Below are 54446 nucleotides of genomic sequence, written 5' to 3'. Positions count from 1 at the left end.
ATCAGGCGGTTAGAGGTTCGACTCCTCTAGGGTGCATTAACAATTTAATTCGGGAAGTAGCTCAGCTTGGTAGAGTACTTGGTTTGGGACCAAGGTGTCGCAGGTTCGAATCCTGTCTTCCCGATTGGTCAATACTTAAATTGGGGCTATTGCCTTTTTTTTATTTGATTTTAATCATTATTATCTGTAAATTTACATTGCACTTTCTTAAATGTTTCGTTACCTTTTCATGTCAAAACTAATAAATGTGTAAAGAATTATCTTATCGATAGTTCTTTTTTTTAAAATTTGATATCCTAGTCATATGAAAAGAATCAAAATTGATGTTGTAGTTGTGCCTTTAAGTGGACATTTGTACCCAACAATGAATTTATTAATACCTTTACTTAATAACCCTCGATATAATATTCGCTTATTCACTGGTCCTCAAAAAAAAGCCGTTGCTGAGTCTGCAGGTTTTCATGTAGTTCCAATACTAGAAAATCACATTGAGGATTTTGAACGTGCAGCTAATAATGATCAGCAATTAGGGATATTATCCGCTTATCAACAACTTTCATCTAGTATTGATTTAATTAATGTGGTTTCAGATCAATTATTGGAAGAGTGGCAAAAGAATCGCCCTGATATCGTCATTGCCGATTTTATAACCTTGTCTGGAGGTTTAGTAGCTAATCAACTTGGAATTCCTTGGATAACCACCATGGCTACACAATTTGTTTTAGAGACTACTGATGGTCCACCTTGTCTAATTGGTGGAATTGGAAGTCCCAAGAATGTCTGGCAAGTTTCCGTACAATTTTTAGGTAGAAAAGCGACTCGTTTAGTGAAACGAATTGCATCTTTTCTGCTTCGTGATCGCTTAAAAAGGTATCATTTTAAATTGTATAATCAACTCGGTCATGAGACCATTTATTCTCCATATTCAATTCTTGGTATTGGTATGAAAGAAGTAGAATTAAAAAAGGGATTTCCAAAACACTACAAGTGGGTTGGTCCTTCTGGTGCTTCAGTTGAGGCAGGAGAGGATTATCCTTTAGATTTGTCTCCTTTTATGGAGCGAAAGAAAGTTTTGATGACTTGTGGGACACAACTAGCTTGGGCAAAAGAAAATCTTATTTATCAAGCTACGCAACTTGCAAAAGCTCATCCTGATTGTCACTTTTTTGTAACTCGTGGTGTAGGTGGAGAGGCCTTCCAATGTGAAAATCTCATGGAGAACCTTTCCGTAGTTTCTTATCTACCTTATAAGGAGTACATTCCCCAGATGGATTACGTGATTCATCACGGGGGAGCTGGGATTTTTTATCAATGTATCATTTATGGTAAACCAGCTTTGATATTGCCTCATGATTATGATCAGTTTGATTATGCCGTTCGTGGGGTTGAAGCCGGTGTTGCTTTCTCAGCTAAAAGAGATAATAGCAAGGCCATTGGACAAGCCTTTGAGGAGCTGTTAGCTAAAGAAAATTGGCCAGAATTAGAGACTTTGCGCCAAGCAGCACAGTCTTATCATCCGACGGAAATCTTAGAGAGCGAAATCCATCGTCTGCTAGAAGATAAGGAGAAGGAAAAATGAAAACAGTTTTAGTAACTGGAGCGACAGGTTTCTTGGGTAAATATGTTGTAGATGAATTAGTCGAGCATGGCTATCAGGTTCGAGCTTTTGGTAGAAACAGTAAGGTTGGTTGCTCTTTAGAGAATTCTTCGGTTAGTTTTTTTCAGGGTGATTTGACCAAAGCTGAGGATGTGCTAGCGGCTTTCAAGGGGATGGATCTGGTCGTTCATGCGGGAGCCCTGTCAACAGTTTGGGGTCCTTGGGAAGATTTTTATCAGGCTAATGTTTTAGGAACTAAATATGTTCTTGAGGCATGTCGCCAAACAGGTACTCAACGTTTGGTCTATGTATCCTCACCAAGCATCTATGCTGCTCCTAAGGATCAGTTGGCTATCAAAGAAAGTGATGCTCCAGAGGAAAATAATCTCAATAACTATATCCGTAGCAAATTGGCTTCAGAGAAACTCTTTAAAGATTATCCAGATGTTCCGAGTATCATCTTGAGACCTCGTGGGCTTTTTGGGATTGGGGATACCAGTATTTTGCCACGGGTGATCAATCTGAGTCAAAAACTTGGAATTCCTTTGATTGGGGATGGGCGTCAGCTCATGGACATGACTTGTGTGGAAAATGTTGCTCTGGCAATCCGTTTGGGCATAGAAGCTCCAGAAGCTAAAGGTGAGGTTTATAACATTACTAATGGTGAACCGAGGGCTTTTAGAGATTTGCTAGAGGAAAGTTTGACAGGCCTGAGTTATCCAATCAAATATAGAAAAATTCCAGCATCTCTCTTATCAGGAATTGCAAGTAGTTTAGAATTTATATACAAGACCTTGAACCTTAAAGGGGAGCCACCTCTAACTCGATATACCTATTATCTGCTTCGCTATAGTCAAACGCTGGATATTAGCAAGGCCCAGAGGGAATTGGGGTATCATCCGAAAATTAGTATTTCAGAAGGGATTGAACAATATGTCCAAGATTATCGAAAGCATTGAGTATTTCCCAGCCGGATATTGTACTAGTTATGCCGGTTTGCTATTCAAGGGTGTCAAGAATAGAAAGATGACTTTCCCCGCAGGAGTGTTCCTTATCAAGCACAGGGATAAGGGCTATCTGCTCTATGATACTGGCTATCACTATGATATTAAGACGAAACTTCGTTATGCTTTTTACCGTTTGGGGACGCCAGTTCAAATGACGGAGAAAGATCAGATTTCGCACTTGCTGAAAGCTAAAGGGATCAAGCCAGAAGAAATCAACTATGTCTTGCTGTCTCATCTACATCCAGATCATTTGGGAGGGGCTAGCTTCTTTCCGAATGCAAACTTTATCCTGACCCAGGAAGTCTATGATGTTTACAAGAAACCAAAACTAAAGGATTTAATTTTTAAAGAGTTTTTGCCGAGTGACTTCGAGGAAAGATTGACAGTCATCAAGGCAAATCAGCAAAATGCTAACTTTAAGTATCGCCCTACCATCGATCTTTTTGGAGACGGAAGTATCCTTGTATCTTCTATTGATGGGCATGCTAAGGGCCAAGCCTGTCTCTTTATTCCAGATTATCATCTCTTTATCGCAGCAGATCTTTGTTGGGGAATAGACCTCTTACCTTACACCAAACAGATGCATCTGATTCCTTCATTGGTGCAAGATAGTAAGTATGACTATATCAAGGGAACAGAGCTACTGGAAGAGGTTTTAAAGGATGGCATAGAAGTGCTAGTTAGCCATGACCCTGTAGAAAGGATTGAGCGGATCTTGTATGAAAAAAATAACCTTCCTTAAAACTTTTATCCAAACTCGCTGGCTTCATAATTTTAGATCTCGAGAAGCATTAGAAAACTATCAGAAAAAGCAACTGGCTAGCTATATGGACTTTCTTAAACGTGAGTCACCTTATTTTAAAAATGGTGTACCTAACGACTTTGATCATATGGATAAGGCTTTTATGATGAGTCATTTCAATGAGCTTAATACTCAGGGTGTGGATCGAGACGAGGCCTTGGCTTTGGCTATTGAAAGTGAAAAGACCAGGAATTTTACAGAGCTCAAGGGAGAAATAGCTGTTGGGTTGTCTTCTGGAACATCTGGACACCGGGGACTCTTTATCACAACTGAAAAAGAGAGAAGTATGTGGGCAGCAGCTATCTTGGCAAAGATGTTGCCCAAGGGCCAACTTTTTGGGCACCGCATAGCCTTTTTCCTCAGAGCGGATAATGAACTCTATCAGACCATCAATACGGCACTTATTCGTTTAGAGTACTTTGATATTTTCAAGAATACAGATGAGCATATCGAGCGTCTCAACAATTCTCAACCGACCATTGTGGTGGCGCCTGCTTCTATGTTGATTGAATTGAGCAAGCGCCTAAAAGATGGGGAGTTAGTCATTCACCCACAAAAAATCGTTTCGGTGGCTGAAATCTTGGAAGATAGTGATAAAGAGCGAATTTTGAGCGCTTTTGAGTTACCGATTATTGACCAAGTCTACCAGGCAACCGAAGGTTTCTTAGCTTGTACCTGCTCTGCTGGGAATCTTCATCTCAATGAAGACATCATTTTTGTGGAAAAACACTACTTGGATGACCGACGTTTTTATCCGGTGATTACGGACTTTAAACGAATCAGTCAGCCTGTTTATCGCTACCAACTCAATGATATTTTGGTCGAAAATCCTGAACCCTGTCCATGTGGATCTCATTACACAAGGATTGACAAGGTCGAAGGGCGTTCTGACGACATCTTCTATTTTGATGGACAAGATGGAGGTCAGGTAACGATTTATCCTGACTTTATCAGACGTTGCATTCTCTTTGTGGAGAATGTTGGAGATTACCAAGTCAAACAACATTCTGAGAAGCTAGTGGAAGTTTGTTTGAGTCGAAGAGATGAGCAAGTTGAAACAGCGATCACAGAGCAGTTCCGACTCTTAGCGAAACAAAAAGAGTTTAAAGAACCTGAAATACAATTTTCAGATTATCACTGGGATACAAGTCGTAAGCTCAAACGTATCCAACGTTTATGAAAGGACAAAAAAATTATGACAGAAGTAAAAAGACATGTAGAAATTGCAGGTTATGGAGTCTGCCTTCCAAAAAATACGGTTCAATTTAAAGACCAAACCCGTCATCGTGTGGTTGAAAATGAAGAAACGCAACTAGATTTGGCTGAAGCAGCTATCCAAGCTGCACTTGAAAATGCAAATTTGAGTATGAAAGACATTGATTGCCTGGTATCAGCAAGCGCGGTTGGTGTTCAGCCGATTCCTTGTACGGCAGCTTTGATTCATGAACGTGTGGCAAAAGGGCTCTCTATCCCAGCTATGGATATCAATACGACTTGTACAAGTTTTATTTCAGCCCTTTCGACTATGTCGTACTTGATTGAAGCTGGAGAATACCATCGTGTTTTGATTGTATCCAGTGAAGTTGGTAGCTTGGGTCTCAATCCAAAGCAAAAAGAAAGTTATGAACTCTTTAGTGATGGAGCGGCTGCCTTTATTTTCCAATTAAGTGATAAGGATAAGGGAGTTATCGCTAGTCTTCAACGTACTTGGTCAGAGGGGGCTCACGATACAGAGATTCGTGGAGGCTTGACTTCTTATCAGCCAAAAGAGTACTCTGAAGAGACCAAGACCAATTTTATGTTTGATATGAAAGGCAAGAAAATCCTCTTGCTTTCTGCTCGTGTCATACCAGAAATGTTCCAAGAATTCCAAGAGAAATCTGGTATTTCTAAAGATGCTGTAGACTATATTATTCCCCACCAAGCTAGTCGCGCTCTTCCTTTGGTCATGGGAAAACTGGGTGTAGATGAAGACAAGTACCTTAATCTCGTTACGGATTATGGAAATATGGTCTCCGTTGCGGTACCTTTTGGTTTAGCCTATGCACTCGATCACGGATATGTGAAGGAAGGAGATACCATCTTCTTAATGGGAACTGCAGCTGGTATGACGGTCAATATGTTGGCTTTGAAATTATAAAATGAGAGCAGGCACCTATAAGTGACCTGCTTTTTAAATTAATTTTAAACGTAGAACTATCGGCCTATACAGAAAAAGCTTGATAACTTTTACGAAACTAAGTATACTAGAAGGTAACAAGCGTTTTCAGACAGTATATTAGGGAGTATACTTAGAAATTGAGAGGGAGATATGGGAATCAGAAAATTTCGCTTATTAATGTCCAAGTATGGTTTTAGTATTGCGATTATCCTGATAGAATTAGTTCTTGTTTTCGGAATTATTCTTTACATGAGCCAGATTGCTCCGATTATTTGGGTGCCTCTTGTATTTTTGATTAGCGTAGCAACCGTTATAGCGATTGTCAATCGTTCGATGTCACCTGAAAGCAAAGTGACTTGGTTGATTGTGACCTTTGTACCGGTGTTTGGTCCACTGCTTTATCTCATGTTCGGTGAGAGAAGACTATCAAAAAAAGAACTGAAACAACTCCAAGAATTGAATTCTATTGCATTTCATGAGAATAATGGGCGGCAACTCCATTTGCAACTACAGGAGACAGACAAATCAGCTTACGGAATTATCAATGCCTTGCTACATATGGATAGTAATGCAGAGGTTTATGACCATACAGACTCACAATTCTTTGCTAATGGAGAAGAAATGTGGCAACAGATGCTGGAGGATCTTAAAAGAGCAGAAAAATTTATTTTTCTAGAATACTACATTATCGACGAAGGTTTGATGTGGGATAGCATGCTCGAAATTCTGGAAGAAAAAGCAGCTCAGGGAGTCGAGGTCAAGATGCTCTATGACGACATCGGTTGTATGGTGACTTTGCCTGGGGATTATACTGTTTATTTGCGTTCTAAAGGGATTGATGCTCATAAATTTAATAAGGTGATTCCTCGTATGACAGTGGCCTATAATAACCGTGACCACCGGAAAATATTAGTGATTGATGGACAAATTTCCTATACTGGAGGAATCAACCTTGCAGATGAATATATCAATCATATTGAACGTTTTGGACACTGGAAAGATAGTGGGATTCGGATTGATGGTCCGGCGACTCAAGCATTTACCAGACTATTTCTCATGAACTGGTACATCAACCGTGGAGAAATCAGTGACTTTGATCAGTATCATTTGGAAAATCAGACACGATTTGGTAGCGGTCTTTGTATCCCATACGGCAGTGGACCGAAACCAATCTATAAAACTAAGGTAGGGAAGATTGTTTATCAAAATCTGATTAACCAAGCAGAAGATTTTGTTTATATCACAACGCCTTATCTCATTATCGATTATGATTTAACAGAGGATATAAAAAATGCGGCGATGCGAGGCGTAGATGTGAGAATAGTCACGCCCCATATACCGGATAAAAAACTCATTCAACTTGTAACACGGGGAGCTTATCCAGATCTTTTATCTGCGGGTGTTCGCATTTTTGAATACACACCTGGTTTTATCCATAGTAAGCAAATGATTGTTGATGATCGATTCGCGGCTGTCGGTACTATAAACTTGGATTATCGTAGCTTGGTTCATCACTATGAAAATGCAGTACTACTCTACAAAACAGAGTCAATAGCGGATATTCGCAAAGATTTTGAAGGAATTTTTGAACAATCTCAAGAAATCTTCTCGGATACCATAAATCCTACATGGTATCAAATGATGATTAAAGAAGTAACACAGTTATTTGCGCCTATGCTTTAATTGAAAGAATTAACTGAGAATAGATGATTAGAGGAGAGGTTGGGACAAAAGTCCTAGCCTCTCAATTTTCTTTGGATTGTCGAGCAAGACGCAGTGGTTGAGCGGGCTCTACTACGCTGATTTCATCAGCTTTTACAGCCCTACTCAACTGTGCGGAGGTGGGACGACGAAATCGAATTCTAACGAATTACCGATTTCTGTCTCCCTCTCTTTTCTGTAAGCAGTTTCCTTGACATCTTATTTATTTTTCGTTATCATATGTCCATATAATATATGGGAGTCTGTGTACAGTCTGAGAGGAAGTGTTAAACTTCGACCGCACCTGATCTGGGTAATGCCAGCGTAGGGAACGATACTTGGCCTAATTTTGCACCTTTTTCATATATGGAAGAGGTTTTTCTTTTTTTACAAAGAAAAACTGTAACTTAGAAGGAGGTTTGAATGAAAGCAAGCATTGCTTTACAAGTCCTACCCCTGTCACAAGGGATTGACCGCATAGCTGTAATTGATAAGGTCATTGCTTATCTGCAAGCTCAAGAAGTGACCATGGTGGTGACACCATTTGAAACGGTCTTGGAGGGGGAGTTTGATGAGCTTATGCGCATTCTCAAAGAAGCGCTAGAAGTGGCAGGTCAAGGAGCAGACAATGTTTTTGCCAATGTGAAAATAAATATAGGAGAGATTTTAAGCATTGATGAGAAACTTGAAAAGTATAATGAGACGGCATATTAGTCTGCTAGGATTTTTGGGTGTCTTATCCGTTTGGCAGGTGGCGGGATTCTTAAAACTCTTACCAAAGTTTATCCTGCCGACACCACTTGAGATTCTCCAGTCTTTTGTTCGTGACAGAGAATTTCTCTGGTACCATAGTTGGGCAACCTTGAGAGTGGCTTTGCTAGGTCTAGTCTTGGGAGTCTTGATTGCCTGTCTCATGGCGGTGCTCATGGATAGTATGACTTGGCTCAATGATTTGATTTACCCTATGATGGTGGTTGTCCAGACCATACCGACAATTGCCATAGCCCCTATCCTAGTTTTATGGTTGGGTTATGGAATCTTGCCCAAGATTGTCTTGATTATCTTGACGACGACCTTCCCTATCATCGTTAGTATTTTAGATGGTTTTAGGCATTGTGACAAGGATATGCTGACCTTGTTTAGTCTGATGCGAGCCAATCCTTGGCAAATCCTGTGGCATTTTAAAATCCCGGTCAGCCTGCCTTACTTTTATGCAGGTCTGAGAGTCAGTGTCTCCTACGCCTTTATCACAACAGTGGTATCTGAGTGGTTGGGAGGCTTTGAAGGACTAGGTGTCTACATGATTCAGTCCAAAAAACTGTTTCAGTATGATACCATGTTCGCGATTATTATTCTGGTATCGCTGATCAGTCTTCTGGGTATGAAGCTAGTTGATATCAGTGAAAAATATGTGATTAAATGGAAACGTACTTAAAAGAAGCGTTTTGTAAAAAGAAAAGAGGAAATAAAAATGAAGAAAACATGGAAAGTGTTTTTAACGATTGTAGCAGCTCTTCTAGCTGTCGTGCTTGTGGCTTGTGGCCAAGGAACTGCTTCTAAGGACAACCAAGAAGCAGAACTCAAAAAAATTGACTTTATCCTAGACTGGACACCCAATACCAACCACACCGGTCTTTATGTAGCTAAAGAAAAAGGTTATTTCAAAGAAGCTGGAGTGGATGTTGATTTGAAATTGCCACCAGAAGAAAGTTCATCTGACTTGGTTATCAATGGCAAGGCGCCATTTGCTATCTATTTCCAAGATTACATGGCTAAGAAATTGGAAAAAGGGGCAGGCATTACTGCAGTTGCAGCAATCGTTGAGCACAATACATCAGGGATTATCTCTCGTAAGTCTGACAATATCAATAGTCCTAAAGATTTGGTAGGTAAGAAATACGGAACTTGGAATGACCCAACTGAGCTTGCGATGTTGAAAACCTTGGTAGAATCTCAAGGTGGAGACTTTGAGAAGGTTGAAAAAGTACCAAACAACGACTCAAATTCGATCACACCGATTGCCAATGGCGTTTTTGATGCTGCTTGGATTTATTATGGTTGGGACGGTATTCTTGCTAAATCGCAAGGTGTGGATGCTAACTTTATGTATTTGAAAGACTACGTTAAAGAATTTGACTACTACTCACCAGTCATCATTGCAAACAACGACTATCTAAAAGATAACAAAGAAGAAGCTCGTAAAGTCATCCAAGCTATCAAAAAAGGTTACCAGTACGCTATGGAGCACCCAGAAGAAGCGGCTGATATCCTCATCAAAAATGCCCCGGAGTTAAAGGATAAACGTGACTTTGTCATTGAATCTCAAAAATACTTGTCAAAGGAATATGCAAGCGACAAGGAAAAATGGGGACAGTTTGATGCGGACCGCTGGAATGCCTTCTACAAATGGGATAAGGAAAATGGTATCCTCAAGGAAGACTTGACTGATAAAGGATTCACGAACGAATTTGTAAAATAATGACAGAAATTAGACTAGAACATGTAAGCTATGCCTACGATGATGAAAAGATTTTAGAGGATATTAACCTACAGGTAACTTCAGGTGAAGTGGTCTCTATCCTAGGCCCCAGTGGTGTAGGGAAGTCCACTCTCTTTAACCTGATTGCAGGGATTTTAGAAGTCCAGTCAGGACGAATCATTCTTGACGGTGAGGAAAATCCCAAGGGGCGCGTGAGTTATATGCTCCAAAAGGATCTGCTCTTGGAACACAAGACTGTCCTTGGGAATATCATTTTGCCCCTCTTGATCCAAAAGGTGGACAAGGCAGAAGCCATTGCCAAAGCAGATGAAATTCTTGCTACCTTTCAGTTGACGGCTGTAAGGGATAAGTACCCTCATGAACTCAGTGGTGGGATGCGCCAGCGTGTTGCTTTACTCCGTACCTACCTTTTCGGGCATAAGCTCTTTCTTCTAGACGAGGCCTTTAGCGCTTTGGATGAGATGACTAAGATGGAACTTCATGCCTGGTATCTTGATATTCATAAACAGCTAGGCCTGACGACGCTCATCATCACGCATAGTATCGAGGAAGCCCTTAATCTCAGTGATCGCATCTACATCCTAAAAAATCGCCCTGGTCAGATTGTTTCTGAAGTCAAACTCGACTGGTCTGAAGGCGAAGACAAGGAAGTTCAAAAAATTGCCTATAAACGACAAATTTTAGCGGAGTTGGGCTTAAATAATTAGAAATGAAGAGAGTTGGTGAAGTTTATACTTTGCCAGCTCTTTTTGTCTATAAATGGAAATCCTGATAGATAAAAAGTGATATAATTGAGGTATAGTGTTGTGATGAAAAAAGAAGAAAGTGATAAAATTGAAGCAAGGAAGGATATAAATAATAATTCTCAAATGAGCGAAGTTAGAAAGCTAGCGCTACAGAACGGAATTTATTCAAATCCTATCAAAAAAAGCCGTAAAAAAATGACTGAGAAACAAATAATCGAAGCTGTTAGTGGTGGAAATATGATGCAAAGAGTTATCTTATTGATGTGAACTCATTGAAAGATAACCCTGAATTTCACAAGATATTGAGTTTTATCAATACAGCGGATTCTAAACAAATGAAAGGGGCTGAGGGACATGAAAGATGATTTTGAAGAAGTAAATTGGTCTGATTATTGTTATAAAGAAAATGATGGCGATAAAACTTGGTGGGTTGATACATCCTGGTTTGCTAAAGGCTTGATGCTAATCACATTCAACAAGAAAAAATTCTATAATCTTTTTAAAGATTATCCTCATAATATGAGTTCAGAAGAGGTTGAAATCTTTGATAAAGAGAATCCTTTCTGGAGAGATTTTTTCTCAGATAGAAAGTCATAAACTATATGTTTATATTTGCTTATTGTATGTTTGTAATGCTTGAGAGCTGTGACTAAAAATTATATATAACAGTAAATATGTATAGATACATATTTACTGTTATTGATGTTCAGTCACCTCCCTCATAGTTCATTTTTGATGGATACTGTGATATAATTAAGATACGAAGGATAGAGGTTGAGAATCTGTCACCAACGCGCCATTTAGCTAGTGGGTCGAGAAATGCAGGAGCCTCGACAGTCCTGCCTATCCTTGCAAATAAATCAGCCCTTAGAAACAAATCTAAGGGCTTTTTAACTGGTCGATTTTATCAGCAATTTCAACTTTTAAAATTTCATTTTCAAATAATCTCATCCATCGTAAACCTGTTTTAACAGATAAAGCATCATACTCTTCATCAAAAGTATCCTTATCTTCAAAAAGACAAATTCCCTCAAAGGTCTGGTTATCAACGTCTGTAATCGTTACAACTTTATTGTTAAACTTTCTAAGTTCCATTTTTATTTTCCTGCTTTTGTAGTACTATAGTTTGTTATATTATTGGAATTCCCTTAAGGTAAGCTTCCTTAGCTTCTACTAAAGTCATCTTATTAGGTCCGCCATCAATATTGGTCTCCCCTGTGTTTTGCCAATTACAATGTTCACAAATGTCATAAACGGCGGTCAATGTTCCGCAAACTGGACAATGTACATATTCTTCATCATTAATCATTACTAAGTTTTCTCTATCAGTCTTATTCATAATTACTTACTCCTAATTATCGTTTTAAAATAGTGAAACCAGAAATATTAATTGGCTAGAGCTAAATGCTTTATATTTTTAAATTTATTATCTTTCTATACTTTACTGAGATAGGCTTTCTTAGCTTCTGCAAGAGTTATAGTATCATTATACTTTAATCTAGTTAATATTACTAATGAATGATAAAGTCTTTTAGATATGATATGATATAATAAAAAAAGGAAGGTATACCATGAAAGTTAATAGAGTTATCGGTCAAAATAGACTTGGAAACTATTTAATTCTGTACTTAGATCCAGAATTAGATAAGGGACTTAATGGAACTATTATCTGTCGGAAAGTAAGGCTAAAAGGTTCTGAATACGAAACTGTTCCTTCCTTTGATTCTAAGTACATGATCGCTTTTGAAAGTGATTATGACGAGAATTATATTGGTGAAATAATTGAATATGAATAAGCACCTAGAGAAATCCAGTTACGTTTTTAAATTTTAAAAGAAAAGAAGCATGACTCCCCCACAGCTATAAAGCTTTTTGGGCGGGAAAACCACACTTCTTTCTTATCTAAATTATAACTCAAAGAGGCATCTTTTACAAGAATTAGCTGAAGATAATAAGCATAAAAAATAGAGAGCACACACCCCCCACAGCCGAAGCCTTTAATGTAGGAGGTAGTAACTCTCATTACTTAAATTATAGCATAAAATAGGTTATTGATTGTCAAACCAGTTCCTTTATTTGCTTGAGTATATAATATTTTTTAAGAAAAGAAAAATAGCAGGTTAGTTTATCAGGAACTTGTTATTTTTAAGTAAGATATACTATATTTCTTTTATTAGTAGGAGCGGGCGATGAAATACAGTCAACAAGTCTTAGACATGCTAAAAAGAGGAGTAGATGGAGATGTTGATGATTACTATGACTTTTTTCTTGAACTCACTGCCAAATTAGGCGAAGATGAGGCTTTTGCTGACGGTTTGATAGCAGAGAATGAAGCTCTTTTTGATGTTATTAATGATGAACCAATGTATTATTTCTATGTCGAAGAAGATACAGAGAACAGAGAATTGTGCCAAAATTTTTTAAAGACTTACTATGAAAAAGCAAAACAACTAGTAAATAACTAAATTTGGGCTTATCTTGTTCTTTGAGTTTTATAAGTGGAATGGTATTGTATGAAAAAAGAAGAAATTAAAAAGTATTTAGATACAGATATTGAATTCAATGTTAATGGCCGAGGTGCTTGTTTCTTATCCAGCATTTGTGTAGTTGGTTATGATTATGAAGGTCAGAAGTTTGATACAATTGATGAAGCTATGGAAGCTAAAGTTTTTGATGGTAAAAGTTTAGTAGATATATGGGATGATATTTTCCAGCAAATAAAAATATAATTTATATTGGACAGAGAAAATAATGGTAAAATTTAATTTGATTGAAGTTGTGAATGGTTTTTATCGTTACGAGATTTTTCCTGAAGGTGATGAGAGCAGAAGGGAGATTTTTGAATTTAATCCTTCTACCCGTGAGCTAAAGCGAAATGATCCCTCAAAATATGGTTTTGATTATGTGTCAAAATGTATTATAAATCTAAAAAATGAAGACGGCAGCTTGAAAGAATCAGGGCAAGTTGTGTGGTACTAAATGACTTGAACTTCTTTGGAAAATATAGTATATAGGAAAAAGCAATGTTGAAACTAATTAAAATTTTCAATTCTAGTATTTTAGGATATTGGTATATTCCAGAAAATCGTGACCCAGGTTTGATTGAGATTGATGAGCAAACTGGTGAAGTTACAGTTGCTATCGAGTCAAATTATGATAAAGAACTTGGGGCACCCTATTATGCAAACAAAGCTCGTGGAGCAGTGAAGCAGATGTGGGATAGAGGAGAATTACCAAGCGAGAAATCATTTACCTGGTGGTAATTTTAAGAGATAACAAAAAGTGATTAAATAATGTTAAATAATGAACTAAATGACTATAACAAAACAGACTCATCCGATGAAATAGATGAACCCATTTTTTCGGAGTCTAATCTTGAAGGGTACAGTGATTTTTACAAAGATAGTGAAGAGTCAAAAGTTTGGTGGATTGATAAGATAGATGTTAGAGGAGAAATATTATTCAGCTTTGATAAGAAAAAAATTTATAACCTTTTTCGTGATTATCCTCACAATATGACGGAAGAAGAAGTTAGAATTTTTGATAGAGAAAATCCTTACTGGAGAGATTTTTTCTCTCGATGATAGATATGAACTATAGTTAGTGAACGAAAAACAATCTAAACTACAAAAAACTTCGGTATACCATTAATGATACCGAAGTTTTATTTTCTAGACTTTACGAAATATTTCTTAGATTTGATCATAAATAACATACTTTCAAAGGATTTGAAAGCTAGGTGTAACTTTGTTATTATAACATAATTGTAGGATAGAAAATGAAATGGGAATTGCTTGTTACCTATAGCTATTTTTAAAACTCAGTATTTCCAAGGACTTAGCCTTAAAAATTTGACTTATAGAGTCTTAAATGATAGTATAGTCAAAGATAGTCAAAGTTTAAGAAGGAGGTAGCAAGCTATGAAATTTAAAAATACATCGGACCATATTGAAGCTTATATCAAGGCGATTTTAGAACAATCTGGTATCGTAGAATTGCAACGAAGTCAGCTAGCAGATACCTTTCAAGTCGTACCTAGCCAGATCAACTATGTGATTAAGACTCGTTTTACAGAGAGTAGAGGATATCTAGTTGAGAGTAAACGTGGTGGTGGAGGCTATATTCGCATTGGTCGAATTGAATTCTCTAACCATCATGATATGCTCCGTGATTTGTTGTATTCAGTGGGTGATGAGGTGAACCAAGTCATCTTTGAAGATGTCTTAAGACTCTTAGTCGAACAAGAACTCATGACCCGCCAAGAGATGAATCTATTATTAGCTATGGGGACAGACCGAATTCTAGGTGAGGAAGCTGATTATATTCGTGCTAATATGCTTCGTCAGTTGTTGCACGAAGTAGATAGAAAAGGAAAATAAAACGACATGAAATATTCAAAAGCATTGAGAGAATGCATCGATAGCGCCTTTCTGGTAGCGAGTCGCTTTGATGCAGATTACCTAGAGTCTTGGCATTTGCTGATTGCCATGGCCAATCATAGCTACAGTGTTGCTGGAGCAACTTTAAATGAATTCCCGTATGAGATTGATCGTTTGGAGGAAGTGGCTGTAGAATTAACAGAAGCCAACTATAACCACAAGGAAGATTACAAGGAACTCCCATTTTCCTATCGTTTGAACGTCTTGATGTTGGAGGCGGAACATGTTGCTTCGGTGGTACATGCCAAAGCATTGGGAACAGAGCATCTTCTCTACGCTATCTTGCATGATGGTAATGCCCTAGCTACTCGCATTTTGGAAAAAGCAGGATTTTCTTATGAAGATCAGAAAGATCAAGTCAAGATTGCTGGGCTTCGTCGTAGTCTTGAAGCGCGTGCTGGTTGGACAAAGGAAGATTTGAAGGCTCTGCGTCAGCGCCACAGATCAGTAGCAGATAAGCAAAATTCTATGGCCAATATGATGGGTATGCCTCAAACTCCAAGTGGTGGTTTGGAAGATTACACTCATGACCTCACAGAGCAAGCTCGTTCTGGCAAATTGGAACCAGTTATTGGACGTGACCAAGAAATCTCTCGTATGATCCAAATCTTGAGTCGAAAAACAAAAAACAATCCAGTTTTAGTTGGAGATGCAGGTGTTGGTAAAACAGCTTTGGCACTTGGCCTTGCACAGCGAATTGCCAACGGAAATGTACCTGATGAGATGGCTAAGATGCGAGTCTTAGAACTCGATTTGATGAATGTGGTTGCGGGAACTCGTTTCCGTGGAGACTTTGAAGAACGTATGAACAATATCATCAAAGATATCGAGGAAGACGGTAAGGTTATCCTCTTTATCGATGAGCTTCATACCATTATGGGATCAGGAAGTGGTATTGACTCAACCTTAGATGCGGCCAATATCCTGAAACCCGCCCTAGCGCGTGGAACTCTGAGAACTGTTGGGGCAACCACTCAGGAAGAATACCAAAAACACATCGAAAAAGACGCAGCCCTTTCTCGTCGTTTTGCAAAAGTGATGATTGAGGAACCAAGTGTAGCTGATAGTATGGCTATCTTACAGGGTTTAAAAGCAACCTATGAGAAACACCACCATGTCCAAATTACTGACGATGCTGTTGAAACAGCTGTCAAAATGGCGCATCGCTATTTGACAAGTCGTCACTTGCCGGACTCAGCCATTGATCTTTTGGATGAAGCAGCAGCAACTGTTCAAAATAAATCGAAACACGCTAAAAAAGATGAGTCAGGTTTAACACCTGCAGACAAGGCCTTGATGGATGGCAAATGGAAGCAAGCAACGCAACTCATTTCAAAAGAGCAGGAAGTTCCAGTCTATAAAGATGTAGTAAAAGAATCTGATATTTTGACAACCTTGAGTCGCTTGTCAGGTATTCCAGTTCAAAAATTGACGCAAACAGATGCCAAGAAGTATCTCAATCTTGAAGCTGAACTCCACAAGCGTGTGATTGGGCAAGAACAAGCAGTATCTAGTATCAGTCGTGCCATTCGCCGAAATCAATCGGGTATTCGTAATAACAAACGTCCAATTGGTTCCTTTATGTTCCTAGGACCAACAGGTGTTGGTAAAACAGAATTGGCCAAAGCCTTGGCAGAAGTCCTCTTTGATGATGAATCTGCCCTTATCCGCTTTGACATGAGTGAATATATGGAGAAATTTGCAGCTAGCCGTCTTAACGGAGCTCCTCCAGGTTATGTAGGCTACGAAGAGGGCGGAGAGTTGACCGAGAAGGTTCGCAACAAACCATATTCAGTCTTGCTTTTTGATGAGGTAGAAAAGGCTCACCCAGACATCTTTAATGTGCTCTTGCAGGTCTTGGATGATGGTGTCTTAACGGACAGTAAGGGTCGCAAGGTTGATTTCTCAAATACCATCATTATCATGACATCAAACCTTGGTGCGACAGCTCTTCGTGATGACAAGACAGTCGGTTTTGGAGCTAAGGATATTCGTTTTGATCAAGAGAGTATGGAAAAACGTATGTTTGAAGAGCTGAAAAAAGCTTATCGACCAGAGTTTATCAACCGTATTGACGAGAAGGTAGTCTTCCACAGCTTGTCAAGTCAAGATATGCAGGAAGTGGTTAAGATTATGGTCAAACCATTGATTGCAAGCCTAGCAGAAAAAGGAATTGACTTGAAACTCCAAGCATCTGCCCTTAAACTTCTAGCTCAGAAAGGGTATGATCCAGAGATGGGAGCTCGTCCACTGCGCAGAACTCTTCAAACAGAAGTAGAAGACAAACTTGCAGAGCTCCTTCTTACAGGTGAACTGAAAGAAGGCAAGACCCTTAAGATTGGTGTCAAAGCTGGTCAATTGAAATTCGACATTGTATAAAACAAGAACTATGAATCTATAATTTGTAGATCCGCCCTCTTTATTGCCATCAAAAGCAGAAAGGAAGTGGAAGATGATGAATCAGATAATTCCAACCGGGATGACAGAAAAAGAGTACTTTGAAGTTCACGCTAGTCAAGCTGAATTTTTAGACTGGTACCACAAGCAAGCACTCCCTCAGTATGAAAAACCAAGCGTGACTGTGGATATGGTAGCCTATTGCTTTGTAGAAGGGAAAATGAAACTCTTTCTGATTCGTCGGAAGGCACACCCTTTTCAAGATTGCTTAGCGCTAGTTGGTGGTTTTATGGATAAAGGGGAAGATGCAGCCCATGCTTGTCAGCGAGAGGTAAAAGAAGAAATCAACCTTGAGCTTCCACTGGAAAAGATTGAGCAGCTAGTGACAGTATCTACTCCTGGTCGTGATCCCAGAGGTTGGACAGTTACCATTGCCCACCTAGTTTACCTACCTAGTCGAGCTCTTGAGTTAGTCCAGGCTGGAGATGATGCAAAAGAAGTCGTTCTTGTAGATGTTGATTTTCACACAGGCAAGTGTTACTTGGATGGCAAAGAACTTGTCGAGAAGGACTTTGCATTTGACCATGCCGCCATCATTCAAGAATCCATCAGGAAAATTCAAGAAGCTATCGACTATGACCCTCGTTTCCTTTATCTACTAGAGGATGAGTTCACAGTGGATGATGGGTTAGCCCTCGTTGAGACTCTATGCCCAGAGAAATCCTGTACAAGTGATAGTTTCTTAGAGAAATATGGAGACAGCATAGAGGAAGTTGGTTTTAAACGGATTCCTCAGAAGGAAGTTATTACTATTTATCGATTAAAATAAAAAGTGAGGTCGGGATTTTCTCGACCTCTTTTTGTTTAAGGATGTTTATCTTTATTAGAATTGCTCATGATTCGAATGAATAAATCTTTGTATTTATATTTTAAATAATGTTCGTGTAAATACAATAAAGCCACGTAGACAATCATGAAAATGGCAGTTAGGTAGAACAAATCAAATGTTGTTTGAGCGTAATGAGTAGCTGCCCCATAAGAAACGAAAGTAGCTAAAATCAACCAAGGAAGATACTTGTAATAGTTTCTTAACATAAGCCTACACCTCCAATATCCTATTTCAATTTTATTATAGCCCTTCAAGAAAAAAATACAAGCGATTACACTTGTAAAATATAGTATTTTTAGTAGGAAAAATTTTCCTGTTTTTTAAATTTTTAACGAATAATAGAGATAGGAGGATTAAAAAGAACAAATATAAATAAAAACCAAAACCATATATAAATAGTTGACAAACCCTAAAATAAATATTACAATAACATTACAAAAGTATTTCATAATATTTCAAAAAGATTACACAGGAGGCACATCATGAAAACAAAACATTCAATTCGTTTACTAGCAGTAGCCGTATTGGCTTCAACTTTGCTTTTAGGAGCATGTGGTAATAAAAAAGAAGAAGCTAAAAACGACAATGCAAATAAAACAACACAAACCACGTCAAGTTCAAAGGCAAGTTCTTCAAACAAAGAAAGTAAAACTCAAGCTTCAACAAGCACCACTACTTCAGAAAAAGCTAAAGCTTCCTCTGAACAAGCTTCAAGTCCTACAACTCAGGGTCAAGAATCCAACCAAGCTGCACCAACTCCCCAAGCTCCTCAGCAACAGGAAACTCCATCTCAACCATCTTCTAATCAGCAAGCTTCACAAAGTCAATCTAATCAAGCAAGCCAGTCAACTTATGATCCAACGACTGACCGCAAATTACAAGACCAGCAGGCGGAACATAATAAACGTTACAAAGGCGTTTTAACCATGGTAGATGGTGATTTTTCAGCAGCAGCAGGAAGCTGGAAGGGTGCCAATGGCGAGACTATCACTGTCTCATCAGGAGGTCAATTTACAGTAGAAACTGCTGATGGAAAGAAAGAAAATTATTCTATTAGAGGTTACGCCTATACTCTTGATGATGGTAAATATAATGCCAAAATTGGTGGTGGAAAAATCATCCAAATTACAACAGGAGCAGATGGTACAGTTTCTAGTGTTGTCTTGATTCAACCATAGAATCTAGCGGAAAAACTTCTCTCAAAACAAATGCAAACCCGTAACTCAGTTGAAGTTACGGGTTTTTTGTTGTCTTTTATACCTTCTCTAACTGCAAGAGTTCTTCAATCTCAGCCAGAGTACTGGCTTGCGAGATGGCTCCACGGAGTTTGGCTGCACCTGAGGTACCACGGAGGTAGTGAGGGGCGAGACCACGGAATTCACGAACGGCAATGTGCTCACCTTTGAGATCAATCAAGCGTTTCAAGTGTTCGTAAGCAATCTTCATTTTGTCTTCAAAAGTCAAATCAGGCAGGATTTCTCCAGTTTCAAAGTAGTGGTTGATTTGGTTGAAGAGATAAGGATTTCCCATAGCTGCGCGACCAATCATAACGGCGTCAGCACCAACTTCCTCGATGCGCTGTTTCGCTTCTTGGACAGTGCGGATGTCACCGTTGGCGATAAATGGAATCTTGGTCAGAGCTTGTGCAACCTTATGAAGAGTCTCAAGGTCCGCATGGCCAGTATACATTTGCTCGCGTGTACGACCGTGCATAGCAAGGGCAGAAACACCAGCAGCTTCAGCGGCTAGGGCATTCTCAACTGCTAGAGATGGGTCAGACCAACCTGTGCGCATTTTGACAGTGAGGGGGATATCAAGGACAGATTGGACCTTGTTGATGATAGAGTAAATCTTGTCGGGGTCCTTGAGCCACATAGCCCCAGCTTCGTTTTTCACGATTTTGTTAACTGGACAGCCCATGTTGATATCCACGATATCAGTCTTGGTATTTTCTTGGATGAACTCTGCTGCGCGTGCGAGACTATCTTCATCACTACCAAAAAGTTGGATAGAGACTGGGTTTTCCCCTTCATCGATATGAAGCATGTGAAGAGTCTTTTCATTATTGTATTGGATACCCTTGTCAGAGACCATTTCCATGACCACGAGCCCTGCGCCAAGTTCTTTTGCGATAGTACGAAAGGCTGAGTTAGTCACACCTGCCATGGGTGCGAGGACCGTCCGGTTTGGGATCTCGACGTTCCCAATCATAAAAGGTGTATTAAGATTTGTCACGAATGAGTTCCTCCAGGTCGTTTTCATCAAAGTTATAAGTAGTTTGGCAGAATTGACAAGTAATCTCAGCCCCGTGGTCTTCGTCCTTCATCTCCTGCAAATCTGAACTTGGAAGGCTGGCAAGAGCATCCATAAAGCGTTCTTTGCTGCAGTCGCATTGGAAACGAATTTCTTCTTCGGACAGACGTTTGTAGGGCTCGTCACCATAGATAGCCTTGAGAAGGGCTTCAATATGGTCATCGCTTTCCAGAAGAGTTGAAATGGCTGGCATCTCTTGGATTCGTTTTTCAAAACGAGCAATTTCTTCTTCCTTTGCTCCTGGTAAAACTTGGAGCAAGAAACCACCTGCAACTTCGACCTTGTCGTCTTTGTCTAAAAGAACATTGAGGCCGACAGCTGAAGGGGTTTGCTGGCTTTCTGTTAGGTAAAAAGCAAGGTCTTCACCGATTTCTCCAGAGATGAGGGGAGTCATAGAGTTATAAGGATTACCAGTACCGTAGTCAGTAATGACTAGGAATTGACCGTTTCCGACAAAAGGACCTACTAGGACTTCGCCTGTTGCAGTCTTTTTAATGTCAACTCCAGGGTTTTGAACGTAGCCTTTGACGTTACCTTTGGTATCTGCAACTGTGATAATGGCACCGAGGGAGCTAGTTCCAAGAACCTTGACGGTTAGCTTGGTATTTCCTTTTTCGTTGGCAGCGAGAATTTGGCTGGCGATAAGTGTACGGCCAAGCGCTACAGTTGAGCTAGCTTGGGTTTGATGTTTTTCTTGAGCAGTGCGGACAGTTTCAGTGCTGTCTAGTACATAAGCACGAAAAGCCCCGCTTTCTGATATAGTTTTAATAATTTTATCCATAGCTACTATTTTAGCATAAAAATGCCCAAAGAGGGAGTGGTGTGTTTGCTAGTTCTGAGGATTATTCTGGAATTTTTTATATTATGTTCCGCTTGAGGGAGAAAATAAAAGAGGTAACGAATATATTTAGGAAACTTGATGGGAAAAGCTGAGTCAAGTTAATTTTTTACTCTTGGATTTTATTTATTTTGTAAATAATTTTGTCTTGTTATTGGGATTTAGTGGTAAGAGTCATTGGTTTTTTTATTTAGGAAATTGGATAATAGAAGTATATAGTTTTTAAATTATGATATAATTAATAAAGTTAATTATCCTTGATAATATGATAGGGAGTAATCCTAAAATGACAAATCGGGAGATGAGAAAAAGAGAAAAGGAGTCCATCTGGTATGAATTATTTTGAGGGGAATGAGTTTTTCCTTCTATTGTTTGTGGTTTTACTGATTGGCTTTGTTTTAAACTACTTTGGCAAGCGTAAGGATTATTATATTTTAAGTCTGTCAATTTTATTTGCAGGAGCCATCTATGGTAAGAGTAAATCCATGGTTGTTTATCTATTGGCTTTCATCATCTACCAATATGTCCTAGTTTTCATAGCACAAAGAATGGATTCAAAACGGTTAAAACCTCTAGTTATGTTATCCATTTTACCTTTAGTGGTCAATAAAGTCTTTGCAATAACCCAGCTACATTTGTTGGCTTTTATTGGGATTTCCTACATGTCCTTTAAGACCATTCAGATCATGCTAGAAATATCGGATGGTTTAATCAAAGAAAAAATCAGTGTAAAAGATTATCTGCAGTTTCTACTCTTTTTCCCTACAGTTAGTTCTGGGCCAATCGATCGTAGCAGAAGATTTCTAAAAGAGATCAATGGAGTCATGCCTAGAAAAGATTACCTAGAGTTAGCAGGTGATGGTATTTATCGCATCGTTTTAGGCCTTCTCTACAAGGTTGTTTTATCAACCTATGTTTACCAGATACTACTTGCTCTAAGCAATACTGGTACAGTTGTCTACTCAATCAAATATATGTACCTGTATACTCTCTATCTGTTCTTTGACTTTGCGGGGTATAGTTTGATGGCTGTTGGAAGCAGTAATATTTTGGGTATTCAGACACCGATGAATTTCAATAAACCTTTCTTGAGTATTGATATCAAGGATTTCTGGACTAGATGGCACATCACCTTGTCAACATGGTTGAGAGATTTCGTATTTTCAAGAGTTTTGATGCAGGTTATCAGAAAGAAATGGTTTAAGAATAGATTACACAATGCAGCCTATGCCTATATGGTCAATATGTTGGTTATGGGATTTTGGCATGGAATTAGTGTCAGCTACATTGCTTATGGTTTTTACCATGGAATCTTGATGTCTGGATTTGAAATTTATCAAAAGAAAAGCAATTTTTATAAGAAGCATAAAAATAAAACATGGTACAAGCTAATAAGTTGGTTTGTGACCATGAATTTAGTTATGGTTGGCTTCTTTATCTTTTCAGGTGAACCTTATAAGATAATTATGGCAATTCTAAGTAGATAAAGAGATCTGCTGAAACAAGGAGATTGGACAAAACAAGATGATTAAGTTAAAAGCATTTTTACTATCGCTTGTGCTCGTAATTGCGACTCTTGCTCTTTTAAATGTGACATATGTCAAGAAGATTGACGACTATTATAAAGTCAAGGACAATAGTATTCGCTACAGCACTTCTTATGAAAAGTATAAAAGTAGAGATATTCTAACAAATAATATCACTCCCAATACACTAGTTCTAATGGGTTCCTCAGAGTTAGTTGCGACGATAAATGAAGATTACCATCCCAATAAAATTTTTAACTACAATGATTTTAATATCATGCAGATAGGAACCAGTTACTCTCAAAATATCATTCAAGCTACGACCTTGAGCTCGATTGAGGGGGCTATGAGTAAGCGAAAAGTAGCCATCGTAGAGTCTGTTCAATGGTTCGAAAAGGATGGGACTCATCAAGACGCCTTCTTAAACAAGGCCTCTCAGGAACATATTTTTCACATGCTAGATAACGAGAAAATCAGTAAGGAAACGAAAGAAAAACTGATTAATCGCATTATTGAGATTACCAAAGGAAATAAACAACAAAATGATATCTATAAAAAGTATAAAAGATATTTCATAGAAGGAAAAGGAACAATCATTGATAAAAAACTGTTGGAGCTTGACAATGCCGTTTATTCCTTTAAGCTTAAACGAAAATTCTATGAAAATCATGCCAAATCAGACTATCCTGCACTAGGAGATAAAACGCCGGATTATGATTGGGAGGAGATGACGAAGAAGTTTGTAGAAGAAGTTAAAAAGAAAACAGATAACAATGATTATGCTGTGGATAATAACTACTACAATACCTACTTGAGAGACCGCTATGCTTCGTTGAAAGATTCTAACAAAGACTTGAGCTACCTCGAGTCACCAGAGTATTCAGATATGGAACTTTTCTTGACAGTTGCCAAGGAATTGGGAATTGAAGTTGAAGTCATTATTTTTCCAGTAAACGGGAAGTGGAACGATTACACAGGTGTTTCACGAGAAATGCGGGAGAAAACTTATAAAAAAATAGAAGATGTCGCAAAAGCTCATGGGGCAACGGTGCTAAACTATGGAAACAGAGAGTATGATGATTACTTTTTATTTGACGTGATGCACGTTGGAGTGAAAGGATGGATGGAAGTTGAAAAAGAACTTTACAAATTTGCAAATGAAACTAACTGACACACATCGTTTAATCTTGTGGACCTTGTTTTTCTACACAGTTATTTTAAGCATCGTAATCTACTGTTTTGTGACCGATTTTTCGAACATTCAAGATTTCATCTATAGTGAATTTTAAGATTACATTTTATAAAAATCTCTAGGTAAAGGAAATTCCACCGATAAAGTGAGACATAAGATAAGGCTCTATAATATTTATAGCGGGGAAAATCCTCTATAGGTAGTATAGAGCCTACTTTGTTATAGGTCCCAATATAATCTATACTGAAAAGCATTAAAGCTATCAGTAGAAGGTATCATATGGAACGATTTAATGATGTTGAAATGTAGTGGAAATGGACGGAAAACAATTGAAAAAATAGTTTATAAAGTGGTATAATAGCAGAAAATAAGTTAGTAAGAAATTAATTTTATTTTAGTTGAAAATTACAGGAATGAAAGGTTTTTCTTGATGAAACAGAGTAAAGAACTCTATCTCTTTCTTGGTCGGACAGCCTTGTATTTTATCATTTTCTTGGGCCTACTTTACTTTTTTAGTTATCTCGGTCAGGTTCAAGGTAGCTTTATCTATAATGAATTTTAACTTAAAGGAGAACCCCTACCGTGTCAAACCAACCAATTACTGATATGATTGAGGCGATTGAGCGTTACGCCCAACTGCAACCAGACTATCCTGTCTACAATGTCCTTGGAGAAGAGCATACCTATGGCCAATTGAAGGCTGATTCAGATAACTTAGCAGCCCATATTGACCAAATGGGACTTCCTGAAAAGTCACCTGTTGTGGTCTTTGGTGGCCAAGAATATGAAATGTTAGCAACCTTTGTGGCCTTGACCAAATCTGGCCATGCTTATATCCCAATTGACAGCCATTCTGCCTTGGAGCGCGTGTTTGCTATTCTTGAAGTAGCTGAGCCAAGCCTAATCATCGCCATCAATGAGTTTCCAATTGAAAACCCAGCTGCTCCAATCATGTCCTTGGAGCAAGTGCGTGAAGCTTATGCGGCTCAACATGCCTATGATTTGCAACATCCGGTCAAAGGGGATGATAACTACTACATCATCTTTACTTCGGGGACGACTGGGAAGCCAAAAGGGGTGCAGATTTCACATGATAACTTGCTCAGCTTCACCAACTGGATGATTACAGACAAGGAATTTGCGACGCCAGAGCGCCCACAAATGTTGGCGCAACCACCCTATTCCTTTGACTTGTCTGTCATGTATTGGGCACCGACCTTGGCTCTTGGAGGAACACTTTTTGCCCTTCCATCAGCCATCACTCAAGACTTTAAACAACTCTTTGCGACCATCTTTTCACTTCCGATTGCTATCTGGACTTCGACACCATCTTTTGCAGATATGGCCATGTTATCTGAAGATTTCAATGCTGAAAAGATGCCAGGCATTACCCATTTCTACTTTGATGGGGAAGAGTTGACTGTTAAAACTGCTCAGAAATTACGCGAACGTTTCCCAAATGCGCGCATCATCAATGCTTACGGGCCAACAGAAGCAACAGTTGCTTTGTCGGCAGTTGCTATTACGGATGAGATGTTAGCAACTTTGAAACGTCTGCCAATTGGTTATACCAAAGAAGATTCTCCAACCTTCATCATTGATGAGGCAGGAAATAAATTGCCAAATGGTGAGCAAGGTGAGATCATCGTGTCTGGACCGGCTGTCTCAAAAGGTTATATGAATAATCCTGAGAAAACAGCAGAAGCTTTCTTCGAATTTGAAGGTCTGCCAGCCTACCATACGGGAGATGTCGGAACTATGACGGATGAAGGCCTTCTTCTTTACGGTGGACGGATGGATTTCCAAATCAAGTTTAATGGCTATCGTATTGAACTAGAGGATGTTTCTCAAAACTTGAACAAATCTCAGTACATTGACTCGGCTGTTGCGGTACCGCGCTATAATAAAGATCACAAGGTTCAAAATCTCTTGGCCTATGTCATCTTAAACGATGGCGTCAAAGAGCAATTTGAACGAGAAATCGATATTACGAAAGCCATTAAGGAAGACTTGGAAGATATTATGATGTCTTACATGATGCCATCTAAGTTTCTTTACAGAGAGGAATTGCCACTGACTCCAAATGGCAAGATTGACATCAAAGGATTGATTAGCGAGGTAAACAATAGATGATGGAGCTTCTTAAACAGATTCCTCATATTGAGCCATATGGGAATCCACAGTACTTTTTGTACGTAATTACTGCTACCTTGCCAATCTTTATCGGTCTTTTTTTCAAAAAACGCTTTGCCTGGTATGAAATGCTGGTTAGTCTGTTCTTTATAGTCACTATGTTGACGGGAGGCAAGACCAATCAATTAGCTGCCTTGGGTATCTATCTGTGCTGGGAAATATTGCTCCTGCTTTTCTACAAGCACTATCGAAAAAGTAAGGATGGCAAGTGGGTATTCTACCTCGTTAGTTTTCTGTCCCTCCTTCCGATTATCTTTGTAAAGGTGCAGCCGGCTATCAATGGAACGCAGTCTTTGTTCGGGTTCTTGGGAATTTCTTATTTGACCTTTCGTTCGGTGGGGATTATCATCGAACTCAGAGATGGAGTCATTAAGGATTTGAAGATAGGGGAGTATTTGCGTTTTCTTCTCTTTATGCCGACATTTTCAAGTGGTCCTATTGATCGTTTCAAACGTTTTAATGAAAATTATAAGACGATACCAGAGCGCGATGAGTTGCTAGATATGCTAGCCGAGTCCGTTCGGTATATCATGTGGGGATTTCTGTATAAATTTATCCTAGCTCATATTTTAGGCGAGATTTTATTACCACCGCTAAAGAATTTAGCTTTACAAACAGGTGGCGTCTTTAACTATTATGTAGTGGCCATCATGTACACATTTGGTTTGGAGCTCTTCTTTGACTTTGCAGGTTACTCTATGTTTGCTATAGCTATTTCAAATCTGATGGGAATTCGTAGTCCGATTAACTTCAACAAACCTTTCTTGTCAAGAGATTTGAAAGAGTTTTGGAATCGTTGGCACATGAGTTTATCCTTCTGGTTTCGTGACTTTGTCTTTATGCGCATGGTCATGGTGATGACGAGAAAAAAGCTTTTTAAGAATCGAAATGTGACCTCAAGTGTTGCCTATATTGTAAATATGCTCCTTATGGGATTCTGGCATGGGATAACATGGTTTTATATCGCTTACGGACTCTTTCATGGGATAGGCTTAGTGATGAATGATGCTTGGATTCGAAAGAAAAAAACGCTCAATAAAGAACGGAAAAAAGCAGGGCGACCACCCTTGCTTGAAAATCGTTGGGCTCAGTTGCTTGGCATGGTGATAACCTTCCATGTCGTAATGGTTTCATTCTTAATCTTTTCTGGATTTTTGAATGATTTATGGTTTAAAAAATAAAAGGAATTAAAAAATGGATATAAAATCAGAAGTTATTGAAATTATCGATGAATTATTTATGGAAGATGTTTCTGACATGATGGATGAAGATCTCTTTGATGCGGGTGTCTTGGATAGCATGGGAACGGTTGAATTGATCGTGGAAATCGAAAATCGCTTTGATATTCGTGTCCCGGTTACAGAATTTGGTCGTGATGACTGGAATACGGCTAATAAAATCGTGGCAGGAATTACGGAGTTAAAGAATGCTTAAACGCCTGTGGTTAATCTTCGGGCCGATTCTTATTGCAGGTTTATTGGTTCTTCTACTTATTTTTTTCTATCCTAGTAGTAAGAGTCATAATCTAATGGAGGAAAAATACTCTGCAGCCTCAGTAAGTGCAGAAAGTTTCAAAGAGAGAAGTCAAAAAGTGAGAGCTCTCACGGATCCTAATATACGTTTTATACCCTTTTTGGGTTCGAGTGAATGGATTCGTTTTGATAGCATGCATCCAGGAGTGTTGGCTGAAAAGTATAACCGCTCCTACCGTCCTTATTTTATGGGGCAGGCAGGAGCCGCTTCTCTTAGTCAGTATTTTGGGATGCAACAAATCACATCTGAGCTTGAAAACAAACAAGCTGTATTTGTAATCTCTCCACAGTGGTTTACAAAAGAGGATCATGACCCGACTATTTTTCAAACTTATTTTAACAATGATCAGTTGACTGCCTTTTTAGAGAATCAATCTGGAGACGTAGCTTCTCAATATGCGGCTAATAGACTCTTGAAGCAGAATCCTAGCGTACCGATGAAGGGGATTGTTGAAAAACTGGCTAAGAATGAACAGTTGTCAGACTTTGATCATTCAATAATTACAGCTTCTGCAGAATTCAATGAAAGACAAGCGGCCCTTTTTGGTCAATTCTCCATCCGAGGCCGATTAAAGTATAAAGATCATATTGAAAAATATTTGAGCAGTCTCCCAGATCAATTTTCTTATGAAGAATTGGAAAATATCGCTCGAAAAGAGGGTGAAGAAAATACAACCAATAATGATTTGGGAATGGAGAACCATTTTTACAATACTCAGATAATGAAAGATTTGAAAAAGTGGGAAGGTTATCAAAAAAATTACAACTTTCTCAAGTCTTCTGAGTACAATGATTTGCAGCTAGTGCTCGATCAATTTGCCAAATCCAAGGTGAATGTGCTCTTTGTCTTTCAACCTGTCAATAAAAAATGGATGGATTATACTGGACTGAGTGAGGAAATGTATCAACATTCTGTCGAAAAAATTCGTTACCAGTTGGAAAGCCAAGGATTCACCAATATTGCTGATTTCTCAAAAAATGGAGGAGATCCTTACTTTGTTAAGGATACGATTCATATTGGTTGGTTAGGCTGGCTGGCGTTTGATAAGGTTGTAAATCCTTTTTTAAGTAATCCAACAACAGCACCTATTTACCAAATGAATAATCGATTCTTTAGCCAGGATTGGGCGGATTACGATGGGAATATTAAAGATTTTCAATAAATAGCAAAAGAGCCTGAACCTTGTTTTGGGCTTTTTGTTCAGACTTTTTTATGAAATGTCGAATATTTTACCCTGAAAAAAGGCTAAAAGTTTCAAAATGATGATAAATAACGTATAATAGTTAAAGAACTATGAATAGAAAGAGGTTTCAAAATGAAGAAACAGTTCTTATTGCCCATCCTATCTACAGCTTTATTAGCTCCAGCCTTTTTAGCCAGTCAGGTCTATGCGGAGGAAAGTCCAACTCCACCTGAGACAACTAAAATAGTACCAGCTGCAACAACCCAAGCTGAGCCAGAAGCACCTACAACTGTCGAACCAGCGACACCCGTAACAAGTGAGGAAGTCTCTGAAGGAGCAGCAGTGACTCCTGTCAAAGAAGAACAAGATACTGTTATCTTGCATACCAATGACGTGCATGGCCGTATCGTAGAAGAAAAAGGAGTAATTGGAGATGCCAAGCTCGCGACAGTTATTGAAAAAGAGCGAGAAAAGAGTGATCAAACGACCCTAGTAGTAGATGCTGGTGATGCCTTCCAAGGTCTGCCAATTTCAAACTCTACAAAGGGTGAAGCTCGTGCCAAAATCCTAAATGAGATGGGTTATGATGCCATGGCGGTAGGAAATCATGAGTTTGACTTTGGACTTGACGAAGCTAAAAAATACAAAGAAATCTTGAACTTCCCACTGCTTAGCTCAAATACTTATGTTAATGGAGCTCGTCTATTTGAAGCAGCAACAATTGTTGATAAGAACAAGGATGTTGAAGGTGATGAGTTTGTTGTCATCGGTGTGACAACACCTGAAACAGCTACTAAGACTCACCCTAAAAATGTTAAAGGCGTAACCTTTACAGAACCTATTGCAGAGGTTAACAAGGTTATCGAAGAAATTCAAGCTAAAGCCTTGGCAGAAGGCAAAGACTACAAACATTATGTTGTTCTCGCTCACTTAGGAGTTGATACAACAACACCTGTAGAATGGCGTGGTTCAACACTTGCAGAAGCACTTTCAAAAAATCCTCTTTTGAAAGGTAAGCGTGTTACAGTGATTGACGGTCACTCTCATACAGTAGAATCAACTACTTACGGAGATAATGTGACTTACAACCAAACTGGAAGTTATCTCCATAACGTTGGTAAAATTACTTATAAATCACGTCAGCTTTTGGGCAATCCAACTCAGATTCCGGCTGCTGATGCTAAAAAATTGGAAGCTAATCCTAAAATTGAGAAACTTGTCAAGGACATCAAACAAAAGTATGACGCTGAAAATGCTGTAGAAGTTGTTTCAAACAGTCCAGTTGAATTGAACGGTGACCGTGAAAATGTCCGGGTTCGTGAAACTAATCTTGGAAATGTTGTAGCAGATTCTCTCTACCAGTATGGTCAAACAGGATTTAGTCATCCAACAGATATCGCTGTGACAAATGGTGGAGGATTGCGTGAAACTATTGCCAAAGGTAAACCAATCACAAAAGGAAATGTCATTGCAGTTTTACCGTTCGGAAATACCATCACACAAATCCAGGTGACAGGCCAACAAGTCCTTGACATGTTTGAAAAATCACTTGGTTCTATCTTGCAGGTTGATAAGGCAGGAAAAACCGTCTTGGATGAAAATGGTCAACCATTGTTAGAGCCAAGTGGAGGCTTCTTACAAGTTTCTGGTGTCAAGGTCTATTATGACACAAACCTACTTTCAGGTAAACGTGTCTTGGCTGTTCAAGTGAAGAATCGTGCAACTGGTCTTTATGAAAAACTAGATTTGGCGAAAATCTACTACCTAGCAACCAATGACTTCCTTGCAGCAGGTGGTGACGGTTATACCATGCTTGGTGGTGCTAGAGAAGAAGGTCCTTCAATGGATGCTGCCTTTGAAGACTATCTCAAAACAGCTGATTTGACTCAGTATGAAAAGGTAAATCCAAATTCACGCACGATTTCTGTGGACTCAAAAACATTTAAACTTCCTGAAGAAGGTAAAGAGCAAGATCCAGCTAAACCAATAGAAGACCAAGCAACAAAACCGACTCAACCTTCTACTGTAAAAGTTGATTATAAGGTTGCAGATAAGTTTGCTAAGAAAACAGTAGTCTCAGAGAAACTACTTCCAAATACAGGTAGTGAGCAATCTATTTTCATGATGCTACTTGGTGTGATTCTTGGAGCGACAGCCCTCTGGACTAGCCGTAAACAAGAAAAATAATTCTAAAGGATGAAAACATCTCAGGTGTTTTCATCTTTTTTCTTGATTCTTTTTTGGTTTATGATATAATTAACCAGTAAAGAATCCGTGGGAATCTATATTGTTTTAGGAAAAAGATAACTAGGAAAGGAGAAGTTCATGAGACAATTAGCAACAGAAATTGATCATTTTTTAAATGAAGTAATCCTGAAAGCTGAAAATCAGCATGAAATTTTGATCGGTCATTGCACCAGTAATGTGGCTTTGACCAATACCCAGGAGCATATTCTCATGCTTTTATCAGAGGAATCATTGACCAATTCTGAGTTGGCACGTCGCCTTAATGTCAGTCAAGCGGCTATTACCAAGGCTATTAAATCTTTGATTAAAGAGGGGATGCTAGAAACTTCTAAGGATCCAAAGGATGCTCGAGTGATCTTCTATCAATTGACAGACCTAGCTCGACCGATTGCTGAAGAGCACCATCATCATCATGAACACACCCTATCGACGTATGAGCGTGTTGTCACTCAGTTCACACCAAACGAACAAAAAATTATCCAGCGGTTTTTAACTGCTTTAGTAGGAGAAATCAAGTAATGAGATACATCACAGTAGAGGATTTGTCCTTCTATTATGACAAGGAACCTGTGCTTGAGCACATCAACTATAGTGTTGATAGTGGGGAGTTTGTCACACTGACAGGAGAAAATGGAGCAGCTAAGACAACGCTAATCAAGGCTAGTCTGGGTATTTTGCAACCAAGATTTGGCAAGGTTACCATTTCAAAGACCAATATTCATGGGAAAAAGCTAAGAATTGCCTATCTTCCTCAGCAGATTGCCAGTTTTAATGCAGGCTTTCCAAGTACTGTTTATGAGTTTGTCAAATCAGGTCGCTACCCAAGAAAAGGCTGGTTCCGTCGTCTGAATGCCCACGATGAAGAACACATCAAGGCTAGTTTAAACTCAGTTGGCATGTGGGAGCATCGGGATAAACGGATTGGTTCTCTCTCTGGTGGGCAAAAGCAAAGAGCTGTTATCGCACGTATGTTTGCTTCAGATCCAGATATCTTTATCTTGGATGAGCCGACAACAGGGATGGATGCTGGCACCAAAAATGAATTTTATGAACTCATGCACCATAGTGCCCACCATCATGGCAAGGCTGTTTTGATGATTACTCACGATCCTGAAGAAGTCAAGGATTACGCAGATCGTAATATCCACCTTGTTCGTGACCAAGATTCGCCATGGCGTTGTTTCAATGTCCATGAAAGTGACCAGGAGGTGGACCATGTTTAATCTATTTTCTTATGATTTTATGCAGCGGGCCTTTTTGGCTGTTATTGCCATGAGTCTCTTTTCACCAGTCCTTGGGACCTTCCTCATCTTGCGTCGTCAAAGTCTTATGAGTGATACTCTGAGTCACGTCTCGCTTTCAGGGGTTGCCTTTGGCTTGGTTTTAGGAATTTCTCCGACCATCTCAACCATTGTGATTGTCTTAATTGCAGCGGTTTTCCTCGAATACTTGCGTACGGTTTATAAAAGCTTTATGGAGATTGGGACAGCCATTCTCATGTCTACAGGACTTGCAGTTTCGCTTATTGTTATGAGTAAGGGTAAGAGCTCTAGTTCTATGAGCCTGGATCAATACCTTTTTGGTTCTATTGTGACTATTAGTCAAGAGCAGGTCATTGGTCTCTTTGTTATTGCAGCGGTTGTTTTAATCCTGACCTTCCTCTTTTTAAGACCCATGTATATTCTAACTTTTGACGAGGATACAGCTTTTGTCGATGGCCTTCCAGTGCGTACTATGTCTATTCTCTTTAACATGGTAACGGGTGTGGCTATTGCCCTCATGATCCCAGCTGCGGGAGCACTTTTGGTATCGACTATCATGGTCTTACCAGCAAGTATTGCTTTGCGTCTAGGTAAAAACTTTAGTTCTGTGATGATACTTGCTAGCGCCATTGGTTTTCTAGGCATGGTGGCAGGACTTTATATTTCCTACTATGCAGAGACACCACCGAGTGCAAGTATCACTCTTATCTTTGTAGTTGTCTTCTTGTTAGTCAGCTTACTCAAACGTTTTATCAAATAGGAGAAGTAAATGAAAAAACTAAGCCTACTTTTGGCAAGTCTTGTGACGGTATTCTTAGTCGCTTGCTCCAATCAAAAACAAGCAGACGGGAAATTAAATATCGTCACAACTTTCTATCCTGTCTACGAATTTACCAAGCAAGTAGCAGGCGACACAGCCAATGTTGAACTCTTAATCGGGGCTGGGACAGAACCACATGACTATGAACCATCGCCTAAGGCAGTCGCTAAAATTCAAGACGCTGATGCCTTTGTTTATGAAAATGAGAACATGGAAACATGGGTTCCTAAGCTATTAGATTCCCTAGATGCGAAAAAAGTAAAAACAATTAAGGCGACTGGAGATATGCTACTTCTTCCAGGAAGTGAAGAAGAGGAAGACCATGACCATGGTGAAGAAGGTCATCATCACGAGTATGACCCTCATGTATGGTTGTCTCCTGCGCGTGCAATCAAACTTGTAGAACATATACGTGATAGTCTTTCAGCTGACTATCCAGATAAGAAGGCGACTTTTGAACAAAATGCAGCAGCCTATATCGAAAAACTGCAAGCCTTGGATAAGGCCTATAGTGAAGGGCTTTCTAATGCTAAGCAAAAGAGTTTTGTGACTCAACACGCAGCCTTTCGTTATCTAGCCTTGGACTACGGACTCAATCAAGTCTCTATCTCAGGTCTTTCACCAGATGCGGAGCCTTCAGCAAGCCGTTTGGCAGAATTGACCGAGTACATCAAGAAAAATAAGATTTCTTATATCTACTTTGAAGAAAATGCTTCTCAAGCCCTAGCGAATACCCTCTCAAAAGAAACAGGAGTGAAGTTAGATGTTCTGAATCCTCTTGAAAGCTTGACCGAAGAGGACATGAAGGCTGGAGAAAACTATATCTCTGTCATGGAGAAAAACCTCAAGGCACTCAAGCAAACAACTGATCAGGCAGGAGCAGAGATTGAACCAGAAAAGGCAGAGGAAACTAAAACCGTTCAAAATGGCTACTTCGAGGATGCAGATGTTAAGGACCGTACCTTAAGTGATTATGCTGGCAACTGGCAGTCAGTTTATCCTTTCCTTGAGGATGGGACTCTTGACCAAGTATTTGACTACAAGGCTAAATTGACTGGTAAGATGACCAAGGATGAGTATAAGGCCTACTATCAAAAGGGTTACCAAACAGATGTGACCAAGATTAACATCACGGATAACACTATGGAATTCATCCAAGGTGGCCAAAGTAAGAAATATACTTACAAGTATGTCGGCAAGAAAATCTTGACTTATAAGAAAGGGAATCGTGGAGTACGCTTCCTCTTTGAAGCGACTGATGCAGACGCCGGACAATTCAAGTATGTTCAGTTTAGCGACCATAATATTGCTCCAGTCAAGGCAGAGCATTTCCATATCTTCTTTGGAGGCACTAGCCAAGAAGCCCTCTTTGAAGAGATGGACAACTGGCCAACCTACTATCCAGATGGCTTATCAGGTCAAGAGATTGCTCAAGAAATGTTGGCTCATTAAAGCGAAACAATCCTTCCTACATGGGGAGGATTGTTCTTGTTTTATCAGCGTTGAGCATCTAGATTGACATTGGTTAAGAAGGGAGTACAATAGATGTAATAAAAATAGTTACAACAAAGAGAGGTTTTCTATGGTTTACCAATATAATAGTCAGATTTATTTGGCTGAAGTAGCTTTAAATGTCAAGGATTTAGAAAGTCAGACAGCATTTTATCATCAGTTGATTGGGTTGGAGATTTTGAATCAATCGGAAAATCAAGTTCTTTTAGGTGTCGGAGGAAAACCGCTGGTGAAGCTTATCCAAACAGAAAATATAGGCAATTCTAAGCAGAGCTACGGTCTTTACCATATGGCCTTGATTTTACCGAGTCGAGAAGATTTGGCCAATATTTTTAAACACTTGGTCGATTTAAAGATACCGCTAGTGGGTGGAGCGGACCATGGTTATAGTGAGGCTATCTATTTGGAAGACTTAGAGGGCAACGGGATTGAACTCTACAGAGATAAACCTGTGACAGTCTGGGATATTCGTGAGGATGGACGAATTATTGGCGTGACAGAAGAACTGTCTGCACAAGCTATCTATGAACTAGGCAAAGAATTTGATCATTTTGTAATTGCAGAAGGCACTCGCATGGGCCATGTTCACCTATCTGTGAAGAATAGCCGAGAAGCGAGTGCATTCTACCAAGAGTCTCTTGGTCTTGAGGATAAATTCACGATTCCGAATGCCAGTTGGATAGCATCGGGGAATTACCATCATCATCTAGCAGTTAACGAATGGGGTGGCCGTTTGTTAGCGCGACGTGAGCAAGGAATGGTAGGTCTTGCCTACTATGTCGTTGAAGTTGAGGACAAAGAGGAGTTGTTAAAGGTATTTGCTCAGTCACAAAGCAATCAGGCGATAACACAGTGGACTTCTTCGGCAGAGTTCAGCATGACTGATAAAGACGGTATCGTTACAAGAGTTAGAGTAGGAAATTAGAATAGAGTGGTTCGGTCTAGGTTATGAACTGCACCCCAAAAGTTAGATTTTTTCTGTCTAACTTTTGGGGTGTTTTATTATGAAATTGAGTTATGAAGATAAAGTTCAAATCTATGAACTGAGAAAACAAGGACAAAACTTCAACCAGCTTTCAAATCAATTTGGGGTGAACGTTTCTGGTCTAAAGTACATGGTGAAATTAATTGACCGTTATGGAAGAAACATCGTCAAAAAGGGAAAGAACTGTTATTGTTCCCCTGAATTAAAACAAGAAATGATGAATAAAGTCTTACTTGAAGGGCGTTCACGTAGAAGTGTAAGCCTTGATTTTGGTCTCCCAAAGCAAGGAATACTTTCAAATTGGCTGGTGTAATATAGAAAAAAACTGAAGAGATGACAGAGTTAGAACGTCTTCAGGAAGAATTAGAATATTTGAGAGCGGAGAATGCTATTCTAAAAAAGTTGAGAGAACTCCGATTGAAGGAGGAAAAAGAGCAAGAAGAAAAATGGAAATTGTTCAAGGATTAATAACAGAATTTGCCATTCCAGCAAGCAGTCAAAAGCTCTATTTATCACCGGTTTTAGATGACTTTAATAGCGAAATTATCGCCTATAATCTTTCTACGTCACCGAATTTGATACAAGTGAAGACTATGTTAGACCAGGCTTTCGGTGAGAAACATTACGAGAATACCATTCTTCATAGTGATCAAGGATAGCAATATCAACACGATTTTTATCACAGGTTTTTAGAAAGTAAGGGATTCAACCATCCATGTCACGTAAAGGCAACAGCCCAGACAACGGCATAATGGAGTCCTTCTTTGGCATTCTTAAGTCTGAGATGTTTTAAGGTTATGAGAGGACCTTTCACTCACTTGAGCAATTGGAACAAGCTATTGTAGACTACATTGATTATTACAACAACAAGCGAATTAAGGTAAAACTAAAAGGACTCAGTCCTGTGCAATACAGAACTAAATCCTTTGTGTAAATTATTTGTCTACTTTTTGGGGTCAGTACAAAAAGTGGTTTGAACTGCTCTCTTTTTATTCAGGTTTTTCGAGAATGAAAAGTTCTTTTGTTGCGTACTTACTTTCCTTATATCCTAGTGTTTCATAACTGGCAATTACAGAATCATAGACATCGTTTTTCCCTTTTTGTTCTCGTGGAATTACAATATAATCAATTGATGGGTCAGCTTTTCGCTGGTTGTGGTAGAAAATATCGTAAAGGGCTTGATGTTTTCTCAGTGCAGGTGTATAGCCTCCTTCTGCAACGATTGAGGCATCTTCTGGCAGAATTTCTAGGCCATATCTAATTGCATCATATTTGTCCTTGTTTTGTTGGTAATAGGTAATATTAGAAGACCAAGCATGAGTGAAACGATGAAGAAAAGTACCAGAAAAAATAATACCCATAAAAATGACTGAAATCACCATTTTTTCTTTAATGAGTTTGTGTTCTTTCAGGTCTTCTAAAGCAAGCAAGGCCATTATGAAGAGTAAGGCTCCACTGCCATAACTATATTGAAAGCCGATATCGTATTGATAAGGCCAATCCGGCAATAAATTGATAACTACTAAAGGTATAGCTAAAAAATAAGTTGACCAGTTCCGTTGCAATAGTGGTAGGAAGCACATGGGAGCTAACATCAGGAATAAATAGCCTAGTTTTTTAGCCATAAACAAATGGCTGATAGCAAAACTTGGATGAAGAATTAAATTTTTAAATACGGTTAAAATTCCACTTTCATCTTTTAGTAAGAACGCATCGAATCGAGAGACCATCCCCCCTTCTCCAAATGCGCTTAGGAGATACATTGCTAAGGTAAAGTATAGAACTGGCAAAAGGAATTCAGTAATGATTAGCCATTTCTTAGTTTTGGTGGTAAGATTAAAACGTTTCTGGGTTAAGAAGAATATTCCTATGCTGAAGACATAGATAAAGGCATCTTCTTTGACTAAAAGTAGTAGGATAGTGGATATGAGAATCCCCCACTTCTTTTCATTTACTATGAAATAGAATACCCAAAATATCAAAGGGACCAAGAAACAATTTTCGTGCAGATGATAGCCTCCTGCTGTAGTTAATACAGGTAAAAGTACGAACCAAAGAATTGTCAAAATGTTTGCCAATTTCGATAGATTCAATTTGGAGAGAAGCAATCTTAGAGGAATTACTGCAGAGAATACAACCCAAATTTGTAGCACTTCTAAAGTTTCAACATGTGGGAAAAGCTTATAGAAAGGTAACATCAGATAGAAAATGGGTGAGATGTGAACTGCAAAGTGAGATAATACTCGATCGCGTTCGAGTGTTGTGATGGCTGTCAAGTCAGTACTCATCCGATGAAACATCTGTGAGAATAATCCAATATCAAAGGTGGAACCATCAAAGGTTTTTACCTTATAGACAAAAACAACTGAGAGATAGACTATATAGAGAGCAACTATAGAAAATACACCATAGGTTAGTAATTTTTTGTAGCGCTCTAAGTATTGCTTAAGCGGGGAGTTGTGAATTAAAAGAAGGGTAGCTCCCGAAAGCAAACCAGCAAAGATAACAGGCCAAATAATGATGTTAAATCGAGTGTCTGCCAGATTGAAAGCATGAAACTCAAGTGCAGTATCTTGGAAGTTTGAACTGGCCAATGTCAAGAGTCGAGGTGTTGTGAATAAAATAACGAGCAGATATGAAAAAGAAAGTTTTTCTTTTCTTAAAAAACTGCCTATATATAATACTAATGTCAATAATAGCAGACCTAGGGATAAGAAAAAGGACATGCTTTTATAAATGGAGACCAATAGTACGATATTTAATAACAAAATATTGACTTTGAAAATACTTAAAAAAGGAATTTTTTGAGTAAAGAGTATCAGAACAGACCCAGCGACAAAAAAGACCCCTAATGTTAAAATTGAAGCTGGAGTTAAGGCAAGAAATATATCATGTGGAGTTGACGTTAGTAATCCAACTAATATCATAAATAGATAAGCGCCTAAGATACAACGAAAGTAATCGTTTCGATTCTCTAATAGTTTGATCCAAAATTGTTTCATGTTATAAAAACCTCCGTCTAATATTTTATCATAAAAATTGAATTTTCTTTAAAAAGATAATTCAATTTTTAATAGCTTCTGGTAGTGTAAAATAAGTTGTGTAAATACAAAAAGGAATAAATCCGTTATAGTAGAGTTGCGAAACATTACTAAATTTATTCCTATGACTCAGTTTACTAAAGAACAACATAACTTCCTAGCGCAAAAGCAAGATATTGATGAATTTTTCCTTACTTCTCTTGAAACAGCTATGAATGGTCTGCTTCAAGCAGAATTGTCAGCCTTTTTAGGGGATGAGCCTTACGAAAAAGTAGGCTATAATTCTGGCAATAGTCGGAACGGAACCTATTCACAGAAATTTGAAACCAAATATGGGACTGTTCAGTTAACCATTCCAAGATATCTATGAACTAGGACGAGGCATAGAGCCTTTTGCAATTGCAAGTGGGACTCACATGGGGCATGTTCACCTATCTGTTAAGAATAGCCGAGAAGCGAGTGTGTTCTACCAAGAGTCTCTAGGTCTGGAGAATAAATTTACGATTCCACATGCTAGTTGGATCGCATCAGGGGCTTATCATCATCATTTGGCTGTCAATGAATGGGGTGGCAAAAACTTAGTTCGACGTAAGCATGGAATGGTGGGGCTAGCCTACTATGTGGTTGAAGTTGAGAATAAAGAGGAATTATTAAAAGTATTTGCTCAATCTCAAACTGGCAAGGCGATAACTCAGTGGATTTCTTCAGCAGAGTTCAGCATGACTGATAAAGACGGTATTGTTACGAGAGTCAGAGTGGAGAACTAGGAGGTTTTATCTTTAAGAGAAGTGATACTTTTGACAAAGGGCTTTATTAGAGATATAATGTAAAAAAATCATTTAAGGATAAATAGATGACAAAATCAAAGTACATTACACGCCTCAAACGCTCAGAAGGTCAATTGCGGGGTATCCAAAAAATGATGGAGGAAGAGCGGGATTGTGTCGATATCATCACCCAATTAACAGCAGTTCGTTCAAGCGTTGATCGTATTATTGAGTTGATGATAACCGAGAATTTAACAGCTTGTATTAATGAACCTTTAGGCGACCCTCAAGCGCAGAAGGAAAGATTGGAAAAGGCAGTTAAATACTTGATTAAACGGAAGTAACAGAATAAAGGCTTACTTGAAAAGTTGATAGAATAGTAAAAGAGCAGTTGGTTTTCTTTAGAGTAAACCAACTGCTCTTTTTGTATTTGATTTATTCTACATCACCGGGCCAGGCATTCATGCCACCTCGGACGTTGATAACATCATAGCCTTTTTTCTTGAGCTTTTTAGCAGCCATCTTGCTTCGAACACCAGAATGACAAATGACATAGAGTGTTTCTTTTGTCGTGGGCTTATAAGAACCGATTTCAGTTAGGGGGACATTTTTTGCGTTTTTGATATGGCCTCTACGGAATTCTGTAGGCGTTCGAACGTCCAGTAGCTGAATAGGTTCCTTTAGTTTAGCTTCTAATTCGCTAGTAGAAATACTATCAATTTTTGTAAATAAGTGAAACATAGGCACCTCCAAATATACCCTTATGGGGTATATTAAACCACTAAGTAAAGCTTTTGTCAAGCAAGTTGCATTGATTAGTGTTATCTCTTTTTTATTAAATTGTTTTATTCATTTTCAGTATACAAGATGCCAACTCACAATCTAAAGAGAGAAAGTTTTAGTTGGCCGGTAGGTTCATTAATAGAACCTGTCCTATTTACTTAACAACAACTATTTTCTTAGAAAACTACCTTTTCTGAAAACTGACAAACCTCAATACTAAGGCAAGAAAAAAAACAAGCAAAGTCCTTGAAAAATCAGAGAAAATCAAGTATAATATGAGTAATCATTTGTCGTAGGTTTTGTCTGAAATATTGTCCGGACAAGGCTCACAGCAGTTAAATCTCCTGAAAAAAGTCGGATTTAACTGCTCTTTTTGTGCTTTTTTTCGGTATTTTTTGCATCTGTAACAGAGATTTAAAGATTCTGAAAAATTAGTCAAGGGGGATAAGTTGATAGGGGTTTTAGAACCATTAAACGATAATTATTAGCTTAGGTGACTAAGCTTGGAACTTTATTTACAAAGGAGAATCATCTTGGCAGGACATGACGTTCAATACGGGAAACATCGTACCCGTCGTAGTTTTTCAAGAATCAAAGAAGTTCTTGACTTACCAAATTTGATTGAAATTCAAACTGATTCATTTAAAGATTTCCTAGACCATGGTCTGAAGGAAGTGTTTGAAGATGTATTGCCAATTTCAAACTTCACAGAAACAATGGAGTTGGAATTTGTTGGCTACGAAATCAAAGAACCTAAATATACGCTTGAAGAAGCTCGCATCCATGATGCTAGTTATTCAGCACCAATCTTTGTAACTTTCCGCTTGATTAACAAAGAAACTGGCGAAATCAAGACACAGGAAGTCTTCTTTGGTGACTTCCCAATCATGACTGAGATGGGTACCTTCATCATCAATGGTGGTGAACGTATTATCGTATCACAGTTGGTGCGTTCTCCAGGTGTTTACTTTAATGATAAAGTAGACAAAAACGGTAAAGTGGGCTACGGTTCAACTGTTATCCCTAACCGTGGAGCTTGGTTGGAACTTGAAAGTGACTCAAAAGACATCGCCTATACTCGTATCGACCGTACACGGAAAATTCCATTTACGACTTTGGTTCGTGCTCTTGGTTTCTCAGGCGATGACGAAATCTTTGATATCTTTGGGGACAGCGAGTTGGTTCGCAACACTCTTGAAAAAGATATCCATAAAAACCCAATGGACTCTCGTACAGACGAAGCTTTGAAAGAAATTTATGAGCGTCTTCGTCCAGGTGAACCAAAAACTGCTGAGAGTTCACGTACCTTGCTTGTGGCTCGTTTCTTCGACCCACGTCGTTATGACTTGGCAGCTGTTGGACGCTACAAGATTAACAAGAAATTAAATATTAAAACTCGTTTGCTCAACCAAACAATTGCTGAACCATTGGTGGACCCTGAAACTGGTGAAATCTTGGTTGAAAAAGGTACTGTAATGACTCGCGATGTCATCGAAAGTATCGAAAGTCACTTGGATGGCGATTTGAACAAGATTGTCTACACTCCAAACGACTCAGCTGTTTTGACAGAACCAGTTGTTCTTCAAAAATTCAAGGTTGTGGCTCCAACTGATCCAGACCGTGTTGTAACAATCATCGGAAATGCAAATCCAGATGATAAAGTTCGCACGATCACTCCGGCAGATATCCTTGCTGAAATGAGCTACTTCCTTAACTTGGCTGAAGGCATCGGTCGTATCGATGATATCGACCATCTCGGGAACCGTCGTATCCGCGCTGTTGGTGAATTGCTTGCCAACCAAGTACGTCTTGGACTTTCACGTATGGAACGTAATGTTCGTGAACGTATGTCTGTTCAAGATAACGAAGTATTGACACCTCAACAAATCATCAACATTCGTCCTGTAACAGCTGCAGTCAAAGAGTTCTTTGGTTCATCACAGTTGTCACAGTTCATGGACCAACACAACCCACTTTCTGAGTTGTCTCACAAACGTCGTTTGTCTGCCTTAGGGCCTGGTGGTTTGACACGTGACCGCGCTGGATATGAAGTGCGTGACGTGCACTACACTCACTATGGTCGTATGTGTCCAATCGAAACACCTGAAGGACCAAACATCGGTTTGATCAACAACTTGTCTTCTTACGGACACCTCAACAAGTATGGTTTCATTCAAACACCATACCGTAAGGTTGACCGTGCAACTGGAAAAGTAACCAACGAAATCGTCTGGTTGACGGCCGATGAAGAAGATGAGTACACAGTAGCTCAGGCTAACTCTAAATTGAACGCAGATGGAACTTTTGCTGAAAAAGTTGTCATGGGACGTCACCAAGGGGTTAACCAAGAATATCCAGCATCAAGCGTTGACTATATGGACGTTTCTCCTAAACAGGTAGTTGCCGTTGCGACAGCATGTATTCCTTTCTTGGAAAACGATGACTCCAACCGTGCCCTCATGGGAGCCAACATGCAACGTCAGGCTGTTCCGTTGATCGATCCTAAAGCGCCTTTCGTTGGTACTGGTATGGAATATCAAGCAGCCCATGATTCAGGAGCTGCAGTTATTGCACAACATGGTGGTAAGGTTACCTATGCGGATGCGGACAAAGTAGAAGTTCGCCGTGAAGATGGTTCTCTTGATGTTTACCACATCCAAAAATTCCGTCGTTCAAACTCAGGTACTGCTTATAACCAACGTACCCTTGTTCGAGTTGGCGATGTCATCGAAAAAGGTGACTTTATCGCTGATGGACCTTCTATGGAAAAAGGTGAAATGGCGCTTGGACAAAACCCAATCGTTGCCTACATGACATGGGAAGGTTACAACTTTGAGGATGCCGTTATCATGAGCGAACGCTTGGTGAAAGACGATGTTTACACATCTGTTCACCTCGAAGAATACGAATCAGAAACACGCGATACAAAGCTTGGGCCTGAAGAAATCACTCGTGAAATTCCAAACGTTGGTGAAGATGCCCTTAAAGACCTCGACGAAATGGGTATCATCCGTATCGGTGCTGAGGTTAAAGAAGGGGATATCCTTGTAGGTAAAGTAACACCTAAGGGTGAAAAAGACCTTTCTGCTGAAGAGCGTCTCTTGCACGCTATCTTCGGTGACAAATCTCGTGAAGTTCGTGACACTTCCCTTCGTGTACCACACGGTGCCGATGGTGTCGTTCGTGATGTTAAAATCTTTACACGTGCAAACGGTGATGAATTGCAATCTGGTGTCAACATGCTGGTTCGCGTATACATCGCACAAAAACGTAAGATCAAGGTCGGAGATAAGATGGCCGGACGTCACGGGAACAAAGGGGTTGTCTCTCGTATCGTTCCTGTAGAAGACATGCCTTACCTTCCAGACGGAACTCCAGTCGATATCATGTTGAACCCACTTGGGGTACCATCACGTATGAATATCGGTCAGGTTATGGAGCTTCACCTTGGTATGGCAGCTCGTACTCTTGGTATCCACATCGCAACACCAGTCTTTGACGGAGCAAGTTCTGAAGATCTTTGGGATACTGTCAAAGAAGCAGGTATGGATAGCGACGCTAAGACTATCCTATACGATGGTCGTACTGGTGAACCATTCGATAACCGTGTGTCAGTTGGTGTCATGTACATGATCAAACTTCACCATATGGTTGATGATAAATTGCACGCACGTTCAGTCGGACCATACTCAACCGTTACACAACAACCACTCGGAGGTAAAGCTCAGTTTGGTGGACAACGTTTCGGTGAGATGGAGGTTTGGGCGCTTGAAGCCTATGGTGCGTCAAATGTCCTTCAAGAAATCTTGACTTACAAGTCTGACGATATCAACGGACGTTTGAAAGCTTATGAAGCCATTACAAAAGGAAAACCAATTCCAAAACCAGGTGTTCCAGAATCATTCCGAGTTCTTGTAAAAGAATTGCAATCTCTTGGTCTTGACATGCGTGTCCTTGACGAAGACGATCAAGAAGTGGAACTTCGTGACCTTGATGAAGGAATGGACGAAGATGTCATCCACGTAGATGACCTTGAAAAAGCCCGCGAAAGAGCAGCTCAAGAGGCTAAAGCAGCCTTTGAAGCAGAAGAAAATGCAAAAGCGGAAACAACAGAAGAAACTGCTGAACAAGAATAAGCAGTTCACTTATAATAGAAAGGGAAGAAATAGTGGTTGATGTAAATCGTTTTAAAAGTATGCAAATCACACTAGCTTCTCCAAGCAAAGTCCGTTCATGGTCTTATGGAGAAGTCAAAAAACCTGAAACAATCAATTACCGTACGTTGAAACCAGAACGTGAAGGACTTTTTGACGAAGTGATCTTTGGTCCTACAAAAGACTGGGAATGTGCTTGTGGTAAATATAAACGCATTCGTTACAGAGGGATTGTTTGTGACCGTTGTGGTGTTGAAGTGACGCGTACAAAAGTTCGTCGTGAACGTATGGGACACATCGAGTTAAAAGCTCCTGTATCTCATATCTGGTATTTCAAGGGGATTCCAAGCCGTATGGGCTTGACCCTTGACATGAGTCCTCGTGCCCTCGAGGAAGTTATCTACTTTGCTGCTTATGTGGTGATTGATCCAAAAGATACACCACTTGAGCACAAGTCTATCATGACAGAGCGTGAATACCGTGAACGCTTGCGTGAATTTGGTCAGGGTTCATTCGTTGCCAAAATGGGTGCCGAAGCTATCCAAGACCTCTTGAAACAAGTAGATCTTGAAAAAGAAATTGCTGAACTCAAAGAAGAGTTGAAGACAGCTACTGGACAAAAACGTGTGAAAGCTATCCGTCGTTTGGATGTTTTGGATGCTTTCCACAAGTCTGGAAACAAGCCTGAATGGATGGTTCTTAACATCCTTCCAGTTATTCCACCAGATCTTCGTCCAATGTTGCAGTTGGATGGTGGCCGTTTTGCCTCATCTGACTTGAACGACCTTTACCGTCGTGTTATCAACCGTAACAACCGTTTGGCTCGTTTGCTTGAGTTGAACGCACCAGGTATCATCGTTCAAAATGAGAAGCGTATGCTTCAAGAAGCGGTTGACGCTTTGATTGACAATGGCCGTCGTGGTCGTCCAATTACAGGACCAGGTAGCCGTCCGCTTAAATCATTGAGCCACATGCTCAAAGGGAAACAAGGACGCTTCCGTCAAAACTTGCTCGGTAAACGTGTTGACTTCTCAGGACGTTCTGTTATTGCCGTTGGTCCAACTCTTAAGATGTACCAATGTGGTGTGCCACGTGAAATGGCAATCGAGCTCTTTAAACCATTTGTCATGCGTGAAATCGTTGCGCGCGATATCGTTCAAAACGTTAAAGCGGCTAAACGCTTGGTAGAACGTGGAGATGAACGTATCTGGGATATCCTCGAAGAAGTGATCAAAGAACACCCAGTACTTTTGAACCGCGCACCTACCCTTCACCGTTTGGGTATCCAAGCCTTTGAACCTGTCTTGATTGACGGTAAAGCCCTTCGCTTGCACCCTCTTGTCTGTGAAGCCTACAATGCCGACTTTGACGGGGACCAAATGGCCATCCACGTACCGCTTTCAGAAGAAGCCCAAGCAGAAGCTCGTATCTTGATGCTTGCTGCTGAGCATATCTTGAACCCTAAAGATGGTAAACCAGTTGTTACTCCATCTCAGGACATGGTTTTGGGTAACTACTACTTGACTATGGAAGAAGCTGGTCGTGAAGGCGAAGGTATGGTCTTCAAGGACCGTGACGAAGCTGTCATGGCTTACCGTAATGGTTATGTTCACCTCCACTCACGTGTTGGTATCGCAACAGATAGCTTGAACAAACCATGGACAGAAGAGCAAAAACACAAAATCTTGCTTACAACTGTTGGTAAAATCCTCTTCAACGATATCATGCCAGAAGGACTACCTTACTTGCAAGAGCCAACTAACGCTAACTTGACAGAAGGTGTTCCGGCTAAGTACTTCTTGCCATTAGGTGGAAATATCAAGGAAGCTATCGATGGACTTGAACTCAACCCACCATTCAAGAAGAAAAACCTTGGAAATATCATCGCTGAAATCTTCAAACGTTTCCGTACGACAGAAACATCTGCCCTACTTGACCGTATGAAGAACCTCGGTTACCACCATTCAACTCTTGCAGGTTTGACAGTGGGTATCGCCGATATTCCAGTTGTTGAAGACAAGGCTGAAATCATCGAAGAATCACACAAACGTGTAGAACAAATCACAAAACAATTCCGTCGTGGTATGATCACAGATGACGAACGCTACAATGCTGTTACAGCTGAATGGCGTGCTGCCCGTGAAAAACTCGAGAAACGTTTGGTTGCCAACCAAGATCCTAAGAACCCTATCGTTATGATGATGGACTCTGGAGCCCGTGGTAATATCTCAAACTTCTCACAGCTTGCCGGTATGCGTGGTCTGATGGCTGCTCCGAACGGACGTATCATGGAATTGCCTATCCTTTCAAACTTCCGCGAAGGTTTGTCAGTACTCGAAATGTTCTTCTCAACTCACGGTGCCCGTAAAGGGATGACCGATACGGCCCTTAAGACAGCTGACTCAGGTTACTTGACTCGTCGTTTGGTTGACGTTGCCCAAGACGTTATCATTCGTGAGGATGACTGTGGAACTGACCGTGGACTCTTGATCCGTTCTATTACTGAAGGTAAAGAGATGATTGAGTCTCTAGAAGAACGTCTCAATGGTCGTTACACTAAGAAAACTGTTAAACACCCAGAAACTGGTGCAGTTATCATCGGTCCAAATGAATTGATCACAGAAGACAAAGCTCGTGAAATTGTTAATGCCGGTGTTGAAGAAGTAACCATCCGCTCAGTATTTACATGTAATACTCGTCATGGTGTCTGCCGTCACTGTTATGGTATCAACTTGGCGACTGGTGATGCGGTTGAAGTTGGTGAAGCAGTTGGTACAATCGCTGCCCAATCTATCGGGGAACCTGGTACACAGCTTACAATGCGTACCTTCCACACGGGTGGGGTTGCCTCAAATACCGATATCACTCAGGGTCTTCCTCGTGTCCAAGAAATCTTTGAAGCCCGCAATCCTAAAGGGGAAGCAGTTATCACAGAAGTCAAAGGGGAAGTTACAGCAATTGAAGAAGATGCTTCAACTCGTACTAAGAAAGTCTTCGTTAAAGGTGAAACTGGCGAAGGCGAATACGTGGTACCATTCACAGCACGTATGCGTGTCCAAGTTGGCGATCAAATTTCTCGTGGTGCAGCTCTTACAGAAGGTTCTATCCAACCAAAACGTCTCCTTGCTGTACGTGATGTCTTGTCAGTTGAAACTTACCTCCTCGGTGAAGTACAAAAAGTTTACCGTAGCCAAGGGGTAGAAATCGGAGACAAACACATCGAGGTAATGGTTCGTCAAATGATCCGTAAAGTCCGTGTCATGGATCCAGGTGATACAGACCTTCTCATGGGTACTCTCATGGACATCAATGACTTTACAGATGCCAACAAAGATGTTCTTATCGCAGGTGGTGTTCCAGCAACTGGTCGCCCAGTCCTTATGGGAATTACCAAAGCCTCACTTGAAACAAATAGTTTCTTGTCAGCTGCTTCCTTCCAGGAAACAACTCGTGTCCTTACAGACGCGGCCATCCGTGGTAAGAAAGACCATCTCCTTGGTCTCAAGGAAAATGTTATTATCGGTAAAATCATCCCAGCTGGTACTGGTATGGCTCGCTACCGTAACCTTGAACCACAAGCAGTCAATGAAGAGTCACTCCTTGCAGATTCACAAGAAGAAGCTCCAGTTGATACGACTGTAGAAGAAGTCGTTGAAACTGTTGAAGTAAGCGAATAAAATAATGCTTAAACAAAAAGAGGGTCTTCCCTCTTTTTTTGTATTAAATATATAGAAAAGGTATATTGATTTTTATATGATTTACAAAATAATTTGAGCTATAAAAGTAGAAAAAATTTTTTCCAAAAAATTGAGCAAAATGCTTGGTATTCAAGGACTGGCATGATAAAATATAACAGCGGGTAGTTTACGAAAAATAATGAATAGTAAATACATATTTATTCTAAACTAAGTTAAATTTTATGCAACTTGGAGGTAATGTTAGTGAAAAATGATTTGTTTAATGACCGTATTAGTCGATTTTCGATTCGTAAGCTTCATGTAGGAGTTTGCTCGGTCTTACTCGGAACGTTAGTCATGCTTGGAACAGCTACAGGTGTTGGAGCTGATGAAGTAACAGAAGAAAAACAAGCTGATGGAGTTGTAGCTACAACAGATGTTGACAAAGCAGAAGCTCCTCTAACTACAGAAGCAGCACCTGCTAAAGAAGTAACGTATCAAGCAGAAGCAGCGCCTGCAGTTTCTACTGAAGTAAAACCTGAGCTTAATAGCGACAAATTGGCAACTTACGTTGCTGAAATTGAAGCAAACTTAGCAAATGGTAAATACAGCAGCAAGACAGACGAGAGTGTTGAAATTCTTAAAGTAGCTCTTGCTAATGCTAAAAATGCACTTACTTCTGCTACAAGTCAAGCTGAGTTGGATGCAGCTTATCAATCACTTGTAACAACTGTCAATGCTAAACTTAAAAACAAAGAAAAAGTTGTAGCTGAAGAAAAAGTAGCAACTGCTGATAAGACAGAAGCAACAACTGGAAAACCTGCAGAAAACACAAAACCAGCTGAAGGTACAAACTCAATTGCGAATACTGGGGGAAACGACCCTCGTAATGGTAAAGAGATTGATAAGAATACTGCCTTCCGTGCAGATACTGCAACAGCTACTGGAATTGGTGCAGACGTTGAAGACGCAACTTCAACTCCAAAAGTTGAAAAACCAGGATTTACAACAGATATAAAAGCAGCGGATTTGGCGAGTCAAATCTCATGGTTGGACTTTGGGGATAAGACTAACTGGACAGGTACAACGACAACTTCAGATGGCAAACTTGCACTCCAAGTTGGTGCTACCTATACTAAGGAAATAATGCCAGGCTATGTAGTTACCATCAAGGTTAAGTCTTTGAAACCATTCCAAGCAACTGAACTCTATAAAAAACGTCTTGAAGAGCGAGGAGCAACAGAAGCAGAAAAAGCAACCTATGATCCAAATGCAAAAAATGGATATATCAACTCTATTAATGATGCAACAACAAAAGCTGCTTTTAATAATAAAGAAGAAGCAAAAGTAATTGCGGATCCACAACATAATAGATGGACTGAAATCCGTAAAGAAGGGATCGACACTGGTACTAAACAAACTACGATTTCTTCAGAATTCAACGGTGGAAATATCGGTGTTCAGTTTGAAATTTCTGCGACCTTCCGCGGGAAAGCGGTCAAACCTGCTATTGTCATGGCGGATGGTGAGTCAGCTAACCCAGGTGAGTTAGTACTCTTCACTACAAACGGTTCAGGTTGGCAACATGTTGGGGAATGGTTTAAAAATAATAACCGAAATACGAAAAACTATGTTCCTCAAGATACAAATAACTTATTCGATCCTACAAAACCTAATAACGTTGTAAATATTGATGGAGTTAACATTAATGGACTTAACTTAAACCTTTTACGTAGAGCAACTGGTGTGGGTGAAGAAGGTAAAACTGTAGCATGGAAATACTATGGAAGCGCAGACTTGAAGACAGGTGGTTTAGGAACAGGCGTATTTGGTCCTAACGTTTCTGCAAGCACGATTGCCGTACCTATGGTAATGACACGTGGCGCTTCTGAAATTGGATTATATATCGCATCTTCAGGTAAACAATCAGCAATGCTTGGTTTCTTCCCACTTGATGAAGGAGATGCTCCTGAATCATACGGCAAGGCAGTTCATTCAATTGCAACTGTGGATGGGATTACCGGTAAGAAAGTAAACCAACCTTATCTCGGCCACTTGAGTCCTGATATGGATGAAAACAATACCCTTGATTGGACTGGTGACGATAAAGCGACAACGGCTGATGAAGGCATCGACCAATTGCTTCCAAATGATCTTAAAGGGAAAACCAATGAGATGATCAAGATGGACCGGACACGTCCAGGTAATTACACCATTTCAGTGGAAGCTCATACGGATGGAGCAGCAAAAGCTAACATCTATGGTTGGATAGATTTCAACCAAAACGGAACCTTCGATGAAGATGAACGGTCTGATTTAACAACCATTACTCAAGATGGAACGGCTACGTTAAGATTTACAAAGAGTAAAACCTATATTGATCCTAGTGTCAATGAATTAGGGGTTCGTGTTCGTATCGCTAAGGATGCTGCTCAAATTGAGAGCCCAACAGGTATGGCCTTCTCAGGGGAAGTAGAAGACTTCAAGACTCAAATTACCCACCCACCAAAAGGAGAATTCAAAGAAACAACTGGTCTTCAAGGAGCGAAGCAAACCGCTACTGTAGCCTTTACCGCTCGTGGTTTACAAGGATATAGCTTAACTGAGCCAGCAAAAATTGATGAAACAGTAGCACCATACATTGTCGATGCAAATGGGAACAAGGCTACTTTGGATGCGGAAGGTTACTATGTCGTGCCAGGTCAAGGTAAATACAAAGTTACTGGTAATGGTAAAGATGTAGATGTGGAATTCATCCCAGAAGATCACTTCCTTGGAACAGCTGACGGTATCTCTATCCGTCGTACGGACAGCAATGGCTACGATACTGGTTGGTCAACAAAATTCCCAGCTGATGAAGCCAACGTTGATACAGTATTAAACACAATGGATGGTCTTTACATCCCAACTGTTACACCAACGGAAATTGAAGGGGTAGATAAGACTTCAACAGATGTCCAAGGTGCGACTCAAACTGGTACTCCAACCTTTAACACAACTACAACTAATGCTAATGGCGAAAAGATCTCTGTCACTCCAAGCTTGGAATACCCTGCTAAATTGGTGGACCCAGCGACTGGTCAAGTAACCAATGCAACCTCTGTAACAGTAGCAGGCGAAGGGACATACTCAATCAATGACGCTACAGGAGAAGTTACCTTTGTTCCAGAACCAGGATTTACTGGTACTGCAAGAGGTGTTACTGTATCATTGACTGCACCTGTCGGAAGAGATAAAGATGGAACAGTTCGTGATGAATACCTCAAGACTGCTACGGCTAAGTACACTCCAACTGTAACTCCAATTACGGTGACTCCTACAAACAAGGTTTCTGAGGATGTTCAAAATGTTCCTCAAACACAAACACCAACCTTTGATTTGAGTAACGATAAGACTGCGAAAATCACAAGTAAGAAATTGGTGGATCCCGCAACTGGTCAACCAACTGATGAAACAACAGTGACAGTAGCAGGTGAAGGTAGCTATACTATCGACCCAACGACTGGAGCAGTAACATTTACGCCAGAAAAAGACTTTGTCGGTACTGCAAAAGGAGTAACTGTTCAGGCAACGGCTACTATTACAAATGCTAGTGGTAAGACTGCAACCATTACTTCAGATGCGACCTACACACCAACGGTTGTGCCAGCAGTTCCAACTGCAAGCCCTGCAACTTCAAAAGATATCCAAGGTGCGACTCAAACCGGTACACCAACCTTTGCAGGAACAACTGTTCAAGTAAATGGTGAAGATAAAGCTATTACCATTAAAGATAATAGCTACACATTGCTAGATAAAGATGGTAACGAAGTTTCAACGACACCAGCTTATGCTGAAGATGGAACAACACCAATTGGTACATTCACAGTTGATAAAGCAACAGGTGTTGTAACCTTCACACCAACTGATAAGTCTTACACAGGTAAAGTAACTCCTGTTAAGGTTCAAGCTGAAAGCTCAAACGGAATCAAGGTTGATACAACTTACACACCTGAGATTGTTCCAGTAACACCAACTGCGACACCAGCAGAAACAACAGACATCCAAGGCGCGACTCAAAAAGGTAAGCCTGAATTCAAGGGTGGAACTGTAACGGTTGATGGAGTAGAAAAAACTGTTCCAATCAACGAAGCTGTTCCAGCAACATTTGACGATGGAACAACAACTAAGACAGTAGAAGGTGTTGGTACATACACAGTAGCAGCAGACGGTACTGTTACATTTGTCCCAGAAAAATCATTTGTTGGTAAGGCTCCTGCTGTAACAGTTGTTCGTGAAGATAAGAACGGAACAAAAGCTTCAGCAACCTACACACCAACTGTTACACCAGTAACACCAACTGCAACACCAGTTGAAACTACAGATATCCAAGGTGCTACACAAACTGGTAAACCTGTATTTACTGAAGGCGATAGCCGTGTGCCAATGAACGATGATATTCCAGCGACATTTGACGATGGTTCAACAACGAAGACAGTAGAAGGTGTTGGTAAATTTACGGTTGCAGCAGATGGAACAGTAACATTTGTCCCAGAAAAATCATTCGTCGGAACTGCACCAGCTGTAACAGTTGTCCGCGAAGATAAGAACGGAACAAAAGCTTCAGCAACCTACACACCAACAGTAACCCCAGTAACACCAACAGCAACACCAGTTGAAACTACAGATATCCAAGGCGCTACACAAACTGGTAAACCTGTATTTACTGAAGGCGATAGCCGTGTGCCAATGAACGATGATATTCCAGCGACATTTGACGATGGCTCAACAACTAAGACTGTAGAAGGTGTTGGTAAATTTACGGTTGCAGCAGATGGAACAGTAACATTTGTCCCAGAAAAATCATTCGTCGGAACTGCACCAGCTGTAACAGTTGTCCGCGAAGATAAGAACGGAACAAAAGCTTCAGCAACCTACACACCAACAGTAACCCCAGTAACACCAACAGCTGAAGATGCTACTTCAACTGATAAACAGGGTCAAACACAATCAGGTAAACCAACATTCACACCAGGTAACTCAAACGTACCAATGGATGATGATACACCAGCAACCTTCGAAGATGGTTCAACAACTAAGGTAATTCCAGGTGAAGGAACCTACACAGTAGCAGCAGACGGAACAGTTACATTCGTACCAGAAAAATCATTCACAGGCACAGGAACAGGCGTGACTGTTAAACGTGTCGATAAGAACGGTACACCAGTTACTGCTAAATACACACCAACAGTAACCCCAGTAACACCAACAGCAACTCCTGCTGAATCAGTAGCACCTCAAGGAGTGGTTCAAACTGGTACTGTTACATTCACAGAAGGTGACCCAGTTGCACCAATCGACAAGGATACGATTACTCTTCTTGACGAAAATGGTCAACCAGCAGCTTCAGTAGTTGCTAAGTCACCAGACGGTAAGGTTATCGGTACATTCACAGTTGATAAAGCAACAGGCCTTGTAACCTTCACACCAACTGACAAGTCATACTCAGGTGATGTCGTTGCCGTTAAGGTTCAAGCTAAGGATGCCAACGGTACACCGGCTGAAACAACATACACACCTAAGATTACTCCAGTTGTTCCAACTGCAGAGGATGTAACTTCAACAGATAAACAAGGTCAAACCCAAACAGGTAAACCTAAGTTTACAGAAGGTGATCCAGTAGTTCCAATGGATGATGATGTTCCAGCAACATTCGAAGATGGTTCAACAACTAAGACTATCCCAGGTGAAGGAACATACACAGTAGCACCAGACGGAACAGTTACATTCGTACCAGAAAAATCATTCACAGGCACAGGAACAGGCGTGACTGTTAAACGTGTAGATAAGAACGGCACCCCAGTAACAGCTAAGTACACACCAACAGTAACTCCAGTAACACCAACAGCAACTCCTGCTGAATCAGTAGCACCTCAAGGAGTGGTTCAAACTGGTACTGTTACATTCACAGAAGGTGACCCAGTTGCACCAATCGACAAGGATACGATTACTCTTCTTGACGAAAATGGTCAACCAGCAGCTTCAGTAGTTGCTAAGTCACCAGACGGTAAGGTTATCGGTACATTCACAGTTGATAAAGCAACAGGCCTTGTAACCTTCACACCAACTGACAAGTCATACTCAGGTGATGTCGTTGCCGTTAAGGTTCAAGCTAAGGATGCCAACGGTACACCGGCTGAAA

46 protein-coding genes, 1 tRNA gene and 3 pseudogenes are annotated in these 54446 nt (G+C 39.9%); 43 read left to right on the top strand and 7 right to left on the bottom strand.

Annotated elements, in window-relative coordinates:
- Positions 1 to 50 precede the first annotated feature (50 nt).
- The 13 genes from QM923_RS09235 (at position 51) to QM923_RS09175 (ending at position 11111) form a co-directional block, all read left to right on the top strand.
- Positions 51 to 124, top strand: a tRNA-Pro gene (locus tag QM923_RS09235).
- A 180-nt stretch (positions 125 to 304) separates the two neighbouring features.
- Positions 305 to 1579 carry a glycosyltransferase gene (locus QM923_RS09230; protein WP_414291644.1) on the top strand — a complete coding sequence of 425 codons (1275 nt, stop codon included), beginning with the start codon at positions 305 to 307 and terminating at the stop codon, positions 1577 to 1579.
- Positions 1576 to 2556 (top strand): NAD-dependent epimerase/dehydratase family protein, encoded by a 981-nt coding sequence (locus tag QM923_RS09225; RefSeq protein WP_414291643.1) that lies wholly within the window; start codon positions 1576 to 1578, stop codon positions 2554 to 2556. The genes QM923_RS09230 and QM923_RS09225 overlap by 4 nt, the downstream gene beginning before the upstream one ends.
- Complete coding sequence (locus QM923_RS09220) at positions 2531 to 3346, top strand: MBL fold metallo-hydrolase (RefSeq protein WP_414291642.1); 816 nt, start codon at positions 2531 to 2533, stop codon at positions 3344 to 3346. Before QM923_RS09225 ends, QM923_RS09220 begins: the two co-directional genes overlap by 26 nt.
- Positions 3324 to 4586: a F390 synthetase-related protein gene (locus tag QM923_RS09215; protein ID WP_414291641.1), complete on the top strand. Its 1263-nt coding sequence runs from the start codon at positions 3324 to 3326 to the stop codon at positions 4584 to 4586. Before QM923_RS09220 ends, QM923_RS09215 begins: the two co-directional genes overlap by 23 nt.
- A 15-nt stretch (positions 4587 to 4601) precedes the next feature.
- A complete protein-coding gene (locus QM923_RS09210) occupies positions 4602 to 5546 on the top strand; it encodes a 3-oxoacyl-[acyl-carrier-protein] synthase III C-terminal domain-containing protein (protein ID WP_414291640.1) in 945 nt (314 codons plus the stop codon).
- A gap of 171 nt (positions 5547 to 5717) precedes the next feature.
- Entirely contained in the window at positions 5718 to 7250 is a 1533-nt protein-coding gene (gene cls, locus QM923_RS09205) for a cardiolipin synthase (protein WP_414291639.1), read from the top strand.
- A gap of 441 nt (positions 7251 to 7691) precedes the next feature.
- Positions 7692 to 7982, top strand: coding sequence for a thiamine-binding protein (locus tag QM923_RS09200; RefSeq protein WP_049548796.1), 291 nt, complete (start codon positions 7692 to 7694; stop codon positions 7980 to 7982).
- Entirely contained in the window at positions 7945 to 8703 is a 759-nt protein-coding gene (locus QM923_RS09195; RefSeq protein ID WP_414291638.1) for an ABC transporter permease, read from the top strand. The genes QM923_RS09200 and QM923_RS09195 overlap by 38 nt, the downstream gene beginning before the upstream one ends.
- 36 nt (positions 8704 to 8739) lie before the next feature.
- Positions 8740 to 9747 (top strand): ABC transporter substrate-binding protein, encoded by a 1008-nt coding sequence (locus QM923_RS09190; RefSeq protein WP_414291637.1) that lies wholly within the window; start codon positions 8740 to 8742, stop codon positions 9745 to 9747.
- Positions 9747 to 10475: an ABC transporter ATP-binding protein gene (locus tag QM923_RS09185; protein ID WP_414291636.1), complete on the top strand. Its 729-nt coding sequence runs from the start codon at positions 9747 to 9749 to the stop codon at positions 10473 to 10475. The genes QM923_RS09190 and QM923_RS09185 overlap by 1 nt, the downstream gene beginning before the upstream one ends.
- A gap of 102 nt (positions 10476 to 10577) precedes the next feature.
- The gene (locus QM923_RS09180; RefSeq protein ID WP_414291635.1) at positions 10578 to 10781 is read left to right on the top strand and encodes a hypothetical protein; all 204 of its coding nucleotides are present in this window, start codon (positions 10578 to 10580) and stop codon (positions 10779 to 10781) included.
- An 87-nt stretch (positions 10782 to 10868) separates the two neighbouring features.
- The gene (locus QM923_RS09175; protein ID WP_414291634.1) at positions 10869 to 11111 is read left to right on the top strand and encodes a DUF7675 family protein; all 243 of its coding nucleotides are present in this window, start codon (positions 10869 to 10871) and stop codon (positions 11109 to 11111) included.
- A gap of 282 nt (positions 11112 to 11393) precedes the next feature.
- Here the strand turns inward: QM923_RS09175 and QM923_RS09170 are convergent, their stop codons facing one another.
- Positions 11394 to 11609 carry a hypothetical protein gene (locus tag QM923_RS09170; RefSeq protein ID WP_414291633.1) on the bottom strand — a complete coding sequence of 72 codons (216 nt, stop codon included), beginning with the start codon at positions 11607 to 11609 and terminating at the stop codon, positions 11394 to 11396.
- A 34-nt stretch (positions 11610 to 11643) separates the two neighbouring features.
- The gene (locus QM923_RS09165; protein WP_414254630.1) at positions 11644 to 11853 is read right to left on the bottom strand and encodes a CPCC family cysteine-rich protein; all 210 of its coding nucleotides are present in this window, start codon (positions 11851 to 11853) and stop codon (positions 11644 to 11646) included.
- Positions 11854 to 12085: 232 nt separating this feature from the next.
- Between QM923_RS09165 and QM923_RS09160 the strand changes: the two genes are divergently transcribed.
- The 9 genes from QM923_RS09160 to QM923_RS09120 all read left to right on the top strand — a co-directional run bounded on the left by QM923_RS09160 (position 12086) and on the right by QM923_RS09120 (position 18179).
- On the top strand, positions 12086 to 12310 hold the full coding sequence (locus QM923_RS09160) for a hypothetical protein (RefSeq protein ID WP_414271952.1): 225 nt from the start codon (positions 12086 to 12088) through the stop codon (positions 12308 to 12310).
- A 393-nt stretch (positions 12311 to 12703) separates the two neighbouring features.
- Complete coding sequence (locus QM923_RS09155) at positions 12704 to 12979, top strand: hypothetical protein (RefSeq protein WP_414291632.1); 276 nt, start codon at positions 12704 to 12706, stop codon at positions 12977 to 12979.
- A 48-nt stretch (positions 12980 to 13027) separates the two neighbouring features.
- Entirely contained in the window at positions 13028 to 13243 is a 216-nt protein-coding gene (locus QM923_RS09150; RefSeq protein WP_414291631.1) for a hypothetical protein, read from the top strand.
- Positions 13244 to 13265: 22 nt separating this feature from the next.
- Entirely contained in the window at positions 13266 to 13493 is a 228-nt protein-coding gene (locus QM923_RS09145) for a hypothetical protein (protein WP_414291630.1), read from the top strand.
- A gap of 44 nt (positions 13494 to 13537) precedes the next feature.
- Positions 13538 to 13777, top strand: coding sequence for a hypothetical protein (locus tag QM923_RS09140; RefSeq protein ID WP_036757984.1), 240 nt, complete (start codon positions 13538 to 13540; stop codon positions 13775 to 13777).
- Positions 13778 to 13807: 30 nt separating this feature from the next.
- A complete protein-coding gene (locus QM923_RS09135; RefSeq protein ID WP_036757982.1) occupies positions 13808 to 14098 on the top strand; it encodes a DUF7675 family protein in 291 nt (96 codons plus the stop codon).
- Positions 14099 to 14434: 336 nt separating this feature from the next.
- Positions 14435 to 14893, top strand: a complete 459-nt coding sequence (locus QM923_RS09130) for a CtsR family transcriptional regulator (RefSeq protein WP_036757980.1) — start codon at positions 14435 to 14437, stop codon at positions 14891 to 14893.
- A 6-nt stretch (positions 14894 to 14899) separates the two neighbouring features.
- A complete protein-coding gene (locus tag QM923_RS09125) occupies positions 14900 to 17332 on the top strand; it encodes an ATP-dependent Clp protease ATP-binding subunit (protein ID WP_414291629.1) in 2433 nt (810 codons plus the stop codon).
- Positions 17333 to 17405: 73 nt separating this feature from the next.
- A complete protein-coding gene (locus QM923_RS09120) occupies positions 17406 to 18179 on the top strand; it encodes an NUDIX domain-containing protein (RefSeq protein ID WP_414291628.1) in 774 nt (257 codons plus the stop codon).
- Between the two features lie 35 nt (positions 18180 to 18214).
- On the opposite strand, the gene QM923_RS09115 is transcribed toward QM923_RS09120, so the two are convergent.
- On the bottom strand, positions 18215 to 18445 hold the full coding sequence (locus QM923_RS09115) for a hypothetical protein (RefSeq protein WP_414291627.1): 231 nt from the start codon (positions 18443 to 18445) through the stop codon (positions 18215 to 18217).
- A 276-nt stretch (positions 18446 to 18721) separates the two neighbouring features.
- On the opposite strand from QM923_RS09115, the gene QM923_RS09110 reads away from it, so the two are divergent.
- Complete coding sequence (locus tag QM923_RS09110) at positions 18722 to 19417, top strand: hypothetical protein (protein ID WP_414291626.1); 696 nt, start codon at positions 18722 to 18724, stop codon at positions 19415 to 19417.
- Positions 19418 to 19493: 76 nt separating this feature from the next.
- Here the strand turns inward: QM923_RS09110 and dusB are convergent, their stop codons facing one another.
- Both dusB and hslO read right to left on the bottom strand, forming a co-directional pair.
- Positions 19494 to 20474 (bottom strand): tRNA dihydrouridine synthase DusB, encoded by a 981-nt coding sequence (gene dusB, locus QM923_RS09105; RefSeq protein WP_414291625.1) that lies wholly within the window; start codon positions 20472 to 20474, stop codon positions 19494 to 19496.
- Positions 20461 to 21333 (bottom strand): Hsp33 family molecular chaperone HslO, encoded by an 873-nt coding sequence (hslO, locus tag QM923_RS09100; RefSeq protein WP_414291624.1) that lies wholly within the window; start codon positions 21331 to 21333, stop codon positions 20461 to 20463. Before hslO ends, dusB begins: the two co-directional genes overlap by 14 nt.
- Before the next feature lie 389 nt (positions 21334 to 21722).
- Between hslO and dltB (QM923_RS09095) the strand changes: the two genes are divergently transcribed.
- From dltB (QM923_RS09095) to QM923_RS09030, 14 genes and pseudogenes are all read left to right on the top strand, one after another.
- Positions 21723 to 22877, top strand: a complete 1155-nt coding sequence (dltB, locus tag QM923_RS09095) for a D-alanyl-lipoteichoic acid biosynthesis protein DltB (protein ID WP_414291623.1) — start codon at positions 21723 to 21725, stop codon at positions 22875 to 22877.
- A gap of 37 nt (positions 22878 to 22914) precedes the next feature.
- Entirely contained in the window at positions 22915 to 24087 is a 1173-nt protein-coding gene (gene dltD / locus QM923_RS09090; RefSeq protein WP_414291622.1) for a D-alanyl-lipoteichoic acid biosynthesis protein DltD, read from the top strand.
- A 451-nt stretch (positions 24088 to 24538) separates the two neighbouring features.
- Positions 24539 to 24670, top strand: coding sequence for a teichoic acid D-Ala incorporation-associated protein DltX (locus tag QM923_RS09085; protein ID WP_414291621.1), 132 nt, complete (start codon positions 24539 to 24541; stop codon positions 24668 to 24670).
- Positions 24671 to 24690: 20 nt separating this feature from the next.
- Positions 24691 to 26241 carry a D-alanine--poly(phosphoribitol) ligase subunit DltA gene (dltA, locus tag QM923_RS09080; protein WP_414291620.1) on the top strand — a complete coding sequence of 517 codons (1551 nt, stop codon included), beginning with the start codon at positions 24691 to 24693 and terminating at the stop codon, positions 26239 to 26241.
- Positions 26238 to 27482: a D-alanyl-lipoteichoic acid biosynthesis protein DltB gene (dltB, locus tag QM923_RS09075; protein WP_414291619.1), complete on the top strand. Its 1245-nt coding sequence runs from the start codon at positions 26238 to 26240 to the stop codon at positions 27480 to 27482. Before dltA ends, dltB (QM923_RS09075) begins: the two co-directional genes overlap by 4 nt.
- Before the next feature lie 13 nt (positions 27483 to 27495).
- The gene (dltC, locus tag QM923_RS09070; protein WP_000351968.1) at positions 27496 to 27735 is read left to right on the top strand and encodes a D-alanine--poly(phosphoribitol) ligase subunit DltC; all 240 of its coding nucleotides are present in this window, start codon (positions 27496 to 27498) and stop codon (positions 27733 to 27735) included.
- On the top strand, positions 27728 to 28996 hold the full coding sequence (dltD, locus tag QM923_RS09065) for a D-alanyl-lipoteichoic acid biosynthesis protein DltD (protein ID WP_414291618.1): 1269 nt from the start codon (positions 27728 to 27730) through the stop codon (positions 28994 to 28996). Before dltC ends, dltD (QM923_RS09065) begins: the two co-directional genes overlap by 8 nt.
- Positions 28997 to 29149: 153 nt before the next feature.
- On the top strand, positions 29150 to 31204 hold the full coding sequence (gene nt5e, locus QM923_RS09060) for a cell surface ecto-5'-nucleotidase Nt5e (RefSeq protein WP_414291617.1): 2055 nt from the start codon (positions 29150 to 29152) through the stop codon (positions 31202 to 31204).
- A 138-nt stretch (positions 31205 to 31342) separates the two neighbouring features.
- Positions 31343 to 31783, top strand: coding sequence for a zinc-dependent transcriptional regulator AdcR (gene adcR / locus QM923_RS09055; RefSeq protein ID WP_414291616.1), 441 nt, complete (start codon positions 31343 to 31345; stop codon positions 31781 to 31783).
- Positions 31783 to 32487, top strand: coding sequence for a metal ABC transporter ATP-binding protein (locus QM923_RS09050; RefSeq protein ID WP_414291615.1), 705 nt, complete (start codon positions 31783 to 31785; stop codon positions 32485 to 32487). Before adcR ends, QM923_RS09050 begins: the two co-directional genes overlap by 1 nt.
- Complete coding sequence (locus QM923_RS09045) at positions 32480 to 33286, top strand: metal ABC transporter permease (RefSeq protein WP_414291614.1); 807 nt, start codon at positions 32480 to 32482, stop codon at positions 33284 to 33286. Before QM923_RS09050 ends, QM923_RS09045 begins: the two co-directional genes overlap by 8 nt.
- A gap of 9 nt (positions 33287 to 33295) precedes the next feature.
- Positions 33296 to 34798, top strand: coding sequence for a zinc ABC transporter substrate-binding protein AdcA (locus QM923_RS09040; RefSeq protein ID WP_414291613.1), 1503 nt, complete (start codon positions 33296 to 33298; stop codon positions 34796 to 34798).
- 130 nt (positions 34799 to 34928) lie between these two features.
- Positions 34929 to 35783, top strand: a complete 855-nt coding sequence (locus QM923_RS09035; protein ID WP_414291612.1) for a VOC family protein — start codon at positions 34929 to 34931, stop codon at positions 35781 to 35783.
- Positions 35784 to 35862: 79 nt separating this feature from the next.
- Positions 35863 to 36777, top strand: a pseudogene (locus QM923_RS09030) (IS3 family transposase).
- A 55-nt stretch (positions 36778 to 36832) separates the two neighbouring features.
- Here the strand turns inward: QM923_RS09030 and QM923_RS09025 are convergent.
- Positions 36833 to 38845: a DUF2079 domain-containing protein gene (locus QM923_RS09025; protein ID WP_414291611.1), complete on the bottom strand. Its 2013-nt coding sequence runs from the start codon at positions 38843 to 38845 to the stop codon at positions 36833 to 36835.
- Positions 38846 to 39008: 163 nt separating this feature from the next.
- Here QM923_RS09025 and QM923_RS09020 point away from each other — a divergent pair.
- From QM923_RS09020 to QM923_RS09010, 3 genes and pseudogenes are all read left to right on the top strand, one after another.
- Positions 39009 to 39245: pseudogene (locus tag QM923_RS09020) on the top strand (transposase); the annotation flags it as partial.
- Positions 39241 to 39651: pseudogene (locus tag QM923_RS09015) on the top strand (VOC family protein); the annotation flags it as partial. The pseudogenes QM923_RS09020 and QM923_RS09015, both read left to right, overlap by 5 nt.
- Before the next feature lie 86 nt (positions 39652 to 39737).
- Positions 39738 to 39995: a metal-sensitive transcriptional regulator gene (locus QM923_RS09010; RefSeq protein WP_003002739.1), complete on the top strand. Its 258-nt coding sequence runs from the start codon at positions 39738 to 39740 to the stop codon at positions 39993 to 39995.
- 91 nt (positions 39996 to 40086) lie between these two features.
- On the opposite strand, the gene QM923_RS09005 is transcribed toward QM923_RS09010, so the two are convergent.
- Positions 40087 to 40392: a rhodanese-like domain-containing protein gene (locus tag QM923_RS09005; RefSeq protein ID WP_414291610.1), complete on the bottom strand. Its 306-nt coding sequence runs from the start codon at positions 40390 to 40392 to the stop codon at positions 40087 to 40089.
- Between the two features lie 575 nt (positions 40393 to 40967).
- On the opposite strand from QM923_RS09005, the gene rpoB reads away from it, so the two are divergent.
- The 3 genes from rpoB to QM923_RS08990 form a co-directional block, all read left to right on the top strand.
- Positions 40968 to 44570, top strand: a complete 3603-nt coding sequence (rpoB, locus tag QM923_RS09000) for a DNA-directed RNA polymerase subunit beta (protein ID WP_414291609.1) — start codon at positions 40968 to 40970, stop codon at positions 44568 to 44570.
- 32 nt (positions 44571 to 44602) lie between these two features.
- Positions 44603 to 48265, top strand: coding sequence for a DNA-directed RNA polymerase subunit beta' (rpoC, locus tag QM923_RS08995; RefSeq protein WP_414291608.1), 3663 nt, complete (start codon positions 44603 to 44605; stop codon positions 48263 to 48265).
- A gap of 258 nt (positions 48266 to 48523) precedes the next feature.
- A partial coding sequence (locus tag QM923_RS08990) for a CshA/CshB family fibrillar adhesin-related protein (protein WP_414291607.1) occupies positions 48524 to 54446 on the top strand: 5923 nt, incomplete at its 3' end.

This window comes from Streptococcus infantis (assembly GCF_047463275.1).
Classification (GTDB): Bacteria; Bacillota; Bacilli; order Lactobacillales; family Streptococcaceae; genus Streptococcus; species Streptococcus infantis_AF.
This window is presented reverse-complemented; position numbering and strand designations above follow the sequence as displayed.

Coding starts and splice junctions, on each gene's coding strand:
- QM923_RS09125 (WP_414291629.1), top strand. CDS start 14,900: ATGAAATATTCAAAAGCATTGAGAGAATGCATCGATAGCGCCTTTCTG.
- QM923_RS09035 (WP_414291612.1), top strand. CDS start 34,929: ATGGTTTACCAATATAATAGTCAGATTTATTTGGCTGAAGTAGCTTTA.
- nt5e (WP_414291617.1), top strand. CDS start 29,150: ATGAAGAAACAGTTCTTATTGCCCATCCTATCTACAGCTTTATTAGCT.
- QM923_RS09120 (WP_414291628.1), top strand. CDS start 17,406: ATGATGAATCAGATAATTCCAACCGGGATGACAGAAAAAGAGTACTTT.
- QM923_RS09215 (WP_414291641.1), top strand. CDS start 3,324: ATGAAAAAAATAACCTTCCTTAAAACTTTTATCCAAACTCGCTGGCTT.
- QM923_RS09040 (WP_414291613.1), top strand. CDS start 33,296: ATGAAAAAACTAAGCCTACTTTTGGCAAGTCTTGTGACGGTATTCTTA.
- QM923_RS09210 (WP_414291640.1), top strand. CDS start 4,602: ATGACAGAAGTAAAAAGACATGTAGAAATTGCAGGTTATGGAGTCTGC.
- dltB (WP_414291619.1), top strand. CDS start 26,238: ATGATGGAGCTTCTTAAACAGATTCCTCATATTGAGCCATATGGGAAT.
- QM923_RS09005 (WP_414291610.1), bottom strand. CDS start 40,392: ATGTTTCACTTATTTACAAAAATTGATAGTATTTCTACTAGCGAATTA.
- QM923_RS09050 (WP_414291615.1), top strand. CDS start 31,783: ATGAGATACATCACAGTAGAGGATTTGTCCTTCTATTATGACAAGGAA.
- QM923_RS09145 (WP_414291630.1), top strand. CDS start 13,266: ATGGTAAAATTTAATTTGATTGAAGTTGTGAATGGTTTTTATCGTTAC.
- QM923_RS09025 (WP_414291611.1), bottom strand. CDS start 38,845: ATGAAACAATTTTGGATCAAACTATTAGAGAATCGAAACGATTACTTT.
- dltC (WP_000351968.1), top strand. CDS start 27,496: ATGGATATAAAATCAGAAGTTATTGAAATTATCGATGAATTATTTATG.
- QM923_RS09195 (WP_414291638.1), top strand. CDS start 7,945: ATGAGAAACTTGAAAAGTATAATGAGACGGCATATTAGTCTGCTAGGA.
- QM923_RS09165 (WP_414254630.1), bottom strand. CDS start 11,853: ATGAATAAGACTGATAGAGAAAACTTAGTAATGATTAATGATGAAGAA.
- QM923_RS09130 (WP_036757980.1), top strand. CDS start 14,435: ATGAAATTTAAAAATACATCGGACCATATTGAAGCTTATATCAAGGCG.
- dltB (WP_414291623.1), top strand. CDS start 21,723: ATGAATTATTTTGAGGGGAATGAGTTTTTCCTTCTATTGTTTGTGGTT.
- QM923_RS09135 (WP_036757982.1), top strand. CDS start 13,808: ATGTTAAATAATGAACTAAATGACTATAACAAAACAGACTCATCCGAT.
- QM923_RS09140 (WP_036757984.1), top strand. CDS start 13,538: ATGTTGAAACTAATTAAAATTTTCAATTCTAGTATTTTAGGATATTGG.
- QM923_RS09170 (WP_414291633.1), bottom strand. CDS start 11,609: ATGGAACTTAGAAAGTTTAACAATAAAGTTGTAACGATTACAGACGTT.
- dltD (WP_414291618.1), top strand. CDS start 27,728: ATGCTTAAACGCCTGTGGTTAATCTTCGGGCCGATTCTTATTGCAGGT.
- dltD (WP_414291622.1), top strand. CDS start 22,915: ATGATTAAGTTAAAAGCATTTTTACTATCGCTTGTGCTCGTAATTGCG.
- cls (WP_414291639.1), top strand. CDS start 5,718: ATGGGAATCAGAAAATTTCGCTTATTAATGTCCAAGTATGGTTTTAGT.
- QM923_RS09200 (WP_049548796.1), top strand. CDS start 7,692: ATGAAAGCAAGCATTGCTTTACAAGTCCTACCCCTGTCACAAGGGATT.
- QM923_RS09225 (WP_414291643.1), top strand. CDS start 1,576: ATGAAAACAGTTTTAGTAACTGGAGCGACAGGTTTCTTGGGTAAATAT.
- QM923_RS09150 (WP_414291631.1), top strand. CDS start 13,028: ATGAAAAAAGAAGAAATTAAAAAGTATTTAGATACAGATATTGAATTC.
- QM923_RS09160 (WP_414271952.1), top strand. CDS start 12,086: ATGAAAGTTAATAGAGTTATCGGTCAAAATAGACTTGGAAACTATTTA.
- QM923_RS09115 (WP_414291627.1), bottom strand. CDS start 18,445: ATGTTAAGAAACTATTACAAGTATCTTCCTTGGTTGATTTTAGCTACT.
- adcR (WP_414291616.1), top strand. CDS start 31,343: ATGAGACAATTAGCAACAGAAATTGATCATTTTTTAAATGAAGTAATC.
- QM923_RS09045 (WP_414291614.1), top strand. CDS start 32,480: ATGTTTAATCTATTTTCTTATGATTTTATGCAGCGGGCCTTTTTGGCT.
- QM923_RS09085 (WP_414291621.1), top strand. CDS start 24,539: ATGAAACAGAGTAAAGAACTCTATCTCTTTCTTGGTCGGACAGCCTTG.
- QM923_RS09180 (WP_414291635.1), top strand. CDS start 10,578: ATGAAAAAAGAAGAAAGTGATAAAATTGAAGCAAGGAAGGATATAAAT.
- QM923_RS09175 (WP_414291634.1), top strand. CDS start 10,869: ATGAAAGATGATTTTGAAGAAGTAAATTGGTCTGATTATTGTTATAAA.
- QM923_RS09185 (WP_414291636.1), top strand. CDS start 9,747: ATGACAGAAATTAGACTAGAACATGTAAGCTATGCCTACGATGATGAA.
- QM923_RS09010 (WP_003002739.1), top strand. CDS start 39,738: ATGACAAAATCAAAGTACATTACACGCCTCAAACGCTCAGAAGGTCAA.
- QM923_RS09220 (WP_414291642.1), top strand. CDS start 2,531: ATGTCCAAGATTATCGAAAGCATTGAGTATTTCCCAGCCGGATATTGT.
- QM923_RS09110 (WP_414291626.1), top strand. CDS start 18,722: ATGAAAACAAAACATTCAATTCGTTTACTAGCAGTAGCCGTATTGGCT.
- QM923_RS09230 (WP_414291644.1), top strand. CDS start 305: ATGAAAAGAATCAAAATTGATGTTGTAGTTGTGCCTTTAAGTGGACAT.
- hslO (WP_414291624.1), bottom strand. CDS start 21,333: ATGGATAAAATTATTAAAACTATATCAGAAAGCGGGGCTTTTCGTGCT.
- QM923_RS09190 (WP_414291637.1), top strand. CDS start 8,740: ATGAAGAAAACATGGAAAGTGTTTTTAACGATTGTAGCAGCTCTTCTA.
- QM923_RS09155 (WP_414291632.1), top strand. CDS start 12,704: ATGAAATACAGTCAACAAGTCTTAGACATGCTAAAAAGAGGAGTAGAT.